This window comes from Salinibacterium sp. SWN248, assembly GCF_015864575.1.
Taxonomy (GTDB): Bacteria; Actinomycetota; Actinomycetes; order Actinomycetales; family Microbacteriaceae; genus Rhodoglobus.
Map to the genome: position 1 here is coordinate 1,933,035 of NZ_JADYWW010000001.1, position 55,507 is coordinate 1,988,541.

Consider the following 55,507-nt stretch of genomic DNA (forward strand, 5'->3'; position numbering starts at 1 on the left):
TCGCCGTAGAGCTCGCCCCGAGTTGCCTCGTCAGAGACGCGGGTAGCGTCAAGAACGAGATCGGATACCGTCTGGTTCTGGTAGTCGTCCGCAAGGTGCGGAATCATGATGATGTCGAAGAAGGAGTGGGGGTCCGCTCCAACGTTGAACACATTCCAGGTGGCGTCATAGCCGCGGCTCACGTAAGCGTCGAGCCAGACCGAAATCTCTGTGATGTTGACGTTCAAGGTCACACCGATTTCAGCCAAGGATGCCTGCCAGACGCGGGCGAGCTGTTCAGCCTCCGGGAAGCCGGAAGGAACTTCGAGCGAGAACTCGAGGTCAGACTCGCCAGCAGCAGCGAGCATTGTCGCAGCCTTGTCGAGGTCGTACTCGTAGCCATCCTGCTCGGAGTAGGCCCAGCTGCTCTCAGGCAACGGGCTCCAGCTGCTCGAGCCGCCGCCACCGTAGGCGATTTCCCGAATGGAGTCCTTGTCGAGGGCGTGTGCCAGAGCCTGGCGCACCATCGGGTCAGCAAGCTTTCCCGATGAGTTGAACTCGATCAGCGAGAGGCTGTTCGATGCCACCGGCTCGACGAGGGCGGCCCGGTCGGCGTCGAGCTGCGACACCGTTGCGGCAGATGCGCTGGCAAGAATGTCAACGCTTCCGCTGTAGAGGTTGTTAAGCGCGACCTGCTGGTCGGTGATGGGCTGCAGTCGAAGAGTTTCCGTCGGCGACACATCGCCGAAGTAGTCATCGAAGCTGGTCAGCACGATCTCAGTGTTTGCCGTCCAGCTCTCGAACTCGTACGGGCCTGAGCCCACCGGGTCAGAAGTGGCGGTTTCGAAGCTCGAGGGAGCCACGATGGCGATCGATGCGAGCCCTGCGAGGAACGTAGCATCCGGGTTGTTGAGGGTGATGACGACCGTTGAGTCATCGGTTGCCTCATACGATGCGACGTCAGCAAGACGGCCCGACCAGATGGAGTCTTCCGCTGTGCCGGCGCGTTCCATCGATGCGATAACGGCGGCAGCGTCAACTGAGGTTCCGTCGTGGAATACGGCATCCGGCGCTAGGCTGAACGTGAACACCGTTGCGTCTTCGTTTACCTCGTACGTCGCGAGGTCGGGCTGAAGCTTCAGCTCGGCGTCGTAGTCGACGAGAGACGAGAACACGAGCTCACGAATCGCAAATTCGAAGATGATGAGCTGATTGGTGTGAGGATCGAAGTTGTCAATGTCGCCCGCCAGAGCTACGACTACCTCATCCTTGATTGCTGCTGGGTCGTCGTTATTCGATGACTCAGCAGCGCATCCTGTAAGCACGAGCGAACTTACTGCGGCAAGGCCGATCAACGACCGACGCCATGGTGACTTGTTACTCATTGCGCTACCTTTCTGTTACTTCTCTTGGTTGGTGCAGGGGTGTTACTAGTGACCCGCGGGCTGGTTAGTGCCTACCGACGGGATTCCAGATGTCGACCACTTCGTTGCCGTCGACCACGTGTACGCGACTGAACATGTTCACTACGCCACACGCATGATTAGGGATGATTCGAACTCGGCTTTCGAAGCCGAGTTCGTCGATGCCGGCTCCGTTGAGGATGCCGTGCTCTTCGTACGCACGCTCGAAAACGATGTTGTCGGCGAGAGCTCCTTCGGGAGCCGTCACGAGCCCCAGGGTGTCGCCGCGGTTAGAGCGGTCGGAGCTCATCGCCTTGATGCCCGCATCAATAACGCGACGATCGGCAGCGGGAACGCTCACCACGGTGCTGAGCACGGTAAGGGCACACTGTGCGCTCAATGCCGATCCGAGTCGGAATTGGTTGGCATCGAAGAAGACGTAGGTTCCGGCGCGGGCTTCGGTGACACCAGATACGCGCGGTGCAGATTCCCAGCCGGGCGTCGAGCCGACTGAGACCACCGAGATGGTGTGACCGGATGCTCGCAGCTGTTCGGCTACGGCGACCAACGACGAGGCGGCGCCCGTTCCAGCCGCGACGATCTCATCGCGAGAGCCCTTGAGGCTCGCAAGCTGACCTTCGTGCATATAGACGCCATCGAGCAGGATGCCCGGCAAGGCGGCGATTTCAGCCGCGACGTCGTCCGCTACGGCAGCCAGCACTCCCGTACGAGCGAGGCCAGTGTCGATCTCCAGAATGACCGGGATCGTAGAGTCGGCCGCCACGGCAGCCTGAGACAACACTGCAGCGAGTTCGACCGAGTCGATTCCGACCGCTAGGCGTGCGGTGTGGTTTGCCTCGGCGGCAAAGCGAGCCTTCTGAGCAGAAGCCGGAGCGTTCGCCCAGAAGACGTCGTCAATTCCCGCATCGAGCAAGGCTTCGGCCTCCGCCATCGTTGCGCAGGTGAATCCAACAGCGCCGGCCTGCAACTGCAGCCGAGCGACTTCAATCATTTTCGAGGTCTTGAAGTGGGGACGAAGAGCAACCTCCGCCTTCACCGCGAACTCCGCCATCATGCTGATATTGCGCATCATCTGCGCGCGATCGATCAGCAAGGCCGGGGTTTCCACAGATTCGAACAGGGTGGGGCTGAAGGTCATGATCCGCTCCTCATCATGTCGGCGGCATCCCGAATCCACGAGAGTGTCGGTGCAGTTGCCGTGCCGTAGTTGTAGAGGGCGAGCTTGCTCACACCCGAACCGCGGATGGCATCTACCTTCGACAGAAAACTGTCTTTCGTCGGGTGGAAGCTGGGCCAGAGAGTGATCGCGGAGGCCAGGGACTCTGCTCCACGATCGGAGAGCGCGGCAGCGGCGAGAGTGTGGTCGAGTTCGCGAGCCACCTCGCCAGCGGTCGGATAGTAGCTTTCGAGAACGAAAGAGTCGGCGACAGCAACACTCGCTGCGACATCCACGCCCTCCATCCAGTTGCTGAAGGCGGGGCGACCCCAGACTGCGGCACTGAGATCGAGCACTGCGCCCTTGGCGCGGATCTCGCGGGCAACGCGGCCAGCGAGCTCGGTGACCACGTCGTTACGCATGCGGGTGTAGGCCGCGAGATCGGGCCACATCATGTGGAGCGACGCGATTTCGGCGCCATCATCGGCGTCGCGACCGGCGGGTGCTTCGGCGTTCCAGGTGCGGTGAAGTTCGTTCGAGACCCGAAGACGCAGGGCTCCGACGTCGATTCCGCGGGCTGTTCCCTGTTCTCGGCAGTGGCTGCAGAAGCACAGTGAGAGAAGGTAGCGCGTGGTCGGGTCGAGGCGGGCGCCCCACAGTTCGTGAGGATGACCGTGGTTGTAGAGCAGGTACGAGAGGCTCTCTACCAACACACGATCGAACAGCCCCGAGCCGGCGATCTCCGCCACAAGCTCAACCGCGTACTGCTGAGCAGCAGGGTTTGCTGGGCACAGTCCGTGGGTGAACGCGTCGCCGAAACAATTCTTGATTGCTGCTTCGGGATGCTCGGTTGCCATCGTGGTGTTGTGGAATGCGATTCCCCAGCCACTGAGCGAAACGCCCGCGGCATCCGCAGCACGCTTGAGCGAGGGATAGAGATCCGGATGCTCGGTCGCGATGGAGGAGGGCGGAACGGCCAAGCCGCTGAAGTTGTTGAAGCCGAGGGGCAAGTGACTCGTGTTTGCTTCCGCCACCGTCGAGACACGGTCGAGTCGGCGAGGAGAGATGACCTCGGCCGAGTGATAAGCAGTGGCGATGACGAGGCGGTCGACACCGAGTTCGGCTACCGTCTCGACAACGCGTTCTGCGCCGTCGGCGATGACGTCCCAGGGGTAGATGAGCAGCGATACTTCAGACAACGGGAACCTCCTGATAAATCTGTTCGATCAAAGCGAGAGTGGGTTCGAGATCGTCGAGCCCGAAGCCCGATTCCTCGTCACGAAAACTTGTCCACTGGCTGATGAACGGTGCCCGATCGATGTTGATCGACGGGCCGCTGCGCTCAATCCCTATTCCAGAGATAGACCATGAGCCGTCCATGTAGATACGAGCAGAGCCGCGGGTTCCCATCACGATGAGTCCCGTGCCGATCGGTTCGAACGGCATCCACGACATGTCAATGGATGCAATGGTCGATTCCCCGGCGCGAGCGATCACGCTGGCGTGGTCTTCGGTCTCGTGGCTGGGGTTCACACGCTTGAGCGTTGCGGTCTGAAACTGCAGCTCGGAGCCGATAATTGCGCGCGCACGGTCGAAGGCATGCACGCCATTGGTGACGAGCACTCCCCCGCCGCTGACAGCGGAGTTGAAATACCACCCGGGCAGGCTGTCCTCTTCGAGGTGAAACTGCATCCGGTCGTTGTACGTCAGAATCTCGCCGAGTTCTCCGTCGGTGACGGCACGGACCACGGCCTGAACGCCGGCCCAGTGGCGAGTGGACATTCCGACGAAGAGTCGACCACCTGTGCTGAGAGCGTCACGCAGCGGTGCAGGATCTTGCCCAGGAACACGATGGGGTTTTTCCACGAGAACGTCGAGTCCCGCCGCTACCAACTCTGTCGATTGCACAAGGTGCCCGGCAGAGGGAGTGGCGATGATCGCGCTATCGAGGTCGCGCTCCTGGGCAAGCGCCTCCTGCACGGAGGTATAGGTACTAGCGCCAGAATCAACGGCGCTAGCTCGCGCCAGATCCGTGTCGACGACAGCAGCAATCTGGTCACCAACATCACGAACTGCAACGGCGTGACGGTGACCCATCACCCCCGCTCCGACGACAAGAACCCGGCGCGCACTCATGCGAAAATTCCTTCGCTCTTCATTTCCTGCAGTACGTCGCGAGCGGCCTCAAGCGTGAGGTCGATGTCTGCTTCGGTGTGCGCAAGCGAAATGTGGTTGCGCTTGAGCGTCATGGGATACATCACAAAGCCGCGGTCAGTCATCCGACGGTGGAACGTAGCGTAAGCAACGTCGTTGTTCTCCAGAAGGTCGTTGTAGCTCTTGGGCTCGCGATCCATGAAGTAGCAGATGAAGACGCTGCCGAGGCCAGTCACATGGGCTGCAATGCCGAGCTCGGTGGTGATGTCGCGAAGCCCGTCCCGCATCCGAGCGCCGAGGCGGCCGGTGTACTCGTGCATTCCCACTTCGGGATCGCTGACGACCGTCATGGTGGCGATTGCTGCGGCCATCGAGACGGGGCCACCGTTGAAGGTACCGGCGAGCATGACGCCACCGCCGGCTGACGAGAAGTTGTCCATGAGATCAGCACGGCCACCGAGCCCGGCTACGGCGAAACCGTTGCCCATCGACTTGCCGTAGCTGGTGAGGTCTGGGGTGATCCCGCAGAGCTCTTGGTAGCCACCTGGAGCGTGACGGAAGCCAGTGATCACCTCGTCAAAGATCAGGATGCTTCCCTCGGCCTTGGTGATCTCTCGCAGGCCTTCCAAGAAGGACTGGTCGGGAAGCAGCGCGCCAACGTTGTGCGGCACGGGTTCGAGGATGATCGCTGCGATCTGATCTGGGTAGCGCTCGTAGAGGGCACGAACCGAGTCGAGGTCGTTGAAGTCAGCGACAAGGGTGGATCCCAGCGCGTCGTCGAGGATTCCGGTGGAGAGCGGGTCGACGGTTCCGATGCGGTCGGCCGGCGACGCGACGTTGCGAGCAACGGCATCTCCCCAACCGTGAAAGCAGCCCTGGAACTTGAGGAGGTACTTGCGGCCGGTGACGCCGCGAGCGAGTCGAACGGCCTGCATTGTGGCTTCGGTGCCACTCATTGTCGTGACGGACTTTTCAACCGAAGGGATGAGTTTCGCGACCATGCGAGCAACCTCGACTTCGAGTTCGCTCACGCCCAAACCTACGAGGTCGAGGCCGTTCAAGCTCTGCGTAACTGCGGCCGTGACGCGCTCGTCGGAATGCCCCAGCAGAATGGCACCGAACGCTGCGTGGTAGTCCACATAGCGGCGACCGTCATAGTCCGTCAGGTAAGCGCCCTGAGATTCGCGGAAGGCATACGGCGCACCAAAGTTCCGAGTTGCCGAATTCACTCCTCCGGGAATAAATTCTTTGGCTTCGCTGATCAGCGCAGCGGCTGTCCTAGGCACGGTATCTTGCTCCTTTTTCATCGATTGGGTAGTCATCGCGGCGCGCTATCTGGCGAGCCGTGGGTCAGGGATCTCGAGAAGTGAAAGAGCATCCTGGTGAAGGATCGACTCAACGGTTTCTTCGAGAACGTGGGGCAGGTTGCCCGCACGGAAGTCGGCAAGAGAACGGAAGCGCGTGATGGCGTCGGCCGGCTCCCATAGCGGGTAGTCGCTGCCGAAGAACAACTTGTTGACGACGCCCCACTCTTGAGCCATGACAAGAGCCATGAAGCCGTCCATGGGGCGGTGCCAGCTAGCGGATACATCGGCGTAAACGTTGGCATGCTTGCGCAAAACGACAACGGCGTCGCGCTGCCACGGGTGACCCATGTGCGCCATAATCTGCTTGAGATCCGGATGCCGACGAGCAACTTCTTCGACAACGAGCGGCTGGCTGAGCGAGAGTCGGCCCTGTGCACTCGGCGTCGCGCCCATGTGCCAGAGGATGGTCATCCGGCGTTCGGAACAGAGTCGGTAGAACTCATCGAATGCAGGGTCGAGCGGATCGAAGAGCGACAGAACCGGATAGAGCTTGACGCCCTTGAAGCCGAGCTCATAAGCCTCGTCAAGCTGGTCACGCCAGTCGGTGTCGAGCGGGTCGAGCGCGGTGAAGGCAACCGTCGGCGTTGACAGCTGGGCGCAGTAGTCCGCGACGAAGCGGTTTGGAGTGTGCACGCCAGCACGAGTGGCGGCAAGGCCGAAGACGATGGCGACATCGACGCCGGCCTTCGACATCGCAGCGTCATACATTGCGGGCGAAATACGCGGGTACGGCTCACCGTACGCGGGCTCCCAGTTCTTCTTGTGCTCGTCGCCCCAGTGTTCGGGCTGGTGGTTGTGAGTGTGGACATCAACGATCATGGTTTTCTCCTTTTCGCTGGCCGCCGCGCTCGGCACGGAAGGCGGCAACAAATCGTGGGTCGGCGGCAAGCTCGGCTGCTACGTCGTGAACGCGCTGGGACAGTGATTCGCGCAGCTCGGGGGCGAGCTCTCCTGCGGGGCCCGAGACGCTGATGGCGACTGGAACGTCCAGCCCCAGCGGGATGGGAACAGCTAGGCAAATGACGCCGAGGTCGCGTTCCTGGTCATCGAGGCTGTAGCCACGTTCGCGAATGGTGTCGAGGTTCGCATCCATCTGCTCACGATTCACGATCGTGTACTCGGTGAAGCGGGCATACGGCTCTTCAGGCAGGTGCTGGCTGATCTGGTCGACCGGGATCTCTGAGAGCAACATCTTTCCGATGCCCGTGCAGTAGGTGTAGTCGAGCGAGCCATCACGAGACCGGAAGCGCAACGGACGGTCTGGTTCTTGCACACATAGGTGTAGTGCCCAACGCCCTTCAAGTACGCCGAGGTTGGCGGTGAGGCCCGTCGCATGAGCGAGAGTTTTCAAATACGGTGCGGCGACGTCAGCGGTGTTGGCGACTCGACGGTACGACTCGGAGATATCGAGCACCGCGTGCCCCAGTGCGTACACCGGTGGGTCACCCTCGCGGTAGACAAAAGCCTCTTGCTCGAGAACCGAAAGCAACCGGATGAGGGTCGACTTGGGGAGTTCGAGCTCGACTGACAATTCGGCGAGGCTAAGCGCTTTCTCTTGCGCGCCGAGCACCTTGAGCACTTTGAGGGCTTTGACTAGCCCCTGTGAATGATACGACGTGGCACTGCGTTCCATGTGAGGGACTCTATCCACCGGGAAGTCAAAAGTGAAGCACATGGAATGTTAATTCCATGTTGCGCGATGTGGAACTCAGCGGGCTTCGCGGAGTCGAGAAAATGTCGCCAGGGTCGCTCCCCAGTGATTGCCCCGAATGCGGGGATTGTCTTGAGAGAGCCTCACCAGAAGACTGAGAAGAACTTTTTTCCCGAGGAGACCAATTGGCTATGCCCAGCGACGGCCGTGTTGCCGTGTACATCGATTTCGACAACATCGTTATCTCTCGATACAACCAAATACATGGCAACGGGCAGTTCTCCAAGGACAAAGCTCGAACTCATAACTCGGCTCGCACCACGACGAGTGCTGTCGGCGTCAGACTGCTCGAGGCCGAAGTGGATGTCGAGGCGATCCTCGACTACGCCTCCTCCTTCGGAACAGTTGCCTTCAGCCGCGCCTATGCCGACTGGTCTGTGCCGGTGAATGCCAGCTACCATAAGCAACTTGTCAATCGTGCCGTGGTGCTGGTTCAGCTCTTCCCCCTCACTGCCCTAATGAAAAATGGCGCTGACATCCGACTCGCCGTGGATGCCATGGAAGACATGTTTAGGCTCCCTGACATCACACACGTCGTGATTGTGGCTGGTGACTCTGACTATGTGGCACTGGCCCAACGCGCGAAAACGCTCGGGCGCTTTGTCGTCGGAGTGGGAGTTGCAGGAGGAACAAGTGACGCTCTCACCTCATCGTGCGACAAGTTCGCAGACTACGACTCGCTGCCAGGCGTGCAGTACAAGACGCCGTCCGCGCAGCCACACCCCGCTGTGAGCGCCCAAGCGACCCCGTCAGCCCGGGCATCACAAGCGTTGACGCCCGCCGCGCCCTCCGTGAAGAAAGTCGTCAACGTCGCAAAGAAAGCCGCAATTACGAAAGTCGTCAAGACCGCCCCCGCGCAAAAGAGCGCCTCAAGCACCAATAAACCTGCGACAAAAGCCTCCCTGCCTAAGGCAGCGCCGACAAAGCAGGCGGCTACCGTCTCTCAGTCAACGAATCCTTCAACCGCCGACACTCCAGCCATCGGGATGCGGCCCTTCAAAATGCTCGTGCGGGCCATGCGACTTGTTCAGCAAAAGGAGGACTCCGAGTGGCTCAACAGCTCGGCGGTTAAAAACCAAATGCTGAGAATCGACCCATCTTTCAACGAGGCCGCATTGAATTTCAAAACTTTCCGAAAATTTGTGGACTCACACAGCTCGAACGTCGAGGTGCGAGACCGAGAAGGATCGCAAGAGCTGCGACTGCGTGCGAACGCGACTCAACCCAAGTAGCACTCGGAGGCAAACCCACTGCAGGATGCGACGCACGGTCGCGAAAAGCGAGCCATCAGCTTAGCCAGTGCGATCACGAGCACGCACACTGAGAGCACGATGGTGACCAGACCACGACTTTGCGTACAGCGCCACCGTCGGCTCCGCAAGCGGGTGCTGCAGTCGACACTGCTCCCCCACCGGAGTGGCGTTCAGCGGGCACGTCCACCCGCAGGACTCAGTTAAGCAGCTGCTCCGCAAGCAGTTCGAGAGCGCGCACGCGCACAGGCGAGGTGTTCGCCGCGTCCGCATTGTGAGCCGACAACCCAGGCACGACCATTACTTCGTCTACACCGAAGCGGGTCGCGAGCGAGCGAATGCGTTGCGCTGCAGCCACGGGTTCGTCGATGACCCACCGTTCGGCCATGTCATCCACCATCTGTTGCTGCGGCGCAGCGAGCTCTGTCGCGGCAGCTTCTTCGATGGTCGAGAGCGGGCCGAGCGGCATGCCGCTGAGCAGGCGCGCCATTTGCTGAAGTTGGGGCAGGGCTGCGGCACGCGCATCCGCCGTCGTTTCGGCGACAGCCACGTTTAAGGTGAGGAACGTCTTGGGGGCCTTCAGCAGGTCTGACGGCACAAAGTTGTCGCGGTAGAGGCCAAGAATGCGCGCGGTTCCTTCGCCCGAGAAGTGGTGGGCAAAAACGTACGGCATGCCTTGAGCTGCGGCCAGACGGGCCGAGTAGTCGCTGGAGCCGAGCAACCAAAGATCAGCAACGGATGCCGCGTTCGGCGTTGCCGTGAGTTCGTAGCTGCGTCCTTGCTGCAGTTGCAACGTGGCGCCCTCGGGATTCATGAGGCTGCGGATGTCGGCCACGTTGCGCGGGAACGCGTCGACGTCGCTAGTGGTGCCGGTCATCCGCAAATACGAAGTGATCACAGGGTCGCTGCCGGGAGCGCGGCCGATGCCGAGGTCGATGCGGCCCGGGAATGCTGCTTCGAGGATTGCAAACTGTTCCGCAACAACGAGAGGCGCATGGTTGGGAAGCATCACTCCCCCAGAACCGACGCGAATTCGCTTCGTCTGGGCGGCAAGAATACCGATCAGCACCGCGGGGTTCGTGGATGCCACGGCCTTCATATTGTGATGCTCGGCGACCCAGTACCGCGAGAAACCAAGATCATCGGCGCGTTGCGCAAGCGCGGTTGTCGCCGCCAGGGCGTCGGCCGAAGTCTGGTTGCTGCGAACAGGAATGAGATCAAGAACAGAAAGGTGAAGTGGTGTAGTCATCACTAGTATTCAACTCCTTACCAGCGTGGATATTCCTGAATGAGAGAGTTAGCGGGCCCGCGGCGCGAAGCGACCACGATTCTCAGGTCGCCCTTCAGTGCGCGCGCGACCTGGCACTCCCTAGACTGGGGCGATGCACGCTGCTGATTCCTCTCCCGCCGATCCGACCGAGTCGATTGCGCCAGCGCAGCCAACATCACAGAACTCAACTCCAGGTCCTCGGCGAACTCGACGCGTCGCGCGCACGATTTTCATCGCACTGGCCGCAATCGTTGTTCTACTCGTGGCCGGAATGCTCGTGTGGGCGAATGTGGGAGTGATGCAGGCAGAACCCGACGCGCTGGAGAGCGTGCAAACAAACCCGGCCGTGCACATCACCGAAAATCAAAACTCCTTCGTTCTCACCCCCACCGGCGACGCTTCAGGCGAAGGCTTTGTGTTCATCCCGGGAGCAAAGGTCAGCGCGGATGCCTACCTCTATAAGCTCTCCGGAGCGGTGGCCGAATCGGGGCTCACGGTTGTCGTGACGAAGCCCATCCTGAATCTGGCATTTTTCGACCAACGATCGCTTGATACCTTCACGGATGCGGCGCCCGACGTTGATGACTGGATTGTCGGCGGACATTCCCTGGGTGGCGTGCGCGCGTGCCAATACGCCGAGCAGCCCGACGTCAGCGGCCTCGTGCTTTTCGGCAGCTACTGCGCCAACGATCTTTCCGAAGTCGACATTCGCGTCTTGAGCCTCAGCGGAAGCAATGATCTCTTGAGCACACCCGAGAAGATCATGAATGCGGCCCACCTGTTGCCGACATCCACCACCTTCTTTCCCATCGATGGCGCCAATCACGCCAGCTTTGGAGACTACGGAGTGCAGGCCGGAGACGGTATCGCGACCCTCGACACCTCAGTGGTGCGAGACGTGATCGCCGCCGAAGTGAACAGTTTTGTGAACAATGGATAGCACCGAAGAAGCTATGGAAGCTGCCAACTGGGGTATCGTGCTCATCCCAATTTTGGCTGTCATGGCGCCGTTGCTGGCACGCGCACTCTCTCCCCTGGTCCGCATCTCGATCGTCGTTTTCGAGCTGCTTCTCGGCATCCTGATTGGGCCAAGTGTTCTTGGCTGGGTTGGCGAATCCGAGTTCGTCGAGCAGCTCTCCGACTTCGGCTTGGCAATGCTGTTCTTTATGGCCGGAAACGAAATCCGACTGAGCGCTATTCGCGGCCGGAATGGTCGACGCGCATCACTCGGGTGGCTCGTTGGGCTAGTCGCAGGAGTGGCGATCGGTTATCTCATCGAGCCAGGATTTGGCGCCGTCGTTATCGGGATCGCGCTTTGTTCGACGGCACTCGGAGTAATCATGCCCCTCCTGCGTGACGCCGGGGAACTGCCCACCCGCTTTGGCAATTCCGCAGTCGCACTCGGTGCCGTCGGCGAATTTGGGCCGCTTATTGCCATCTCCATTTTTCTCGGAGCCAGCTCACTCGGAGTCTCCACGATCGTGTTGGGTATATTCATCCTGATTGCGATGACGCTGCTGTTCCTCGCGGCCCGCATCGAACACAACTCGCTCCACCGCCTCGTGACAGCAACCCTGCACACCTCAGGCCAGTTCGCGATCCGACTGGTTATTTTCATTGTTGCCGCACTGGTCGTGCTGAGCATCGTTCTCGACCTAGATATGCTCCTGGGTGCATTTGTCGCCGGTTTGCTCTGGCAGGTCATGATGCGCCAGGCGCCCGAACGCGACCGCGCGATGGTCGACTCCAAGTTGGATGCGATCGCCTTCGGATTCCTTGTTCCGATCTTTTACATCAACACGGGAGTGTCGTTCGAACTCGGCGCCCTCACTTCCGACTTGAGCGTGGCGGCTCTCGTGCCCGTGTTCCTCGTGCTTCTGCTCGTCGTACGCGGCGTACCCTCGATGTTCGCCGCACGGAAAGGCGCGAGCACCCGCGAACGCGCCGCGCTCGGCCTTCTCGGCGCCACAGGATTGCCCATCATCGTCGCCGTCACCGCAATTGGCGTCGATAGCGAATATATCGACTCAGGTATCGCCGCCGCTCTCGTCGGAGCCGGTTTGCTATCCGTGCTGATCTTCCCGGTCATCGCAATGGCGTTGCGCGGAGACGCTGCCCAGTTGCACGCCAGCGGCACGGGAGATGAGGCCCCAAACCTTCCCGGCGAACCACACATCACCGAAGAGGCCTAAGCGTCGCGACGACCGACTCGCTGAAGCCGTCGCGACGTCACCAACGCTCTAGGCGAGCACCACCCCGCTAAGCGAGAATCGGGATCGTGCCTGTCGCCGTGTAACCCGCAGAGTGTGGCAATGGCTCGCCCAGAACATCCGATGTGTCGTGCGCGACAACGGCCGCTTCGACGGGAGGCTCGGCGTGGGAGTGAATGATCGGAATGGACTCGGTGAGAGCCACTAAGCCGTCGCTGATACTGACGAGCGGATCGGCATCCGTGCTCGAGAAAATCGGGAATGAACGCCCCTCATCGGGCAAGCGGCGACCGCGGCGAATGACCACGATCGTGGCGGCGGCAAGCGGGATCGCGACAGCGCTGGGAGCGGCAACCCAGAACGACGAACTCATCAGACCGTAAGCGCCCCAGACGGTGTAGCCAAAGACCAACAGCCACTGCGTGGTCTCCGAAATACCGGCAAGACGCACCGCGTCGTTGCGGCTCTGCCACGTGATGCGTGCCTGAGGAACCCACATGAGGAACGAGAAAACGGTGCCCGCGAATCCGAGTGCGTTAATAGCGATTTCGGTGATGTTCATACCGGTTGATCTGATCTTTCTGACGGCCTAGGGAAGAACTCCCGAAGGGGCACGATTGCCGGGCATCAACGCGATGTCACGCTCATTCTAAGCACAAATTATGTCGTGCACCAGCACCCCAAATGCGGCACTTTTTCGCTACTCGCCAGCGTTACAGAATTGCGGTGGACACGAGGGCCACCGCTCCCTTTGCTCGTCAGGAAGCGTTCCACTTCCAATCAGCCACTTCGGGCATGTCTTCGCCGTGTTCGCGCGTATATTGCTGCGCGTGCAGACGGGTGTCGTGCATCTCTTGCCAGAACGCAGCATGCCTCGAGGTGAGGCCCGGCACGCGCTCGAGCACGTCAATCACCAAGTGATAGCGGTCGAGGTCGTTGAGCATCACCATGTCGAACGGTGTCGTCGTCGTACCCTCGTCTTTGTACCCGCGCACATGCAGATTGGCGTGCCCGGCTCGCTTATACGTGAGGCGATGGATCAGCCACGGATAACCGTGGTGCGCAAAGATCACGGGCTTGTCTGTTGTGAAGATCGCGTCGTATTCGGCGTCGCTGAGACCATGCGGATGCTCCGACTCGCTGTGCAGGCGCATCAAGTCGATGACGTTGACGACGCGCACTCGCAGCTCAGGGATCCGCTCGCGCAAGATTTGCGCGGCCGCCAACGTTTCTAGGGTCGGGACGTCGCCGGCGCAGGCGAGTACGACATCCGGTTCTTCACCAACAACTTCGGTGCCTGCCCAGTCGAACAGGCCGATGCCGCGCGTGCAGTGCTCGATGGCAGCCGGCATATCGAGCCAGTTGTTTTCGGGATGTTTGCCCGCGATGACGACATTGATTTTGTCGACGGAACGAAGGCAGTGGTCGTAGGTGGCGATGAGGGTGTTGGCATCACACGGCAGATAGGCGCGCACCACATCGGGCTTTTTGTTCATGACCAGGTCAAGGAAGCCGGGGTCTTGATGCGAGGCACCGTTGTGATCTTGACGCCACACGTGCGAGCTCAGCAGATAATTGAGCGACGACACTGGTCGACGCCACGGAATCGCGTTCGCGCCCTCAAGCCATTTGGCGTGCTGGTTGAACATCGAATCGACGATATGAATGAACGCCTCGTACGAATTGAACATGCCGTGGCGGCCAGTGAGGAGGTATCCCTCGAGCCAGCCCTGACACTGATGTTCGCTGAGCATCTCCATAACGCGCCCCGCGCGAGCAAGATGATTGTCGGCATCGATGGGCAGGAACTCGGCATCCCACTGTTTGTCGGTCACGTCGAAGACCGCGCTCAGTCGATTGGATGCCGTGACGTCGGCCCCAAAGATGCGGAAATTGTCGGGGTTGTCGCGCACCACATCGCGCAGCCACTCCCCCAGCGCGCCCGTTGCCGAGCTCGTCGTTTCACCAGGGTTTGGCACGTCGACGGCATAGTCCCGAAAGTCGGGCAGCCGCAACGGTGCTCGCAGCAGTCCGCCATTGGTCACCGGGTTGGCACTCATACGGCGATCGCCAGTCGGCGCGAGCGCGGTGGTTAGCGCGCGCGGTGCGCCGCTCTCGTCGAAGAGTTCCTCAGGACGATACGACTCCATCCATTCCTGAAGCTGCAGGAGATGTTCCTCGGTATCGCGCACACTCGCGAGCGGCACCTGATGGGAACGCCAGTTGTTTTCGACAGGATGTCCGTCGACCACTTGTGGGCCCGTCCAGCCCTTGGGCGTGCGCAGAATGAGCATCGGCCAGGCCGGGCGCCCCTCGAGCGTTCCTGCTGCGGCATCCGCTTTGATCCGAGCGATGTGATCGACGATGTCATCGAGAGTCGCTGCCATGCGTTCGTGCACGGCGCGAGGGTCCTCGTCGTCAAACCCGCCCGAGACAACGTAGGGCGTATGCCCGTAGCCACGCATCAGGTCGCACAGTTCATCTTCAGGGATGCGGGCCAGCACAGTGGGGTTCGCGATCTTGTAACCGTTGAGGTGCAAGATCGGCAGCACGACACCATCACGTTCGGGGTCGATGAACTTGTTCGAGTGCCAGCTCGTCGCGAGCGGCCCGGTTTCGGCCTCGCCATCGCCGACAACTGCCGCGACAAGAAGATTCGGGTTATCGAAGGCTGCGCCGTAGGCGTGCGACAGGGCATAGCCCAGCTCGCCACCCTCGTGGATGGAGCCGGGAGTTTCGGGAGCCGCGTGGCTCGGAATGCCACCCGGGAACGAAAACTGTCTGAACAGCTTGCGGATGCCATCCGCGCTCTTATCAATATCGCCGTACGTTTCGCTGTAGGTGCCGTCGAGGTACGCACTCGCGACAACAGCGGGGCCGCCGTGTCCGGGGCCAGCAACAAAGATCGTGTCGGTGTCGCGTTCCTGAATAATGCGGTTCAGGTGAGCCCACACAAAGTTCAGGCCGGGCGTTGTGCCCCAGTGACCGAGGAGTCGGGGCTTAGTGTGCTCGCGGCGGAGGGGTTCACGCAACAGAGGGTTGTCGAGCAGATAGATCTGGCCGACCGCAAGATAGTTCGCTGCTCGCCACCACGCGTCCAGTTGGTCGAGAGTGTGGGGCTGCACTTCGGCGGCACGAGGGCCACACCACGGCTGACGGGCGACGGGTTCTTGAACAGGCACGAGATTCTCTCTTTTCTTCACGATGATGTGGTTGAGGTCATCCGTTCGATCGCTACTCAACTCTCGTTGAGGGCGCACCGCCAGTGTAGGAGCAGACCTCAGCTCTGTGGGCCGAATTCAGCGAGTCTGAGGGTACGCCGATACCGCGCACAGCGGCTCAGGCAGTTACCCTCAATACATGAGTTCCCGAAGCGCACGACAGCAGGGTGCGCTGGCGTCATGGAACGACGAACGTGGCTTCGGTTTTATTTCCGTTGACGGCCCGAGCAGCGCCAACGGCGCGGGCAGCACTGGTAGCGGCAACCGCACCGGCGAAAGCGTCTTTGCCCACATCTCTGCCTTCCCACGCCGCGACGCCCGCCCGGCGCCCGGCGAACGGGTCAGCTTCACAGTCGAAACCACGAACGACGGCAAGACTCGAGCGCGCAACATCCGCTACCTCTCCGCTTCAGGCCGCCCCATCCGCGCCCGCAAGAGCCGCCCGGGAACAATGAGTTACGTCGTATTGGCCACCTTCGCGATCGCGATCAGCATCGTCACCGCAATCGGTGCACTCCCGTGGCTCTTCGCAGCGCTTTACCTCGTGATGAGCGTCATCACTTATGCCTCCTACGCCACCGACAAAAAGGCGGCCCAAACTAGGCAATGGCGGGTCACAGAAAGCGCTCTGCTCGGGCTCGGACTCTTCGGCGGCTGGCCCGGAGCCATCGTTGCCCAACAGCGTCTTCGCCACAAAACTCAGAAGCCAATGTTCCGCCAAGCCTTCTGGGGCACCGTGGTTCTCAACATCCTGGTATTTGCGATCCTGACAACCGCATTGCGCGAACCTGTTATCGAACTCTTTCGCTTGATCGTGACCGCAACCGCGCCCTAGCGACCAGCCGTTAGGCCAGCGAGAGAAAGAGTTTCTCGATCTCTTCTGATTGAGGCGAGCCTTCGGCATCCGGATTGATGAGGCACTCCTTCATCGCTTCGGAAATCACGAGGAACCCTGCCCGGTCGAGAGCTTTTGAGACTGCAGCCAGCTGGTGCACGACGTCGCGGCATCCGGCTCCCGTCTCGACCGTGGCGATCAGTGCGCCCAGTTGTCCCTGAGCGCGACGCAAGCGATTCGCAATTTTCTTCTGCGCGTCAGGATCGGCTACCGACACTGATTCGGATGTGGAGGAATCCATAGTTGTCTCGCTTCTCTCGTGTGAGTTGACAGTTTCGATACCCCGTGGGGTATAGTCTGAGCATACCCCCTAGGGTATTGCAACGGATAGCCAATCAACGGAAGCAGAGTTATGTGCAGAGCAGTCACGTGTCGCGTATGCGACAAAACAACGTGGGCCGGATGCGGAGACCACATCCAGTCCATCAAGCGCAGCGTGCCAGCATCCAACTGGTGCAACGGCAAGCACTCTCAGTCGGAGATTGACGCCGCAAAGTCCACTCAGGGCGGCTTCTTTGCCCGCCTTTTCGGTCGTTAGGAAATCACATGTGCGCACAAGTTACTTGCCAGAACTGCAGTAAACCCACTTGGGCTGGCTGCGGAGAACACATCGAGGATGCCCTCGCCAACGTTGCCGAAAGCGATCGTTGCCACTGCTAACACGCAGACACCGTTAACGACCCACCGTCGCTAACGCCATCCCTCCCCCGGACATAGCGAACACTCACTGGAGTAAACATGCTTCTCGAACGCATCTATGACACCGACCTCGCTCAGGCTAGCTACTTCATCGGTTGCCAAGCCAAGGGCGAAGCGATCGTTGTTGACCCCCGCCGCGACCTCGATGTTTATCTTGAGATTGCCGCCAAGAATGGGATGACCATCACGGCCGTCACCGAAACTCACATTCACGCTGACTACCTTTCCGGCACTCGCGAGCTCGCCGCTCGCACCGGTGCGGAGATTCTGGTGTCTGACGAAGGTGGCCCCGACTGGACCTACGGAAGCGCCTTCGACGGTGCTGTGCGCATGAAAGACGGCCACATCATTATCCTCGGCAACATCACGCTGAAGGCTGTTCACACTCCCGGGCACACGCCTGAACACCTTTCTTTCTTGGTCACCGATGGTGCGCAAGCGGACGCTCCCGGTTTCATGCTGAGCGGAGACTTCGTCTTCGTGGGCGACCTCGGCCGCCCCGATCTCCTTGATGAAGCCGCTGGCGGCATCGACACTCGCTTCGGCGGAGCGAAGGACATCTTCGCTAGCCTGCGCGACCGCTTCCTCACTCTCCCCGACTATGTGCAGGTTTTGCCTGCCCACGGTGCCGGTAGCGCTTGCGGCAAAGCTCTCGGTGCAATTCCGACAACCACTGTCGGTTACGAGCGCGCGTTCGCGTGGTGGAGCCACTACGTCGAGAACAACGACGAGCAAGGCTTCATCGACGAGCTGCTCAACGGTCAACCGGATGCTCACGCCTACTTTGGGCGCATGAAAGTGCAGAACCGTCAGGGCCCGAATGTCATGGGCACCGTTAGCCCGCTGCGCGAATACACGACCGAGGAAGTCGCGACCGCGCTCGATGCCGACAGCGCCATTCTCATCGACACCCGTCACAACAGCGAAGTTCACCGTGGCACTGTGCCGCGATCCCTCAACGTTCCGGGCCCCGAGAAGGCCGCAAGCTACGGCGCCTGGGTGTACAACCCCGACACGGAGACGCGGCCCGTCATCCTGCTTGCCGACGACCTTGAACACGCGCAAGAGTTGCGCGATCACCTCGTGCGCGTGGGCATCGACACCGTGTCAGGCTTCGTGACGACACTCGATGGGCTCACCCTCGTGGTGCCCGAGCTCGTCGACCCCGCCACCCTCAATGACGTTGATCGTGTGCTTCTCCTCGACGTTCGCAACAAAACCGAGTTCGCCGAGGGACACATCCCCGGAGCAGAACAACTGAGCGGCGGCCGCGTCATGTGGTCGCTCGACCAGCTCCCCCATGAGGGAACCATCGTGACCTATTGCCAAAGCGGAGTGCGCAATAGCGTGGCCGCGAGTGCCCTGCGCCGCGCGGGCTACCACGTTGCCGAACTCGATGGCTCGTACCTTGGTTGGCTGGCAACTGCCAGCGCAGTACCCGCGGTGTAACGCGCCCTCATGGAGCCGAATCTGATCATCGCGCTGGCCCTCGCCGTGCTCGTGGGAGTTTCTCTCGGGATGCTCGGCGGGGGCGGCTCGATCCTCACCGTGCCGATCCTCACCTACGTTGCCGGCTTTGAGCCGCAGCAGGCGATTTCGGCTTCGCTATTTATCGTGGGCGTCACGAGCGCCGTCAGCGTTTTTCATCATGCTCGAGCAGGGCGCGTTCGCTGGCGTACCGGATTGATTTTCGGCGTCGCTGGAATGGCAGGCGCTTTTGCCGGAGGCATCGTCGGCGGCTATATCCCTGGCACAGTCCTGATGGTGCTCTTCGCCGCCATGATGGTCGCCACCGCGACGGCCATGATCCGCGGGCGAAAGAAGGTACCGGCAGGATCAATTCACGAGCCCACACAGCTCCCGGTCATCCGCATTATTCGAGACGGCTTCTTTGTCGGCATCGCCGCCGGGCTCGTGGGTGCTGGGGGCGGATTCCTCATCGTGCCCGCGCTCACTCTTCTCGGCGGGCTTCCGGTGGCGGTCGCCGTGGGCACCTCGCTACTGATTATTGCGATGCAGTCGTCGGCAGGGCTTGTCGCCCACCTCTTTACCGTTGACCTTCCGTGGCCAACCATCTTCGCGTTCACCGCGATCGCCGTTGCGGGCTCGTTTGTGGGTGCCGCTCTCGCGGGGCGCATTCCCGAAACCGCTCTGCGCAAGGGATTCGGAATCTTCGTTCTCGCGATCGGAGCCTTCGTGCTCGTGCAAGAAATCCCGCAATTTATTTCGCTTGTGACAGGAGCGTGACCGGTGTCGACTACAACGCCAACTAAAGCTCCCACCGTGGGCTCCCTCGTCGAGGGCTACAGCATCCCTGTCGTGAACGAGCGCGCAGTTCGCGTCGCTGCGAGCATCCTCTTTCTTGGCGGTGCCGTCTCGATCGGCTTCGCGTTTGTCGAGCATTCTGCGGTGCCGCTTCGCCCCTTCGGCGTGTTCTTCATGATGGATATGCTCCTGCGCGTCACGGTGGGTGATCGCTGGTCACCCACGCTCGCGCTTGGTCGCTTCATCGTTCGCTCGCACGAACCGAACTGGGTTGGCGCCCCTCAAAAAGAGTTCGCTTGGTGGCTCGGCTATGGTCTTGCGCTGATCTCCTGCGCCGGCATGGGGGTGCTTGGCGCTCCGCTAGAAGCGACCCTCGCACTCTGCAGCCTGTGCCTCACCATGCTGTTCCTCGAAGCCGCTTTCGGCATCTGCATTGGTTGCTCACTTCAACGCCTGCTTTCGAAAACTCCACCCCAATACTGCCCAGGCGACACGTGCCGGGTTTCCGAATAACCACTCGTTCCACAAGGAGAAATAATGTTCCGTCCCCTCGCCGCTCTCGCCGGTTCCCTCGTCGTGCTGGCTTCCATCGCTGGATGCTCAGCCGCAGGCGATTCCGTCGAACTCAGTGCTGACACCATACTCATCGACGTTCGAACCCCGGCCGAATATGCGGCAGGGCATCTTGAGGGCGCTAACCTCCTCGACCTCAACGGAGGCGAATTTGCTGCAGCACTTCCCACTCTCGACCCCGAGGCTGAGTACGCCGTCTATTGCAAGTCAGGCAACCGTTCCGGTCAGGCCGTCGCGCTGATGGAAGACGCGGGCTTTGAGAACGTTATTGATCTTGGCTCCATCGGTGAAGCAGAAGCATCCACCCAGATCGCAGTTGTGCAGTAACTCAACTCCATCCGTTCGTGGCCGCACATTCAAGCAATCTATGGATGCTGCGGCTCCGAACCACTGCGGTGAACAGAACGCCCGCTTCCAGTACGCACTTCAGCGCCGACAACCGGTTTGACCGCGCCACCGCGGGGTTTTCCCGCGTCGTGGTGCCCGCCGCTCTAGGCGACGTTGTTGTGCACGTGGATCCGAATGCTGCTGCGCGCTCAGATACCGCCACTGTGCTTCTCCACGGTGCCGCAGGTTCGTGGACCACATGGTTGCCCCTCATCCGCGCCGCTCACAGCGCGCAGGAACCATTGCAGAATGTGGTTGCGATCGATCTTCCCGGCTGGGGTGAGAGCGGAAGTGTCCGCCCTGGCACCTCGGTCGAAGACATGGTGGATGCAGTGGCCCACGTCACGAGAACCCTTGGCTTTGCGAGGTGGAACGTCTTCGGTCACTCTCTGGGAGGGCACCTCGCGCTCACGCTGGCGGCTCGGTATCCGGAGCGCACGTTGAGCGTGACGGCCATCTCGGTGACCGGACCTAGCGCGCTGGCGGTCCTGCGGCATCCGATTCGGCGGTTCACCGTTCTGCCGCTGTTGGCAGGGATGTTCGGTGCCATGCGGTTACTTTCCGCACTCGGTCCTGCCGGACGAGTGGTCGTGCATGCGTTGCACCGCATGAGACTCCTCGCACCGCTCAGCGCTCCCCTTTTTGAGAACCGACGTGAGCTCGACAGTTCAGTATTCGATTCACTCGCCGCCGAAATCCGTCCGCGCTCGTTCGTTCAGGGTGCTGAGGCAGCGGCTCGTTACGACGAGCGAGAGTGGTCGAACATTGAGTGCCGAGTCACGCTGGTTCGTGGCGAACGAGACGCCTTTGTGAGCGCCACTGACGATGCCTGGTTTGCGAAAGCTCTCCCTCATGCCACCCAGCAGGTGCTGGCGAATGTCGGCCACTTTGCGCACATAGAAACTGTTGGAGTGCGAACGTCAACTCCTCGGTCACGACAACTGGCTGCTTAGCGCAGGCTTGCAGCACTGCGGCAGTCTGCAAGAGAGGATCACGCGCGGTGTCGCTGAGATCAAGCAACTCGGTGCGATGAAGCACCGCGAGGGAGCACCTCTCAGCCCTGCGAGTGGCTAGCGTTGTCGGTAGATAGTTTTTCTGTGGATGAAGGCGGTACTGGTGCTCCAACTCGACAACATCACCAAGAGCTTCGGGGTGCGCCCTGCACTCGACGGGGTGACCTTTGCTGTGCGCGACGGGCGCATGACGGGTTTCGTTGGTGGCAACGGCGCGGGCAAAACGACGACCATGCGCATCCTGTTGGGCGTTCTCAATGCGGATGCCGGTGAGATTCACCTCGACGGCAAACCTCTGGGCGCAGAACAACGGCGTCGCTTCGGCTACATGCCCGAAGAACGTGGGCTGTACCCGAAGATGAAGGTGCGGGAGCAGCTCGTCTACCTCGCTCGGCTCCACGGCTTCACGCAGGCCGCGGCTGGCCGCAACGCTGACAGCCTGCTTGAGGAACTCGGCCTCGGTGAGCGTCGCGATTCCACCCTCGAGAGCCTCTCGCTCGGAAATCAGCAGCGCGCGCAAATCGCAGCATCTCTCGTGCATGAGCCTGAAGTACTCGTGCTCGATGAGCCGTTCTCGGGGTTGGATCCCCTCGCCGTCGACACCGTTGTTGAGGCGCTCAAGCAGCGGGCGGCATCCGGCGCATCGGTGTTGTTCTCCTCGCACCAACTCGAAATCGTCGAGCGGCTCTGCGACGACCTAGTCATCATTGCGGATGGCAGCATCCGGGCATCCGGAGAACGCGAAGCGTTGCGCACCCAACACTCGGCACCGCGCTACGCCATCGCGTGCAGTAGCGACCTCGGCTGGCTTCGCGGCGAACCCGACATCACTGTGGTCGAGCTCGATGGCGGCCGCGCCACTTTCGACGCTGCCGAGCCCGCCGCGGCGCAGCGCGTCTTACGACGGGCACTCGCCGACGGCGACGTCACCTCTTTTTCACCTCAGCGCGCATCCCTCGCCCAAATCTTCCGAGAGGTCATCTAATGAACGCCACTACTGCTGACCGCCGCTCCCCGCGCTTTGCGCACTCGGTTGCGCTTGTGGCCGAACGAGAAATCACCACACGACTGCGCTCCAAAAGTTTTCTCATCACCACCGGCATCCTGCTCCTTCTCGTTCTTGGCGGAGTGATTGCCGGCGGAATCATGTCGAAGAGCGTCTCAACCACACCGGTGGCCGTCGTCAGTTCGGTGTCGTCCGAACTCTCGAACATCCCCGGACTCGAGATTACGGTCGTGGACAACCGCACTGAAGCCGAAGCCCTTGTCACCGAGGGAACCGTGGATGCCGCGGTCGTGCCGTCGGAGGAAGGGTCCACGATTCCCGTTACCGTCATCGCCGCAAGCGATGCGCCGTCGTCGCTCATGCAGGGGCTCGGCGTGAGCCCGGAGCTGATCCTCCTCGATCCGAGCGACACGAGCTACCTTCTGAGCTATCTCGCTGCGTTCGGCTTCGGCATCATCTTCTTCGCTTCGGGCATGACGTTTGGCCCGATGATCGCCCAGAGCGTTGTGGAAGAAAAGCAGACACGCATCGTGGAGATTCTGATGTCGGCAGTGCCCGTTTCGGCGCTCATGGCCGGAAAGGTCATTGGCAACTCGCTACTGGCCTTCGCTCAAATCATCGCGATTGCGGTGCTGGCGATCGTCGGCCTTTCGGTCACCGGCCAGGCTGAGCTGCTGGCACTTTTGGGCGCACCGCTGCTGTGGTTCGTCGGATTCTTTATCATCGGTTTCATCCTGCTTGCAGCGCTCTTTGCCGCTGTCGGTGCGATGGTGTCTCGTCAAGAAGACCTCGGAACAACGATGACGCCCGTGACGATGCTCATCATGTTGCCGTACTTCGCAATCATCTTCCTGCACGACAACCCCGTCGCTCTGACGATCATGTCGTACGTGCCGTTCTCTGCACCGGTGGGGATGCCGATGCGCCTCTTCCTCGGAACCGCCGAATGGTGGGAGCCACTAATTTCCCTCGCGATACTCGTCATCACGGCCGGGCTCGCCATTCTTCTGGGCTCGCGCATCTACAACAACTCACTGCTGAAGGTGGGAAGCCGGGTGAGCTGGGCTCAGGCCATCAAGGGCTAACGAACGGTGATGTGCTCGTTGTCTGCCGGCATCGCGTCGCGCTCTTCTGATTCCTCGTCAACTGACACGGAACCGAAAACCATCGGTATTCCGTGCGCGGTCCAGACAGAGGCGCGATCCATCAACTGAGCGTGCACGTGGGGCTCGCTGGAGTTGCCTGAATTTCCGCAGGCGCCGATGGGCTGACCAGCTGTGACCCTGTCGCCAACACCTACGATCGCTGATCGCTGCTTCAGGTGGGCAACGAGGGCGAACACCCCGTCATCACCACGAATGGTGATGGTGTTTCCCACGATGAAACGCGGGCCGCCTAGTTCTCTGAGCGTGCCTTCGACCATCATGTAGCCGAAACCAAGCAGTGATGCACGGGCTCGGTGGTCTCGCTGCGAGTCGGCAACACGCACCACGACCCCGTCGATCATCGCTCGTACCGGCTCGCCAAACGCGGGATATTCGGTGGGGTATCGCAACACGATCCCGGTGCCAAATTCGGGCCTCACCCGATCTGCGGGGTCGCAGACGAGGTCAACAGCGTGCGTCTGGCCGTAAGCGCGAACCCCGTGGCTTGGCACGCGCGTTGCGGGACTGTTCAATGCCATCCACCGGCCGGTCACCGGCGACGTCACTGTCCGTGGCTCCCACGTGGGCAGGAGTTTCACCCCGGGAATGACTACGGCGAGAACGAGCAGCATCCCCAGAATCCCCACCAAGGGCAGCACCGATGCCACCGTTTTTACCGGGACAAACGGAATAACCTGGGCGCCAATTGTGCCCACAAAGATCGCAATAACCGACACGAAGAGCAGCACGCCCCGCGCCCGGTAAATCGCACTGATCAGCCCATTCATAGCGTTGCTTTCTTTGCCGTGGATGCGCTCGTGCGCGCCTCTGAATCGTCGGCGGTTAGCTGGCGAACCACTCTGAATCTCTCCAGCACCACGATGGTGTCATCGTTAACTGTGAACGCTGGGTCGCCGAGGTACGCACGCATGTCGTCGCCGTGCCAATAGCGTTCGTGACCAGCGCGCCACTGCGCAACCGAGGAATAGCCTTCGCCTTCGTCACGAGCGTGCTCCCACCCCACGTCGGCAAGCCGCCTCTGCTCGACAGCCATAATTTCGATCACGGCAACGGGGTCGTCTTGCGAATCCACCACAGCGCAGCGCTCACCTGCCGCAGGCAGAGGGTCGTTTTCTATGCCGTATTCCACCAGAGTCGACGTCGTCGACGTTTTCTCTCCGGCCAGAATGGCCGCCACCAATGTGTCGCGCATCGGCCCGGGAAAACCGAATTCTGAGCGCGGCAAATCGCTCTCGTTGCTCGCCACTTCTAGTCTTCGGTAACAGGCTGCGGCGGAAGCTTGCGCACCTTCGCGCGGCGGCGGCGGCGTGCCGGGATCATTGCGCGCATCTCTTCGAGCTTGCCAAAGCAGAGCAGGCGGTCGTTCGCTTCGAGCACAGTGCTGCGCCGGGGGTTCGGCACAACGTTGGAGCCGCGGTGCAGGGTGAGCACGGTGATGTCTTTCTCGCCGAGACCCGATTCGCCCAGCTGCTTGCCCACAAAATCCGCGTCGCTTCCGACAACGATTTCGGCAACGCCATAGCCGGTTGACACGCTGAGACGCTGGCGAACATCGATCTCGGGGAATGCCACCTGGTTGGCGATGTAGTCAATGATCGCGCCCGCGACATCCAACCCGGTTGCACGCTCAATGCCCTCAAGCCCGGGCGAGGAGTTGACCTCCATCACGAGCGGGCCATCTTTGCCCTCCAGCATGTCGACACCGGCAACCCGCAAGCCCATGATTTGGGCGGCCTTTACTGCGGCGCGGTGGTACTCCGGCGTGAGTTCAACAGCTTCGACATTGCCGCCGCGGTGCACGTTCGACCGGAACTCATCGCCAACCGCAACGCGACGCATCGCCGCAACAACGCGGTCACCGACAACGAGGGCGCGGATGTCGCGGCCCTTGCTCTCAGAGATAAAGCTCTGAATAAGCACGTTCTGTTTCGTCGAATGCAGGGTCTCGATGATCGCCTTGGCGACCTGAGTGTCCGGAGCGAGAATCACGCCGATGCCCTGCGTGCCTTCGAGCAGCTTGATGACGACGGGCGCACCGCCGACGCGCTCGATGGCCATCTCGACATCCGCCCGGTTGTGCACAAAGGTGGTCGCCGGCATGGCGATGTCGTGGCGAGAAAGAATCTGGGTGGCACGAAGCTTGTCGCGCGAGTTCGTAATTCCGCTCGAGGTGTTCGGCGTGTAGACATCCATTTGCTCGAACTGGCGAACAACAGCCGTGCCGAAGTAGGTGATGGAGTTGCCAATGCGGGGCAGGATGGCGTCGTAGTCCGAGAGCAACTTGCCGCGGTATTGCAGGTCGGGCTCCTCACCCGTGAGGTCGATTGCGAAGCGCAAAGTGTTGAGAACCTTCACCGTATGCCCACGCTGCTCAGCGGCCGCCCGAAGTCGCACAGTGGAATACGCCTGCGGCGCACGGGAGAGGATAGCGAGTTTCATCGAATGACCTGCCAAGATAAGGGGGTGATAGAGCCCACCCATTCAAACACGATCGCAGGCTGGCGTGAGTGGGTTTCCTTACCCGATCTCGGCGTGCCGTGGATTAAAGCCAAACTCGATACTGGGGCGCAGAGTTCTGCCCTCCATGCCGACGATATCGAAGAATTTGTGCGCGCCGATGGCAGCGAATGGGTGCGTTTTCGCGTCCGTCCGTGGCAGAGGTCCGACAAGGATGACGCTGTCGTCGAATGCGCTATCCACGATCGCCGCACCGTGCGAAGCTCCTCGGGGCACCGTGAGGATCGCATCGTCGTGTTGATCGATGTGGTGCTGTGCGGCCACACCGTCACGGCAGAAACAACGCTCACGAATCGCGATGAAATGGGCTTCCGGATGCTCGTGGGCCGCGAAGCGCTCAGCCAAGAGTTTCTGGTCGACTCAGGCAAATCATTTCTCGGCGGTCGCCCGCCCCGTGTCACGCGACGTCGCAACCAGGGTCAGGGCTAGTCGGGCTGCTGGCTCGTCATCATCGTGCTGATCATTAGCCGCAGCCAAGGGCAGCCCGAAGGCGCAGCGGCATGAGAAAGTTGTGGCCCCAGCGGCCGCTCACGCGAGTCATCGCCGCCGTTGTTGCGACCGCGCTGCTGGCTGCCGCGACCTTCGGCATCATCGCGGCCGTACAGTCCGCGGCGTTTGCGGCTACCTTCGTCCGCGCCCACGGCACCGACCTCGTGCTTCACGGCGAGACCTTCGAGTTCGCCGGTGCCAACAATTACTATCTCGGGCACAAGCCCGAGAGCACGGTGGTCGCGCTGCTTGACGACGCTGAAGCGGCAGGGCTCAGCGTCATCCGAACCTGGGGGTTTCAGGACTACGGAGACACCGACGGTTCGGGAGTTGCACCGCACGACTTCGAGGGTGTGTGGTACCAGGTGTGGGATGAGGCTGCCGGCGCCCCGGTTGTGAACACGGGAGCGACCGGACTCGAGCACCTTGACATCGTGGTCGCCGAGGCAGAAGCACGCGGCATCAAGCTCGTCATCCCCTTCACGAACAACTGGAATGCTTACGGCGGCATTGACCAGTACGTTCAGTGGGCTGGCCTCGACGAGCACGCCGATTTCTACACCGACGAACGTATTCGCGGCTGGTACAAAGACTGGGTATCGACGGTGCTGAATCGCACCAACACGATCACGGGCGTGCAGTACAAAAACGATCCGACGATCCTTGCCTGGGAACTCGCGAATGAGCCCAGCTGTGCAAGTTCAGGCGTCTTCGCCGACGGGGAATGCGACACTTCAACCATCACCGAGTGGGCGGATGAGATGAGCACCTACGTGAAGTCAATCGACCGCAATCACCTGCTCAGTGTGGGCGACGAGGGATTCTTCTGCGGTGACGAAGACTCCTGGACGCTGAATCAACAATTTGGGGCATCTGGTTACGGCGCCGGCTTTGGCGAAAACTGTTCCAACGGCGTCGACACCGTTGCCCTCGCAGCTCTGCGCCACATCGACATCATGTCGGTGCATCTCTACCCCGACACCTGGCAGGTCTCTACAGAATGGGGCACTGGCTGGATCGAGAAGCACGCCGAGGCCGCAGCAGAACTTGGCAAGCCCGTGTATCTGGGCGAGTTCGGGGTGAAGGATGGGTCAACCCGGGCTGACACCTACGCGACGTGGTTAGCAACAGTGCGCGACGGCGGCGTGGATGGTGCCCTCTTCTGGATGCTGGCATCCGACCAAGAAGACGGAAGCCCGTACCCGGACTACGACGGCTTCACCGTGTACTGCCCGAGCGATGCGTGCTCGGTTGCCGGAGATCACGCGGCGGTGATTCAGGGCGAGAACTAGCCGTTTCTCACACGCACTCACCTAGTCGACCATAGTGACCTGATTGCGCTCCCAGTCGTTCTGAGTATCGTGACCCCATGAGCATCGACATCCCCTCTCATGAAGACCTAGTAGCACTTTCGCAGCAGCGCAACGAGGCAAGCGTTTCGCTGTATGTCTCGCCAGGATCGACCGATGGCGGGCCACCGATCGGTCGCGACACTGAGGCGGCGCGACTCGCGCTCCGCTCGGCAGCCACGGAAGCGATGGCAGAGCTCGGCGTGCTTGGCGTAGAAAAAGCTGAGTTAGACGCGATCGGCCAGTCGCTAGGAGCCTTGGATCACGACACCGGTTTTTGGGCTTCTTCTGCGCGTTCAGTCGCTGTCTTTGTCTCGCCAGAGATCACCCAGTCGTTCCGCCTGCGCAATGAACTTCCCACCCTCGTTGCCGTTGGTGATCGATTCGATCTTGGCCCGCTGCTGCGTGCAACCACGTTCGGTCACTCCGGCTATGTGCTGGCCGTAACACTGGGCAGTGTGCGACTTCTCTCGCTCAACGCCGATGATTCGAGCGACGAGATCGCGTTGCCCGAACTCCCCGAGGATCTCGGCAGAACGCTTGAAACCGCCGACAATCACGGCAAGGCAGACACTCCTCGAGCGGATGGCGCCTTGGGGTCGAAGGTGGAACTTCGTCGCTACTGCTCGCTGATTCAGGAGGCGGTGCTCTCCGTCATGGGCAACTCGGGGTTGCCTTTGGTACTTGCCGCATCCTCCGACCTGAAGCCCGCCTATCGTGAAATCTCTACCTATCGCGGACTGCTCTCATCAGCCATTGACGCGAATCCCAGTTCGCTCTCGATCGACGATCTTGAGGATCGCGGCCGTGCCATTCTTGCCGAACACCACACCGACGAGCTCGCGTCGTGGCGCACGAAGTTCGGCAACAAACAGAGCAATGGACTCGCTAGTTCGCAGTTGAGCGATGTTTCCCACGCCGCCACCGCCGGACTCGTTGACACGCTTCTGTTCGATCTGGCTTCGACCGACGAGGGCAGTATCGACGAGTACGGCCAAATTGTGTTCGCCAGCGAGCCCGGCCCGAGCACGTACGGTCTCGTTGACGAGCTCGCCGCGCGCGTCTTGAGAACCGGTGGCACCGTCAAGGCTGTTCGACGCGATGACCTTCCCGACGACTCGCCCGTCGCCGCAACATTCCGCGGACCGCTCTAGGTCTCGAATGCTGAAGGGCGCTGCAGCGGAGGTTTACCCTCGGCTGCAGCGCCCTTCGGCGTGTTTGGCGCGCAATGCACTCAGTGGGCGCCGTGCGCCCACCGGTCCACCGCAACGGATGCGCCGGTGCACGCTCCTTCGAGAGTTACTGGTGGGCGCCGCCGTCGATACGAATCTCGGTGCCGGTCACAAATGCGCCATCTTCACTAGCGAGCATGGCGACGACTCCGGCAACTGCTTCGGGCCCCGCGTACCCTTCCTTGATCGCTGGGCTCATCTTCATGAACAGCGAGTAATCGGCGTCTTCAGGAATACCAGGCCCCATGCTCTGCTTGCTCTCGCCGACGCCTTCGGTCATTCCTGAAGAGATCGATCCGGGCTGAACGGCGGTAAACCGGATTCCCTGCTTCGCGTACTCAGCGGCAAGCGCGTGCGTCATCGACTGAACTCCGCCCTTGCTCGCGGCGTACGCGGACATGTAGGGGTGACCAAAAGCCGCCGAGGTCGAGCTGAAATTTACGACCGCGGATCCGTTGCCCTCGAGCAGCGCGGGAATGGTCTCCCGAATCATGAGGAAGGTACCGACCAAGTTGACGTTGAGTACCTGCTGAAAGAGTTCAAGGGACGTCGAGTGGGTGTGCGACGAGCGCAGGATGCCAGCAGCGTTGACGAGAACATCGAGTCCACCCAGCGTTCCTAGAGCAGTTGCGACAGCGGATTTCACCGACTCCTCGTCGGCAATGTTCACTACGACGGTGGAAAGGCGCGCTCCAGCTTCGCCCGCTTTGCTGACCGTGTCGGCCAATCCTGCTTCGCTCACGTCGGCGGCAACGACGTCGCCGCCCTCGGCGAGGAGTCGAAGCACGGTGGCTTGGCCGATGCCTGAGCCTGCGCCGGTGACAATGGCGCGACGTCCGGAGAACCTGTTCATTGGGTGCCTTTCTAGGTGGGTGTTGGCCCCACGGTACGGCAAAGTGGCACAATGTGCCATAGTGACAGTTGATGCAGTTCACCATTCAGCGCGTACGCTCCTCTATATGAATGCAGAACCTCTCAGCCTTACGGAGCGTCGCAAGCGCGACACTCAGCTTGAGATAGCTCGCACAGCCGCGCGACTCTTCTCCGACCGCGGCGCAGCCGCAGTGACCGCCGAAGAGATCGCCCAGCAGTCCGGTGTTGCCGTACGCACCTTTTACCGGTATTTCAGCAGCAAGGAAGATGCCGTAGCTCCTCTTTTGACGATCGGCGCGGACCAATGGCACGCGCTCGTCGCCGCAGCCGACCCTGACGAAAATGTGCTCGCCGCCCTCGAACACACGATCTCCGCCGTACTTACCCCTCGCAATGCCGAGGAAATCGAGGGGCTGCGCTGGACACTTGGTCTGCTTCACGCCGCCACCAGCGACGCCGCTCTGCAACACGTGTGGCACCGCGTGAACTCCGACTCAGAGGTGCAACTCAGGTTGGTCCTTGCCCCCGTAATGCCGGCGGATACAACCCCGTTGACTCTGCGCTTGCTCGCCGCAGCGGCCACGAGCGCTCTGCGCATCGCCCTCGAAGCCAGCGCTGAAGCCGATCGCACCATGAAGGATCCCAGCGTGCTCGCCTCGCACGCGTTGGACGCGTTCAGGCAGCTGACCAGCGGGCTAGATTTCGCACCGACCCCGAGAGCTAGTTAGCCACGCCACTCTCGCCCCAGCAGCAGATTCTGCTGCTACCAACCCATCGTGCCCGGCGCGCCCTTGAACGGCCCGACGAGGTTCTTGGTGATCCACCCGCCGTAGAAATCTCCCTCTTGGGAGGTCACTAGCTCGCCGTCGATCTCGCACGAGTCCATCTGGCCCGGGTAGAGCGCAACTCGGGGCCCCAAGGCATCGAATCCTCGAGCAGGGTCGGGGTAAGTCCACCCCGCACGTTCGGCCACGACTCCCCCGGCGACCACGTCAAAGTAGTGCGCTTCACCCTTGAACTCACAGAAGCTTGTGCCCGCCACCGGCCGGAGCGCTCCGTCTACGAAAGACTCGATGGGCAAGTAGTAGACGGGCGGATGACTCGTCTCCAGCACGCGAACAGTACCGGTGGTATCCGCAATCACTTCCCCGCCCAGTCGCACCACAACCCGCTGCGACATGTGCTCCACGCGTGGAGGACGCGGGTAGTCCCACACCGACTCTTGCCCCGCTTTCGGCGTGATGGGCTTGGGACGGGGAAGGCGGCGAGGTGCGGGTGCGGGCGTCATATACCCATCCTGCCGTTGGCTGCTGGGATGCTCCTGCACGAGTTTGTGCTGCTAGCGCGACGCCGTTTCGAGGGCGCCCGGAACGCGAGCCGTGCGATGAGTATCGACGGCAATCACAGTGCCCACGATCACGAGAGACAACGCCATCGAGGCAAGCACATCACTCGTCCAGTGGTAGCCGAGATAGAGGCGACTGGCCGCTGTTCCGATGACAAAGATAACGGCCGTAACGTATGAAAGAGCGGCGATCCGCGGTGCATGGCGGCGCGAGAACACAAGAAACGTGAGGATCAGAAAGAAGTCTGCAACGCCCAAAACATGCCCCGAGGGAAACGAGAAAGTCATGTCGTGGCCGTAGAGCATGAGGTCAAGTGGCGGGCGGTCGCGCTGCACCACGCGAGTGATGATCTGCACAATGATGACGCCGGTAAGCGTGCCGGCAGCGAGCAAGAATGGTCGCCAGGAATGCTCAGCGCGGATGCCCCACGTGAGCGTCACCGCCAGCACGATAATCGGCAGCGCGATTGGCCCAAATATCTCGGTGAAGATGATCATCAGGAGAGTCAGGCTCTCTGATTGGTTCGACGCGAGCCATGTCTGGATCGCGGTATCCATGGGCTCAAGCACGGTGGGCTGCAACACCGCCCACCAGAGAAAGCCGAGGGCTGCAGCCCCTGTTGTCACCAAAATGCCGGCGACGACATACAGTCGCTTCTTCGTCGAAGTGGTCACGAGTCGCTCTTCGCTAAAGAGTCTGGAATGCAGTCGTGCTCGACGGGAATTGTTCATAGATGATGCGGGATCGTTCATGCTCCGGCTTCCGAGTGTGTCGTGGGGATAGGAGATAGTAACCCGAGAGGTGCTTCGCATACACTGTCCGTCATGAATGATGTTTCAGCGACTGGCGCAGCCCGCAGCGCACACAACAGCACGGCTCTTCGTGTTCTTGCACGACTTGGTTTTGCCGTCAATGGTCTTGTTCATATCTTGATCGGCGCTCTGGCCATTGGCATCGCGACGGGTGGCGGGAGCACGGATGCGGATCAGTCGGGCGCATTCCGCCAGCTGGCATCCAGTCCGGGCGGTGTCTTTCTCCTGTGGTCCGTTGTGATTGGCATGTTTGCGCTCGGCCTCTGGCTGCTCATTTCGGCCTTCTTGATGAAGGGAGGCGATTCCAAACGCCAGTGGGCACGACGCGGTGCGGAAGCCGCTAAGGGGCTCACCTACTTCGCTCTGGGTTCAACGGCGATTCCTTTTGCACTGGGCGGCTCTAGCGATTCCTCCAGCAGCACGAGCAGTCTCAGCGCTGATCTGATGGCCAACCCCGTTGGCCTCGTTGTGCTTATGGTGGCGGGAGTGGCCGTCGTGGGTGTCGGAGCGTATTTCGTCTACAAGGGCGCAACAAAGAAGTTCACCGAAGACATCTCGCTTCCTCGTGAGCCTCTCCGAAAAGCCATCCTGGGGCTCGGCGTCTCTGGGTATGTAGCCAAGGGCATCGCTATCGGCATCGCGGGAGTGCTTGTGGTGGTCGCGGCTATTACGCACGACCCCAGCAAGTCCTCGGGCTTGGATGGCGCACTGACGAGTCTCACTGAGTTGCCGTTCGGCGTGGTGTTGTTGATCGTCATCGCGATCGGACTCATCGCTTACGGACTCTATTGCTTCGTTCGCGCTCGGTTCGCTCGCTTATAGATCGCGCTCGCCTCGCGAGCATTGAGCGTGCACGATGTTCGCGTATTTACGCCCCGGTACCAACACCAGCGCTGGTGCCAGCGGCATTATTTTCTGGCCCGCCCCGCTTCCCTTTGTGGATGCGGCGCTCACCATCGATCTTTGCCGCGAGCGGTGCGGCCACCACGATAGCGATCCCCACCCCGAGCAGAAGGGCACCGACCGTATCGGTGAGCCAGTGGGCTCCCAGGTAGGTACGACTCAACATCATGAGCACCGTGTAGATCGTTCCCGCGATCCACACCCATACCCGTGGGAAAAGGATCGCCAGCACGAGTGCCATCACGGCGGCATTACCGACGTGCCCAGAGGGGAACGAACCAAAGTCCACCGTCACGAGGATGGTGTCGGGGCGGGTTCGTGCGAAAAGATGCTTGAGCAGCTGAACTGAACCGCCCGTGAGCAGCGTCGCGATGGTGAAATACAGGGCAGCCCACGGGCGTTTGATGAGCAGCAGAGCAATGATGATCACGCCGGGAACGATGAAACTCGCAACGATCCCCGCGCCGAGAAAGTTCATCATGAGCGATAGCGACTGCCAGACCGGGTTTCGACAATCGGCAAGCACGGCCATCCACCGCTCGTCGATGCCGAGGGGCATCCCCTTGTCTCGCAGGACGATAAGTGCTCCCAGGGCGATTACGAGCCCGAGGGAGGCGAGACCACTGATGAGCGGCCACAGACGACGGACGCGATGGGCGCGTTCGTCCGCTTCAACTTCGGGATGCGTGTTCACCATGACGCAATGCTAAAACTTTGTTCGGCGGGTTGCCTACCTTCGCAGAACTCCCTCGCCCGCAAGCGACTAGAGTCATCTCACTGTCGACTCCGGCCGGCACACAACGGCGGCAGCCACACTGTCCGACGACCACCTAGCCACACCTGCGCCCCGCGGTGCAGCCCGACACGATAGAGGGAAACCGATGACCGCGAAGTCCACCAGAGGTGCATCGTCGCCGCACTCCGCCGCCGTGGTCTACAACCCCATCAAGGTTGATCTGGATGCCATTAAGGCAGCGGTCGCAACTCTCGAAAGCGAGACGGGCTGGGCGCCGAGCACGTTCCACGCCACCAGCAAAGAAGATCCTGGTGTCGGTGCAACGAAAGAGGCTCTGGATGCTGGCGCCGACGTCGTGATCGTTGCGGGCGGCGATGGCACTGTGCGTGCTGTCGCGGAAGCCATTCACGACAGTGACGCTGCTCTGGCCCTCATGCCCTCGGGTACCGGTAATCTCTTTGCGCGCAACCTGGGCCTCCCCCTCGACGATATTGAGGGCGCGGTTCGAACCGCCTTCACCGGGGTCGATCGAGGAGTCGACATCGGGCTCATTGACATCCGCGATGAGAACGAGAAGGTTTCGAAGCACGCGTTTGTCGTCATGGCCGGCCTGGGGCTTGACGCCAAGATGTTGGCCAACACCGACGATGATCTCAAGAAAAGAATCGGCTGGCTGGCCTATGTGAGTGCGATCGCGAAAGCCCTCACCGACAGCAGCGAACTGCGCTTGAACTATCGTCTCGACTCTCGGCGTTCACGGTCTGCACGCGCCCACACCGTCATCGTGGGAAATTGCGGTTCACTGACGGCTAACGTTCTGTTGCTTCCGGATGCTGCCCCCGACAACGGATTCTTTGACGTCGCGGTGATGCGCCCTCAGGGCATCATCGGGTGGGTTCAAATTCTGGTGAAAGTGCTGTGGGAGAACGGAGTGCTTCGCCGCATCAGGGGTGGGAATCGCCTCACCACCAGGGACGTGCGAGCGCTGAGCTATGTGAAGGCGAAGCAATTGACGGTTCGCCTGAGTACAGCGGAAGAGATCGAGCTCGACGGCGATGGCTTCGGCAGGGCTATCGCTTTCAAGACGCGCATCAAAGCGGGCGGATTGCGGATTCGGATGCCGCAGGTCGAATCGGAGTAGCCAGACGCAGGGACAGGGCCGAGTGCTGAGTTAGCTCGGCTCGCCCGGCTCCACCACCTCTGCCGCCGTCTCAGACTCAGCTTGCTCGGCTTGCTGTTTTTGCTGTTCGTGCTCGGCGTGTTCCAGCCGCGCGTTCAGAGCCGCGAGGATGCGGGCAAGGTCCATGGAGATCGCCGCGGAGGCGCCCATTGTCGTCGCGTTTGCGTCGGCTTTGCGGGCATCCAGTTCAGCGGTCAAGGCGGCAAGAGCATCGGCGGCGAGAGCGTGTGCCTCTTCCCGTTCTTCCACCGAATCCCAGTCGCGTAGTGCTGTTGCGAGAGCAGCCAGCGATGCGCTCAACGCTGGTCGCAATTCGGGCCGCAGCTGCACCTTGATTGGCGTGCCCCAGACAGCACCGGTGAGCACATCTGTGATGTCGCGCACATGGAAGGTCACGTTTTCTAGCGCCGCGAGATCTTCATAATCCGCTTTCACGTCGCGGCGATAGCGGCGGGCGCGCGGGTTTGCTTTGCGACTTTCGTCGGCGAGCAGTACTGCTTCGCGGACCTCGCCAGATACGGCGAGAAGGGAATCTTTGCCGGACGCCCAGCCGTCGCGTTCCGGCGGCCAGCTCTCGGCGAGGGCCTCAGCGATCTCGGAGAGATGGTCAGAGAGCACCGCGCGAAAGTTCGAGAGCTGCTGATCGACCGCGTTGTGGGTGAGCGCGGGAAAGATCAAGAGGTTGACGAGCAGCCCAACGACGATACCGAGAGTCGCCTGCTCGAGGTAGCCGAGCGAGTAGTCGTCGGCATCCGGCCCGCCAATGATGAGCACGAAAAGTACTGTGACGGGGATGTATTCGCGATTAGCGCCGAACCAGCCCGTGGCCGCGACGAGCGCCCCGGCACCGACGGCGAGGGACATCGTGAGCACGCTCGGCGAGCTGAAAATAATCACGGCTCCCGCAAGTACGATCGCGACGGCAAGGCTTCCCAGAGTTTGAGCCGCATTCCTCATCGACCCCATGAGCGTGGGATACATCGCAACGATCGCGCCAAGAGGGGCGTAGTAGGGGTAGTTGTCGGCCACGCCCGGCAGGTAGGGCGCGATCGTCCACGCGATTGCGACGGCAAGGCCGGTTTTCGCGGCCTGCAGCATGCGGGTTCGGGTGATGTCTGACCGCATCCGTCCCGCCGTTTTCTTGACGGGCTGCAGTTTATTCTTCACCGGCTGCAGCCTGATGTCGTCGAGTCGAAGGCGTTTCACGCGTTCACCGTGATCTCGGCGGTGCCAGGAGACGGTTCCGGATGCTCGATTCTGACGCGATCGGGCCGGAAGCCGTGCTCGATCCCCCACAGCACCGCAGTGGTGCGGCTCGTCACGCTGATGGCGCGGTAGCAGCTGCGAATGTAGGTCTTGATCGAGTTGATCGAAAGGTGGGTGCGCTCTGCGATCTCCAAATTCGAGAGACCTTGGGTGATGAGGGCAAGCACTTCTGCTTCACGCTCGGTGAGGCCCTCCTCACGGCCGGGCCAGTCTCCCGCTTGGACAGTGGGAATGTTGGGGCCGCCAAGATGCACGCGTTCAGTGCCCACGTGGATAGCTTCAAGAGCCGCCACAAGTTTGGATGCGGGCAAGCCCTTCGACACGTAGCCGTCGGCACCATTGCGCAGCACCGCCGCGATGTGTGCTGGATCCAAGTTCCACGAATACACAACGACCGCGCCGATCGAAGAATTCGCGGCAAGCTGATGCACTACGGCTCGGTCACCTTGAGTGCCCGCAAAGGTGTCGTACAGGGCGATGTCAACGCGCTCATCCACCTGTTTATTGAGGTCGAGCTCTACGACACGGATGCGGTTGGTATACGACCGCAGCATCCCGACGACACCACGGGCCACCACCTCGTAATCGTTGACGAGGGCAACATGCAGAGCATTCATATGTCAACGATAAGTGTCGCTGCCTGACCGTGGGGAAACTTCACCCCTAAGGGTGAAGTCATGCAGGTACCGCCCAGAATATTCTCAGCCTGTGGCGTGCCTGCCGCTCTACGCCAGCGCTGGCAGGCACGCCACGCCAACCCCAACTCCCCCACACGAATAGGAACTCTCATGAGCGCATCAGACAAGGTCGAGAACGCCGCCGAGGACTTCACCGGCAAGGCAAAAGAGGCGGCCGGCAAGGTCACCGATAACGAAAAGCTCGAAGCCGAAGGCCGTGCTGACCAAGCGAAAGCCGACCTGAAGAAGGCCGGCGAAAACGTGAAAGACGCGGTTTCGGAATAGCCGTTACCGCTCCCTGCAGTCTCCCCCACTAGTTCTTCCCGAAAGGCACATCATGAACACCCTTCTCATCATCGTCGCAATTATCGCCGTTGCACTGCTCCTCACCGGCGGACTCGTGCAGTCGCTCAACTTCCTCCTTTGGGTCGGAATTGTGCTGGCTGTCATCGCCGTCATCGTCTTCCTCGCTCGCAAGCTCACCGGTGGTCGGGTCTAACACCAATAGTTTGCAGAGCTAGCTGAAGCAGTTCATCAGCCCTCCCCCCAGAGAACGATGAACTGAACGAGGTGCGCGCAACCCCCTGGTTGTGCGCACCTCTCTCTTAACCACGCACGACCCGAGGATCACGAATGTGTAAAAAAGCTAACGCTCGCTCTACGAACACCCCGCAACTTCCCGCTGTGGCGGCTGAACCCCCGTGTGAAGGGGATTCGGATGTGATCGCGCCGCCGTTCCCGCCGCTCTCAGCGAGCGAGCACGCAGCACTCCACGCGAACGACGACCCGATCGCCGAGTGGATAGAAGAACTCGCTCCTACGACCGGGCCTTAACTAGGCGCGTTTCGTCGCGACGTACACGGTGTTGGATGAGACCCCACCGGTGAGAGCATTGTCAAAGTCGACCGCATGCGCGATCGGGTTCTCGAACACCTGGCCGAGGCGCTCCATGAATTCATCGTCACTCGGGTCATCCGACCACAGAGCAAAGACTCCGCCGTCAGTGAGATGAGCGCGCACGCGACGAAGACCAGCAACGGTATAGAGGTCGGCGTGGCTGGGGTCGAGCTGGTGCCGGGGTGAGTGGTCGACATCCAGAAGGATCACGTCGTAGGGCTCGGTCGGCTCGGCGCGCATCACGGCGAAGAAATCGGCGTGGGTGAGAGTGGTGCGGCTGTCGCCGGTAAGTTCTGCGGATACCGGGAGCAGGCCACGATTGTGCCAATCGATCACGGCCGGCAGCGCATCGATCACTTCGAGCGACGCCACTCGCGAGTCGGCCAGAGCCGCGACGGCCGTGTAGCCGAGACCGAGTCCTCCATTGACGACGCGCAATGCGTCTCCGTTAGCCGCCGCAAGCCCAAGATCGGAAAGCGCGATTTCGGCCACAGTGAAGAGGCTCGACATGAGGTATTCCTCACCGAGCTTGACCTCATACACGTCAACATCGAGCGTTGGCTCACGTCGGCGTCGCAGGTTGAGTTCCCCCATCGGGGTCTCTTGAAAGTCGAGCTCTTCGAAGCGGGAGATAGCCATGGGTTGAGCCTACGTGTCGACGACCGTCGCCGACACCGCGCGGGTCTGGGCAGCTCTAGGCTGCAGCACCAGCAGCTGTTGCCTCCGGCACTTCGACGAGCTGTCCCGTGGAGACATCGTAAATGTAGCCATAGACCGGAATGCCGCTCGGCACCAGAGGGTGAGCTTTGATTCGGGTGACGTCTTCGAGAACGCTCTCGGCCTGGTCCGCGATGGTGAGCCAGTCAATATATTTGGCTTCGGCCGAGCCGGGACCGGTGCCCACGTCTTCGAATCCGGCATCGCCCAAAGCAGCGGTCTCAAGGCTGTTGGCCAGAAGCCCCCGCATTACGTCATCGGTGAAGAACTGCATCCCGCAGTTGGTGTGGTGAATCACGAACCACTCCTTCGTGCCGAGGAGTTTGTACGAAATCACGAGTGACCGGATGGCGTCGTCGGATGCGCGTCCTCCCGCATTGCGGATGACGTGTGCGTCGCCCTCACTCAAGCCGGCGTATTGCGCAGGGTCGAGGCGCGCATCCATGCAGGTGAGGATCGCGAAGCCACGAGCGGGCGGCAAAGCGAGTTCGGATTTGTCGCCAAAGTTTTCGGCATAGGCGGCGTTGGCGGAGAGAACTTCGTCGAGCACTGACATGGTGCGCTCCTTCGTGGGTTCGGGGTTAGTGACGGATGTCGTTGACACGTCGCGAGCATAATCACCGATCCCGGGTAACGGCCGATTGTTTCGCTACGCTGCAGAGCTGCGCCTCACCGTCAGCTTTCTGTGGAGGCGCGCGAATATCCGAATTCGCCGTGATCCGTGGCTCCACTCTGGCCGACACCGCGACTGCTCCCTATGCTGAGGAAATGACAACACTTGCGTGGGATGGCTATATCAATGCCCGAGATTTGGGCGGCTTTCCCACGGCGTTATCACGCAGCGGCGTGACAGCAGCGGGTCGAATCGCCCGCGGACCGCGCCGAGAGCGGTTGACCGCGGCCGGATGGGATGATGCGCGGGCCTGGGGTTTGGCATCCGTTATTGACCTCCGCTGCGAGCACGAGGTTGGCCCGGGTGAGGGCGATCACGTGATTTCAGACGCGGCACTCGATGGCGTCACGATCGTCAACGCCCCCACTGAAGATCAGAACGATCCTGAGTTCTGGGAGACCTGCGCCCCCATTCTCGACTCCCCCGAATACTGGGCCCACAATTGGCGACTGCAACCCCACCTGGTGCTTAGCGCTCTCGAAGCAATTGCCGGTTCGACACCGGGCACTCTTGTGCATTGCAGCGCAGGGCGGGATCGCACCGGGATGATCAGCGCGCTCCTTCTGGGCAACGCGGGGGTTGATCCCGCCGCCGTCGCCGCCGACTATGCAACCTCCGTGCACGCAATGGCCGCCGTTGAGCAGCTTGTTCCCGGCGCCGAGCCAGAAGAGATCCGCTCACCCGCTGAGGTGGACGAATGGATGCGCGACAAACTCCCCATTGTTCACGACACTGCCACGCGAACCCACGAGGTCTTCGACCTGCTCGGTGTCTCGATTGCGACGCGTTCGGCATTGCGCAGGCTGCTGATCGCCGAGCAGCCCACGCAATAGTCCAACGGTCGGGGTTTAGGGCGTCTCCGGAACTTCCGGCCCTTCCGGCGGTGCGGCCGGTGCCGCTGCATTTCGGTGCCGCTCGGGCTGCGGTTTCTGATGACCCATTTCTCCTCCGATGCGACCGCCGAACGGCCGACCGTGGTCGGCGTATTCTTCGCGGAAGAACCCGAGGCGCCACTCGCCCATTTCCATCCGCGCGCCCGTTCTGAGCGTGCGCGCGCCGGGATCCTGACCCGTAAGCGGGCGCGATCCGCCACCCACGGCACCGATGGCGTGAAGCACGTACTCGTCATCGTCATCGTGCCGGATTTCGGCGTGGAACGGCTCGAGGCCGGGAAGCTGCAGGTCTGCGGCAGAAGACGATCCAATAGTGGTGACTTCTGATCGCAACTCGAACTCCCGCGGCACTTGGCCGTTCCAGTTTTCGGAGCCGACGACAAAGAACAGTCGAGGTCGCCCCGCACCAGCCGTGTAGTGCGTCGTGGTGATCTGTTTGCGAACAAACCGATCGAACGTCGGCACCAGCGGCAGCAGCGTGCTTGGCGGAAACTGCATTTCGGATGCTGGAGACGCAGTCGAATCGCGCCGCCGCAGTAGCGGTGCAATCGCAGCGCGACTCCCCAGCGCGATATGAGGAGAGCCGGTGAGTACTCGCTGAGTAACGGAGGGCTTGATAGCACCGACGCGAGCGATGAGCCCGAGCGGTCCCGAGAGCGCGACAGTCAGCCCGCGGTCGGCGAGAGCTTTGGCCGCGATACGCACGTCCTTGAGCTTGACTGTTCGCGCCTGCAGGAACAGCTCTGGCTTGCTCGAGAATACGTCGATTTCCATGCCGTTGGCGTTGATCGTGCCCGTCATTTTTTCTGTCTCGAGCGGTGGTGCTGCTGACTCCCCGCTGCCCGGTGACGCGGCATCCGCATCGTCAAGTATTGGTTCGATGAGCGAGAACGCCAGATCGATGTCGAACCTCGTTGAGGTGCTCATCGTTACGGGGCGGTCGGTTCGGAGCCGGATCCCTCGCTGGTGGTCACCCGCAGGGTGCCGTTGAGTTTCCAGGTCGCGCGGGGCGCATCCTGGCCAACATCGCGGGGAACTTCGACGGTCATGTCGATGAAGTTGTAGTCGATGACAGCACTGCGACCGGTGAGATACGACCACATCTCTTTGCCAAGATCTGTCCAGTCTTGGATGTTGTGGGCGTCGGGGCCTGAACCGGTTTCGGCGGCTGCTGGGCTGTTGAGATCAGACATGGTTTCGTCCTTTTCACTCGCGTTGAGGAATCGGGCAACCATCGTGATCGGTAGCCGCCCACTGTAATGCCACGATAATCGCGTGCCTCAGACGGCGGAAGAGTTGCGGCCCAGGTCACGGCATTCTCACTGGGAAGGATGGCGTGCCGAGCGGATGCTCGCGCTCCGCTTATTACGCTGCGAGTTAGGCGAGTTGCTGCGACGGGATCGCCGGAATCAGGCGCCGGGCAGTCACGACAACAAAGATGATCAGCAACACAAAAATGGCGCCGTCGGCCGCGATGTAGAAGTAATGCCAGAGTGAGCCCCCGGTGTCTACGCCGGCAACCACGGCATCCGTTCGGGCATTAAGTGGTGGGCGAATGACGAGGATCTGAGTGAGCAGCACTACCCAGAGCCCCACGAGTAGACCCCATTGCACGCGCGTCGCGCGCGGACGGATCATGGCGAGCGTGAGCAGCGCACCCAGCACCAGCGCGGTGGTGTTCATCGCGAAGAAGACTAGGCGTCCGATGCCGAGCCCTAGCTCCAGAGTGATCCCCGGTGCTTGAAACTTCAGCGGAGTTTCAAGGAACGAGATACCGATGATCAGACCCAACCAGATTGCGGGAATGACCAACCGAAGGGTGAGACTCGTGCGTTGCATGCTCCCAACGTATCGGAGAATCGCAAGCCGCCTCCGGCCACTCGGAACGGCTCAGGTTGGTGCGCCGTTAAGCGGCGGAGCGAGCGCGACCAACCAGCCCGGCACGCACGAGCAGCACATAGAGCTGGCATCCGAGGCAGTAGTCGAAGACTGAGTTGAGGAACGCGGCGATGAACGCCATGCCCGCGAAGATGACTAGAGCGTAGGGCACAGCCGCGAGGTGCAGCACGATGCCGAGAACCGTGATGACGAAGCCGACGCCCTGCGAGAACGTGGGTGGTCGCGGGTCTTCGAGGTGGCTGGGCGCGCTGAGGCGCGGACGGATCGCGGCCTTGAAGAAGACTCCATACGGGTGACGCTGGATGCCAGCGAAAGCGCCCCACGCGAACAGAGCCGTGATGAGGCTCAGGAGAATGAAGGCCGGCTGGCTAGCGCGCTCGGCGAGTGTGGCCGGGAGCGCTGCTGCGGCATCCAATCCGAGGCCGATCACGGTCAGCAGCAACACGGCGGTGATGCCGGCGCCGAAGCGGGGACCGCGCGGGTCGATTCCGGCCTGGCCCGGCTTGGCTGCAAGAGCTGTTTTGGAGTCGGAGAGTTGCGTCGTTCCGGCGGCGCGGGTGTCATTCGAAGTCATGGGAGTCGCTATCTGTGGTGCTCCGTGTGGGAGCGCTGTCTCGGGGTGGACGGGTGCGGAAACTGTTTGTTAGACCAGCGCGGGGCTGAGCATCCGGTCCAGTTCGGCACGGACGTCGTTGATCTTGGGAGCTCCGCCGATGCGGGCCTGCAGCACACCGTTGCCATCAAGGATGAACGTGGTCGGAGACTGCAACAGGTTGAACTGGTTGGCGATCTCGGGACGCGAGGTGACATCCACATTGACGTGAACAACGACGCCGGTTCCGTCATCGAACTCGCTGGCAAGGGCGCTCAGCTGAGTGTGGACAGTAGGGCAAATCGCGCAGGCTGCGGTGGAGAACTGGACCAGCGTGACGCGACTGCCGAACGGGGCGGCACCGGGAATCGAAATGCGATTCTCTTCGGATGCGGCGGTCGAGGCGTCGGTTCGAGTGTGCTTAATGCGGCCGGTACGGGCACGCCAAACTAGGCCAAGCACAGTGGCGAGAGCCACGAGGCTAAGAAGCACAGTCAGGGTTTCCACAGCGTTCACCTTTCGAGGTTATTGCGAGTTCAGGGCCGTCGCCGTTGTGTGACGCGAAGTTACTGACGCGACGTCGTACGGGGACGGTTGGTTACCAAGAGAACAAGCCGAATAGGGCTCCGGATATTCCACAGGCCGCCAGAAATCTGGCGGCCTGTGGAACGAGCTGTGCTGATCGGGCGCGTCTTGCGGGCTCTGGGAGTCTTGCGAGCCTGATCAGTCGAGCAGCATTAGATGCTGTTGTGGTCCTTCACGGAGGCTTCGAGCTCGGTAAGACCGGGAGCCAGCGCTGCGTCGACAGCGAGCGGGTCAACGAGGTTGAGGTCCTGCATTCCGCGCGCACGCTCATGGGTGGCGTTGATCTCATGTTCGTCGGCCGCCAAACCTGCCATTACGCGCTCGACAACGCCAGAGACAGGCCCGCGCTTCCAGTCAGCGTTCTGGCTGCTCATCATCTCGGTGTCGGTGGCACCGGGGTAAACCGTGGCCACGTGCACGCCCGTGCCGTGCAGTTCGCGACGCATCGCTTCACCGAACGCGGCCAGACCTGACTTGGTGGCGGCGTAGACGGCGTAGAACGGCATCGCGACAAGGGCGATCTCGCTCGAGATGTTCAGGATGAGGCTCCCGTTGGCTGCACCGCTGGTGCGCAACTGAGGCAACAGTGCCTGCGTAAGCAGCACCGGTGCGGTGAGGTTGAGGTCGATCATCGCGGTGGCTTCTGCGGCGGTGGACTCTTCGAGTCGTCCAGCACGCACGTTGCCGGCGTTGTTCACGAGAAGGTCAATGGTGTCCCACGACTTCACGGCGTCAGCGACGTTCTGCGCGCCATCCGCCTGACCGAGGTCCTGAACCAGAATTTCGGATGTTCCACCGGCGTTCTTTACGAGGTCGGCAGTCTCCTGCAGGGTGGCTTCCTTGCGGCCAACGAGCAGCAGGTGTGCACCCTTGGCAGCGAATTCGAGGGCGATAGCCTGACCAATTCCTTGGCCAGCTCCGGTGATGATTCCGCGACGGTTGTTGAGATCCATTGTGGGGATCCTTCCTAATCTGGGGACGGGCCACGAGAGCGACCCGGAGAAAAACTCTCGTGCTGCTCGGGACGCTAGCACGGCATTCTGGGATTTACTACCGTACGGTTCTATATCCCAGCGCACTCAGAATGCCAAGTCGCGCCAGAGCTCCCCAGCTCGAATCCTCGCCCGCTCGTCGTTGCGCGCAGAAGAGAGCTCGCTCCATTTCCTATTTCCTATAGTATCTTTGAATGCGCGGTTGCGTAGAACTGCAGCTCAACGATGAGGAGCGAGAACAATGACCCGTTTGTGGAACGAACCAGCGGACTTTGCCAACGAGATGGTCGACGGATTCGTGCGGGCCAACACCAAGTGGGTCCGCAAAACTTCAGGCGGTGTGGCTCGCTCCACCCGCTCTGAAAACCCCGAAGTAGCCGTCGTCATCGGCGGTGGCTCCGGCCACTACCCCGCCTTCGCCGGACTCGTTGGACCAGGACTCGCGCATGGAGCAGCAATGGGTAACCTCTTTGCCTCACCCTCTGCCCGCCAAGTTGAAGCCGTCATCCAAGCAACCCAGCAGGGCCGAGGCGTACTCCTCAGCTACGGAAACTACGCCGGCGACGTTATGCACTTCTCCACTGCCCAAGCCGCTGCGCGTGCAGCAGGCATCGAGTGCCGCTCAGTCGTCGTCACCGATGACATTTTCAGCGCACCGCCCACGGAGAAAGCAAAGCGCCGAGGAATCGCCGGCGACCTCACCGTCTTCAAAATCGCCGGCGCTGCAGCCGCAGCCGGACACGACCTTGACCATGTTGAGCGCGTCGCCCTTCTCGCCAACGAACGCACTCGCACCATGGGCGTTGCATTCTCCGGATGCACGCTCCCTGGCGCGTCGGAGCCGCTGTTTTCGGTGCCGGAAGGCCGCATGGCAATTGGCCTCGGCATCCATGGTGAACCAGGCCTCGAAGAGACCGACATCCCCACAGCGAACCAGCTCTCTGAACTGTTCGTGGAACGACTTCTCGCCGAGGCCGAAATTCCCGACGGCGTCGCTCCGCAGGGCGCTCGTGTGGTTCCAGTGCTCAACGGTTTGGGGTCAGTAAAGAACGAAGAGCTCTTCGTCTTGTTCTCGCGCATCGCCGAGTTGCTCGAGGCCGCCGGCATCACCATCGTTGACCCGCAGGTTGGCGAATTCTGCACGAGCTTCGACATGGCCGGAGTCTCGCTCACGCTGTTCTGGCTCGATGACGAACTTGAAGAACTCTGGAACGCGCCAGCAAGCGCACCCGCTTTCCGCACCGGCTCCGCACAATCGGGCAACGTTGTTGCGGTCGAAGGCGACAACTCGGTGGTGGCTGACGACGCTATTGCTGTGTCGACCGCAGAGTCACAAGCCGCAGCAGCCACGATCGCCACCATGCTCTCCGCCATGAGCACCCTGATCGACGAGAACGCCGACGAACTCGGACGCTTGGATGCCGTAGCCGGCGACGGCGATCACGGTATCGGCATGCAGCGTGGCGTGAACGCTGCCGCAGCCGCCGCAGCACAGGCTGCAGAGCGTGGGGCTGGTGCACAATCCCTTCTCAACCGTGCGGCCGATGAATGGTCTGACCGCGCCGGTGGAACCTCGGGGGCTCTGTGGGGCGTAATCCTCAAGAGCGTAGGGGAATACCTCGGCGATACCGCCGAGATCACGGCTGACTCCGTCAGCGCAGGGGTAAGCGCTGCGAGCGATGCTGTGATGGCATACGGCGGAGCATCCGTGGGTGACAAGACTCTCGTCGATGCGCTGGTTCCTTTTGCGACCTCGCTCCGCGAGCGTGTAGCGGCCGGCGATCTTCTCGCTGCCGCTTGGGCTGAGGCTGCGCGGCAAGCGACTCTCGCTACCGAACGCACTAGCGGCATGATGCCGGGGCTCGGACGCGCTCGCTCCCACGGTGAGAAGTCTCTCGGCACCCCTGACCCCGGAGCAGTGTCACTGTCGCTCATCGTGACGATGCTCGGTACGCAGCTCGCTGATGCCTAACTCCCACCACCTTTTTACCACCCATCGCAGAGAAAGTAGAAACACTATGTCCACACCATGGCGCGTTGTTATCGGCTCAGACGAGGCCGGATTCGACTACAAAGAGATCATCAAGCACGATCTGGAGAACAACCCGTTGATCAGTTCAGTGGTTGACGTTGGAGTATCAGCGGACGCGTCAAAGAACTACCCTGGCGTCGCCATCTCTGCCGCCGAAATCGTGGCTGCTGGTGAGGCTGACCGCGCCATCCTGATCTGTGGCACCGGTCTGGGTGTCGCGATCGCCGCCAACAAGGTTGCGGGCATCCGTGCGGTCACCGCGCACGATTCATTCTCGGTGGAGCGAAGCATTCTCTCTAATGATGCGCAGATCTTGTGCATGGGCCAGCGCGTTGTCGGCATCGAGCTTGCGCGCCGCAATGTTCGCGAGTGGCTCACCTACGAGTTCGACGCGACGAGTGCGTCGAATGACAAGGTGCAAGAGATCTCTGACTACGAGAACGCTTAGTCATGTCTAGTCTCGGGAGCGTCAGGCCAGTGCAGGTTGGCGTCAGCTTGAAAATGTACTTCAGCCATGACCGCACCGTTGCGTGGTGCACCGCCGTGGCGGAAATCGCCCGCACTCACGACGCCGTGCTGTCGGGCGCTGCCGAGCTATTCGTTATTCCCACGTTCCCGTCAATTCCCGCCGCGCATCAGATACTCAATGGCGTTGCCCGAGTTGGTGCTCAAAACCTGAGCACGGAGGATGCTGGCGCCCTCACCGGCGAGGTGAGCGGCAGCGTTCTTGCCGAGGTCGGTTGCACGGTGGTCGAGGTGGGCCACGCGGAACGGCGACGTCTTTTTGGCGAAACCGATCCAATCGTCCGCGCCAAGACTGCGGCAGCTCTGCGCAATAATCTGCGGCCCGTGCTCTGCGTCGGAGAGGCCCACCAGTCGACCGCCGCCGAGGCTGCAGCTGAGTGCATCCGCCAGCTTGATGATGCACTGATGGATGCTGACGCCGACGGCCATCGGGGCGCCATCACCGTCGCCTATGAACCCCACTGGGCTATTGGCGCGCCCGAGCCGGCTTCAGCCCGCCACATTCAGGATGTCTGTACTCTTCTTCGCGAATATGCCGCCCGTTTGGAGCTCCACTCAGGCTCCGCAGTGATCTATGGGGGAAGCGCCGGCCCGGGATTGCTCACCGAACTTGCCGGCACCGTGGATGGCCTATTCCTGGGGAGATTTGCACACGATCCGGCCGCCATCCGATCGATCCTCGATGAAATAGGTAGAATCGCTTCCGATCGCACATCCGACCGTCCCGCCGTGGCCGGTCACTAGGGAAGGCTCCAATGACGACAGATTCGCTGTTCACATCGAACTCGTCGCCCTCCATCGAGCGCCGTGGATTGCGTGACCACGTGTATGACCGCGTGCTCGACGTGCTCCTAGGGCCCGGAGTTGAACCGGGCTCGCGCCTCTCTATTGACACCATTGCTCGAGACCTTGGCGTCTCCCCCACTCCCGTTCGAGAAGCCCTCGTACAACTCGAACGCACCGGCCTCGTCACCCGAGTAGCCAATAAGGGCTATACCGTTGCTGAACCATTGGCCGCCGACCAACTCGAAGCACTCTTCGATGCTCGGCTCGTCTTGGAATCGGGGTCTGCCGCAATTGCTGCGCGCAATCCCGAGAAGCTGCTCCCCGTTCTTGAGAAGGCCCTCACCCAACACCTCAAGCTCACCGCTGCAGTTCACGAGGCCTCTCTCGTTGGCGAGATCCCGTTAGAACTATTGCGCGACTACTTCGCCGCCGACTGGAACTTTCACCACCTCATTTTTGAGCACACCCACAACCCATTCTTGATCGACATGTCCGAAGCGATTTCCACGCGAGTGCACCGGATGCGTCAAACCGTTGCCACGGGTGTGAGCGACGCCGAAGAAGCCACAGCAGAACACCGCGCCATCCTCGATGCCTTCCCCCACGGCCCCGAGGCTGTCGAAGCCGCCATGCGCAGTCACATCCTCAAAGTGCGTGATCGCGCCCGCGACGACTCTGTCCGCTAACTAGCTCCGATTCGAACGTCGGCAGACTCCGCCCGCGCTGTTTGACGCGCACTCGCTCCGAACGCCGCTCTGCGCGCTCGGCGCCGACTCCTGCACGTTCTCGGCGCCCACCCCGGTGCCTTGGGGCCTTCAGCTGGGCACTCTTTCTGGCGCGCCCGCCCGCTGTTTCCTCGGCCGCACCTTGTCACCTTGCGTGCAATTCGAAAAATGCTATATGATCTACGATTAGATGCATCGGGTGAATAAGCCCGAGAATCAACAAAGGAGTTGGCAATATGGATTTCCCCACCGAACGCACCGTGATCGTTACCGGAGCAGTGTCCCCCCGTGGAATTGGCCGCTACACCGCGTCCTACCTCGCAGAGCGTGGCTGGAACATCGGAATCATCGATGTGGATCACGACAGCTCGGTCGCAGTAGCCGAAGAAATCGCATCCGCCTACGGCGTCAAGGCCCTCGGCTATGGCGCAAACGTGACAGACCCTGAGTCTGTGGACGCCGCCATTACCTCCTTCGAAGCCGGCCTCCCTCAGATCGTGGCCCTGGCCAACATCGCGGGCGTCAGCTCCCCCGTTCCTTACCTTGAGGTCACCCCTTCGGAGTGGTCGCGAGTGATGTCCATCAACCTCGACGGCGTGCACCACGTGTCGCAGCGTGTGGCTCGCATTCTGGTTGCCAACCGCATCGGCCGCATCGTCAACATTTCGTCGGTCTCCGCTCAACGCGGTGGCGGCACGTTCAGCAAGACCCCGTACTCGGCGTCGAAGGCTGGCGTTATTGGTCTCACTCGCTCGGTTGCTCGCGAACTCGGCGGGTTCAACATCACCGTCAACGCGATCTCGCCTGGCCCGATCGACACCGACATCATGGGCGGCACGCTTTCGGATGCTCGCAAAGACGAGCTCACTCAAGATCTGCTCACGAGCCGCATCGGTACGCCGCGCGATATCGCAGCAGCCATCCACTTCCTCATTGGCGAAGAGACTGGCTACATCACCGGCCAGACGCTCAACGTCGACGGCGGGCTTTACCTTCACTAACGATCGGCCTCACTTCAGCAGACGCTGAGGTCTCCGTTCCCTTTTCCCTTCTGCACTTTTGCCCGACTACGGTCGCGCCACAAACGTTAGGACAATGACGTGTCCGCATATACCGCTGATACTTGGCCCATCACCAGCTGCATGCTGGGGTTGGATACCACCACACGCGATGGAACACCGGCTCAGACTGCTGGCCCAGAGTTTTGGAGGAAGCAGCTCTCCAAGATTGCGAACCAGGGTTTCACCAATGTGGAGCTGTCGGATGCGTGGCTGAAGCCGGCTTTGTTGAGCAGCAGCGAGCGTTCCGAGCTGGTCTCAATCGCGGCTGAACTGGGAATGAATATCCCGTCAGTTCACATTCAGCGTGTCAGCGTGATTGAGCCGGGCAAGGAAGCCGAAAACTTGGCTTACCAGCACGCATCGATTGAGGCTGCGGCCGAGATGGGTATCAGCGTCTATTCAACGGGGCTGCACCAGCCGTTCAATCAGGCTCAGCGTGAAGCACTCTGGTTTTGGAATGGTCAGGGGCCGATTGACCCGGTCGGCGATACCGAGGTGTGGAACACTGCGGTCACTCGCATCCGAGAGCTCGCACGTCACGCTCAAGACCTCGGCATGATCACTTCGCTCGAGATGTATGAAGACACCTACATTGGCTCTTCAGACAGCGCTGTGCGTTTCGTTGAGGATGTCGGAACCGACCTCGTCGGCATCAACCCCGATGTCGGCAACCTGGTTCGCCTCCACCGCGAAGTTGAGGACTGGCGCGAGACATACGCCAAGACACTCCCCTACGCCAACTACTGGCACCTCAAGAACTACACCCGCGACGAGGCAGCCGACCACTCGTATTACGCAACCGCCCCGAGCACGCTGCGTGACGGCGTTATCAACTACCGCGAGGTAGTCGAACTCGCTGTTTCGCTGGGATACAGCGGAATTCTTACATGTGAGCACTATGGTGGCGATTCGATCAGCGTGTGCGGTGAAAACCAACGCCACTTGCGCGGCCTCCTCGCCGAAACCTTGGCGGGCTAAGCCACTGGTTTAGTCAGCCGCCACCGATCGACCCCTCGACTGTAGAGAAACCGCGAATCCCGAAAAGATTCTCGCCACAACCCTGGAGACAATGATGACTCTCAACATCAACCCAACCGCTGGACTGTCAGCGTGACCGCGACCGTAGCCGAGCAGCGAACGTCGCGCTCGGGGTGGAGCAAGTTTGTGGCCACGTATCGTATTGAGGCAGCAATGTTGGGCGCACTTGTCCTGCTCGCTGTTGTCTTGACGATCATTGAGCCGCGCTTCTTGTCGTCGTCGAATATGCAGAACATCCTGTCGCAGGTGATGGTGCTCGGCATTATCGCGATCGGTCAAACGTTGGTGGTTCTCACCGGCGGCATTGACTTGTCGGTCGGCGGCATCGCCGCAGTTTCTATCGTGGTGGGCGGCTTGGTTATGCCGAGTGCTGGCGTTCTCGTTGGCGTGAGCGTGATGTTGCTCGTCGGCCTCTTAGCGGGGCTGGTCAACGGCATCCTCGTCGCCTATGTCAAGCTCGCCCCGTTCATCGTGACGCTCGGGATGATGTCGATCACGGCGTCACTGGCGTACGTGCTTTCTGATGGCCGCTCCATCTTCAACCTGCCGGATGCCTTCGCATTTTTCGGCAAGGGAAACATCGCCGGCATCAAGTTTTATGTCATCGTCTTCGTCGTCCTTTATGTTGCGGCTCACTTCTTCTTGACGCGCAGCAAGCCGGGTCGTTTCATCTATGCAATCGGCTCCAACCCTGAGGCGGCTCGCCTGTCGGGTATTCGGGTTTCCTTTTATCAGGTGATCCCCTACGCCGTCACTGGCCTGCTCTGCGCTTTGGCCATGACGATCGAGTCGTCGAGGCTCGGCACCATCGACCCCAACACCGGTAGCGGTTTCGAGTTGACCACGATCGCGGCGGTCGTTATCGGCGGCGCTTCGCTCATGGGAGGCAAGGGCAGCGTGCTCGGAACCCTGATCGGAATCTTCTTGATCGGCGTTCTTCAGAACGGCCTCAACATCATCGGCGTCAATGCGTTCTGGCAGGGCACGGCGTTGGGAACCGTCATTATCCTCGCCGTCGTTCTCGACCGAGTAGTTCGCGTTCGCAAACGCTAATTTTTCACCCGCACAAACACAGCAACACACACATATCAAAGGAGAATCATGCGTGTAACTAAACCCTTCATCGCCGCAGCGGCAATGGCAGCGTCAGCACTGGTGCTGTCCGGCTGTTCCATCGATGGAGCTGACTCAAGCAGTGCTAGTCCCGAGCTCACGGTTGCGGGGTGTGAGGCCTCGAGCGTCGCCTACATCACCTCCGCCACGAGCGTCGCATTCTGGCGTTCGCTTTCGGTCGGCATCCAGGATGCAGCTGCAGAAGCTAGCGCTGAGGTCACGGTCTATGACTCAGACAACAGCCAAAGCAAGCAGCTTCAGAATGCTCAGGATGCCATCACTGCTGGCGTTGACGCCATCATCTTGTCGCCCACCGACACAGCCTCGGCTCCGGCAGTGCTGGAGGCAGCAACTGCCGCCGGCGTTCCGGTGATCATCGCTGATATCGGCACTGACAGTGGCGAGTACGTGTCGCTGATCAAGACGGACAACGTTGCTGCAGCTGAGGGCGCTGGCGAAGAACTCGTCGCAGCCCTCCAGGCCGCGGGGTTCGACGAGGGTGAAGTAGGCATCATCGGAATCTCGCAAACTCGCCAAAACGGCAAGGACCGGACTGAGGGATTCACCGGGCCTGTCGAAGCAGCTGGTTACACGATCGTTCCTCTCCTCGAGTCGGCTGACTACACCCGTTCTGAAAGCCTTGGCTTCACTCAGGACCTGTTGGCCGGTCACCCCGACCTTCTGGGTATCTTCACTGAGCACGACGAAGCCACCCAGGGCGCACTGACGGCTATCGATGGAGCAGACGTCCCCATCGTTGTCGGCTTCGACGGCAGCCCTGACACTCTGGCATCCATCAAAGCTGGCGACGTAGCCGCTGCAGCAATGCAGCAGCCGGTACTGATGGGCCAAGAAGCATTCACCGCCGCGTGCAGCTTCTTGGATGGCGAAAGCGTTGATGCAGAAATCAGCGTAGAAACGATCTTGGTCACGACCGAGAACGTGCTCGCCATCGAAGACCAGGTACAAGACACCGTCTTCAAAGAATAGACATCGAGAACTGGCATGACTGTTAACATTCCGCTCCTCGAAGCTTCGGGGATTCAGAAGAGCTACGGTGCCACGCGCGCTCTGGCCGGTGTCAACTTTGACATCGGCCGGGGCGAGGTCGTCGCACTGGTCGGAGAGAATGGCGCCGGCAAGTCAACGCTCGGCAAGATTCTTGCTGGCGCGACTGAGATGGATGAGGGCACGGTTTCCGTGAACGGCAAGCCAGTCTCGTTCCGCTCAACTAAGGACGCTCTCGACCATGGTGTTGCGATCGTTCTTCAAGAGTTCAATCTCATTCCTGAGATGACTGTGGCAGAGAACTTGTTTCTCACCCGCCCCTCCGGCTACCGCTGGGGTTGGTGGAAGAGCCGCAAGTCGCAGGTTGACCAGGCGTCGCACGCTATTGCTGACGCCTACATGGATTTCGGTATTGATCCCGAAGCGTTGGTGTCTGAGCTGAGTGTGGCCCAGCAGCAGATCGTCGAGATCATCCGTTCACTTTCGGTGGATGCTCAACTCTTCATTCTGGATGAGCCTTCCGCCGCTCTTGGCCGCCGCGAGACAGATTCGCTGCTTCAGCTCATTCGTCGTCTTCGCGAAGATGGCCGTTCGGTCATTATCGTCACGCACCGTCTTGATGAGGTTTATGCGGTTGCTGACCGTATTTTCGTTCTTCGCGATGGCGTAGCGCGCGGAGAGTTTGATCCTGCCACTACCAGCACCGACGATCTCATTGCGGCAATGGTGGGTCGCGCACTCGATAAGGAGATGCACGAGGCACGCACCATCCAGGTTCCCGGTGAAGCTGTGCTCACGGTCGACAAACTTGTCGTTCAGGGCACGTCATCCGAGTGCTCATTTCAGGTTCGCCGCGGCGAAATTGTGGGTGTCGCTGGGCTCGTGGGTTCCGGCCGCACCGAGCTGATTCGCGCTATTTTCGGGGCAGACCCGGCCATAAGCGGAACGGTTACTTTGGGCGGCACGTCGGGTGTCATCCGCTCGCCGCTCGCCGCCGTGCGCGCCGGTGCTGCCATGGTTTCTGAAGACCGCAAGACTCTTGGTCTCCACACCGCGCTCACCATTCACGACAATGTGGTGCTCTCCTATTTGGCGAAGCACGGCAAGTTTTGGCTCAACCGCAAGAAACTTGATGCGGATGTCGCCCGGCAGGTCGATGATCTGCGCATCAAGATCGGCGGAAGCTGGCTAGAAGCCGGTGTGCTCAGTGGCGGCAACCAGCAGAAAGTTGTGTTGGCGAAGTGGCTGCTCTCGAAGCCAGATCTGCTGATTCTGGATGAACCGACGCGAGGAATCGACGTGGGTGCTCGGGCCGAGTTCTACCGTGTGGTTGACGATCTTGTCGCTCAGGGCATGGCGGTGCTGATGGTATCGTCCGAGATGCCTGAAGTGCTGGCACTCTCTGACCGCGTGCTTGTGATGAGCAAGGGCGCGATTGTCACGGAGCTCACCAGAGAAGAAGCGACCGAGGAACGAATTCTGTCCTTCACCGAGGTAATGGCCACCGCTTAATAGCTGGCCCGAAGAGAACGGATGCCCCATGGCTCTCCCCACCGGCACGATTGTTGATCTCACCCTTCTTCTGGCAGAGGAACTCCCCTGCACATGGCCGGGCCACATGCCCTACCAACAGAAGACGTTCAACTTCTTTGAAGACGGCGGAACCACCGAGGCGCACCTACAATCTCATTGCGGCAGCTACCAAACGCGGTGGCTCCTCATTGACGAGCACACGGGAACCCATATGGATGCGCCTGCGCACTTCCTGCCGGGTTCCCACACCGGCATCGACGGAGCATCCGAGGTCGGCGACATCACGGCAGAACATGTTCCCCTGGAGCAGTTGATGGGCCCCGCCGTCGTAATCGACGTCGAGTTCTTGGTGGATGCTGAGATGGCGCCCGGCGTCAGCCCGGCGATCACAGCAGACCACATCCGGGATTTCGAGCGGGAGCACGGCGAGATCGCTGCTGGCGACATCGTGCTGTTCCGCGCCCGCTGGGACGAAAAGCATTATCGCGCTGGCCTCGACGGACGCGCGTACGCGCACAACGGCGTCATTCTCAAAACAGGTCCAGCCTGGCCCGCGCCGATCGCAGAAACACTCGACTACCTTATCTCCAAGGGTGTGCGCTGTGTCGGCACCGACGGCCCCAGCATGGGATCTGCGCACGACGGCAGCGGCGTGCACCTCGCCGGTCTCGGCAACGGCGCCGTGTTTATCGAAGCGCTCGGCCACCTCGGCGCACTTCCTACCCGTGGCGCAGACTTCGTGTTCGCACCGCTTAAGGTTGCGCGCGGCACCGGCGCTCCGGGGCGCGCGTTCGCGTTCGTTTAGACCAGCAGTCTGCTAGAGCCGACAGAGTTTCGAGGGGCACCAAAATGCGGCACCCCTCGAAATGGTTCTGGCTAGATGCTTCTGACTAGATGCTGTTGTGATCCTTTACAGCAGCTTCCATGTCGGCAAGCCCAGGTGCCATGGCGGCGTCAACGGCGAGCGGGTCAGAAGCGTTGAGCTCCTGCATTCCACGGCCGTCGGGTGCCGATGCGTTGATCTCGTGCTCGTCTGAGGCAAGTCCGGTCATGACCTGAGCGACGACGTCAGAAACGGGGCGGCGCTCCCAATCAGCGTTCTGGCTGCTCATCATCTCGGTGTCGGTGGCACCGGGGTAAACCGTGGCCACGTGCACGCCCGTGCCGTGCAGTTCGCGACGCATCGCTTCACCGAACGCGGCCAGACCTGACTTGGTGGCGGCGTAGACGGCGTAGAACGGCATCGCGACAAGGGCGATTTCGCTCGAGATGTTCAGGATGAGGCTTCCGTTGGCTGCACCGCTGGTGCGAA

61 protein-coding genes (2 of these 61 only partly in view) are annotated in these 55,507 nt (G+C 61.1%); 32 read left to right on the forward strand and 29 right to left on the reverse strand.

Annotation, left to right across the window (positions count from 1 at the left end; all coding sequences use genetic code 11):
- The 7 genes from I6E73_RS09270 to I6E73_RS09300 all read right to left on the reverse strand — a co-directional run.
- A protein-coding gene (locus tag I6E73_RS09270) for an ABC transporter substrate-binding protein (protein ID WP_197124752.1) crosses the window boundary here: on the reverse strand, window positions 1–1,364 show its 5' portion. It extends 145 nt beyond the left edge of the window; only the first 1,364 of its 1,509 coding nucleotides appear in the window; its start codon is at window positions 1,362–1,364; its stop codon lies off the left edge, out of view.
- A 64-nt stretch (window positions 1,365–1,428) separates the two neighbouring features.
- Window positions 1,429–2,541, reverse strand: a complete 1,113-nt coding sequence (locus tag I6E73_RS09275) for an alanine racemase (protein WP_197124754.1) — start codon at window positions 2,539–2,541, stop codon at window positions 1,429–1,431.
- A complete protein-coding gene (locus tag I6E73_RS09280) occupies window positions 2,538–3,758 on the reverse strand; it encodes a hypothetical protein (protein WP_197124756.1) in 1,221 nt (406 codons plus the stop codon). Before I6E73_RS09280 ends, I6E73_RS09275 begins: the two co-directional genes overlap by 4 nt.
- A complete protein-coding gene (locus tag I6E73_RS09285) occupies window positions 3,751–4,695 on the reverse strand; it encodes a Gfo/Idh/MocA family protein (protein ID WP_197124758.1) in 945 nt (314 codons plus the stop codon). Before I6E73_RS09285 ends, I6E73_RS09280 begins: the two co-directional genes overlap by 8 nt.
- Entirely contained in the window at window positions 4,692–5,999 is a 1,308-nt protein-coding gene (locus I6E73_RS09290; RefSeq protein WP_197124760.1) for an aspartate aminotransferase family protein, read from the reverse strand. The genes I6E73_RS09285 and I6E73_RS09290 overlap by 4 nt, the downstream gene beginning before the upstream one ends.
- A gap of 45 nt (window positions 6,000–6,044) precedes the next feature.
- Window positions 6,045–6,899 (reverse strand): amidohydrolase family protein, encoded by an 855-nt coding sequence (locus I6E73_RS09295; protein WP_197124762.1) that lies wholly within the window; start codon window positions 6,897–6,899, stop codon window positions 6,045–6,047.
- Window positions 6,889–7,713 (reverse strand): IclR family transcriptional regulator, encoded by an 825-nt coding sequence (locus I6E73_RS09300; protein WP_197124764.1) that lies wholly within the window; start codon window positions 7,711–7,713, stop codon window positions 6,889–6,891. Before I6E73_RS09300 ends, I6E73_RS09295 begins: the two co-directional genes overlap by 11 nt.
- 209 nt (window positions 7,714–7,922) lie before the next feature.
- Between I6E73_RS09300 and I6E73_RS09305 the strand changes: the two genes are divergently transcribed.
- A complete protein-coding gene (locus tag I6E73_RS09305; RefSeq protein WP_231600885.1) occupies window positions 7,923–9,023 on the forward strand; it encodes an NYN domain-containing protein in 1,101 nt (366 codons plus the stop codon).
- Window positions 9,024–9,240: 217 nt separating this feature from the next.
- Here the strand turns inward: I6E73_RS09305 and I6E73_RS09310 are convergent, their stop codons facing one another.
- On the reverse strand, window positions 9,241–10,290 hold the full coding sequence (locus I6E73_RS09310) for an LLM class flavin-dependent oxidoreductase (protein ID WP_197124768.1): 1,050 nt from the start codon (window positions 10,288–10,290) through the stop codon (window positions 9,241–9,243).
- 133 nt (window positions 10,291–10,423) lie between these two features.
- Here I6E73_RS09310 and I6E73_RS09315 point away from each other — a divergent pair, with 133 nt between their 5' ends.
- Both I6E73_RS09315 and I6E73_RS09320 read left to right on the forward strand, forming a co-directional pair.
- Complete coding sequence (locus tag I6E73_RS09315) at window positions 10,424–11,251, forward strand: alpha/beta hydrolase (protein ID WP_197124770.1); 828 nt, start codon at window positions 10,424–10,426, stop codon at window positions 11,249–11,251.
- Window positions 11,244–12,503 (forward strand): cation:proton antiporter, encoded by a 1,260-nt coding sequence (locus I6E73_RS09320; RefSeq protein WP_231600614.1) that lies wholly within the window; start codon window positions 11,244–11,246, stop codon window positions 12,501–12,503. Before I6E73_RS09315 ends, I6E73_RS09320 begins: the two co-directional genes overlap by 8 nt.
- A gap of 67 nt (window positions 12,504–12,570) precedes the next feature.
- On the opposite strand, the gene I6E73_RS09325 is transcribed toward I6E73_RS09320, so the two are convergent.
- Together I6E73_RS09325 and I6E73_RS09330 are read right to left on the reverse strand one after the other, a co-directional pair.
- Complete coding sequence (locus I6E73_RS09325) at window positions 12,571–13,083, reverse strand: hypothetical protein (protein WP_197124772.1); 513 nt, start codon at window positions 13,081–13,083, stop codon at window positions 12,571–12,573.
- A 196-nt stretch (window positions 13,084–13,279) separates the two neighbouring features.
- A complete protein-coding gene (locus I6E73_RS09330) occupies window positions 13,280–15,646 on the reverse strand; it encodes a phosphoketolase (RefSeq protein ID WP_197125254.1) in 2,367 nt (788 codons plus the stop codon).
- A 235-nt stretch (window positions 15,647–15,881) separates the two neighbouring features.
- Here I6E73_RS09330 and I6E73_RS09335 point away from each other — a divergent pair, with 235 nt between their 5' ends.
- Window positions 15,882–16,577 carry a DUF1294 domain-containing protein gene (locus I6E73_RS09335; protein ID WP_197124774.1) on the forward strand — a complete coding sequence of 232 codons (696 nt, stop codon included), beginning with the start codon at window positions 15,882–15,884 and terminating at the stop codon, window positions 16,575–16,577.
- A gap of 10 nt (window positions 16,578–16,587) precedes the next feature.
- Here I6E73_RS09335 and I6E73_RS09340 read toward each other — a convergent pair whose 3' ends face one another.
- The gene (locus tag I6E73_RS09340; RefSeq protein ID WP_197124776.1) at window positions 16,588–16,878 is read right to left on the reverse strand and encodes a metal-sensitive transcriptional regulator; all 291 of its coding nucleotides are present in this window, start codon (window positions 16,876–16,878) and stop codon (window positions 16,588–16,590) included.
- A gap of 111 nt (window positions 16,879–16,989) precedes the next feature.
- On the opposite strand from I6E73_RS09340, the gene I6E73_RS09345 reads away from it, so the two are divergent.
- The 8 genes from I6E73_RS09345 to I6E73_RS09380 all read left to right on the forward strand — a co-directional run bounded on the left by I6E73_RS09345 (window position 16,990) and on the right by I6E73_RS09380 (window position 23,665).
- Window positions 16,990–17,175 carry a hypothetical protein gene (locus tag I6E73_RS09345; RefSeq protein WP_197110027.1) on the forward strand — a complete coding sequence of 62 codons (186 nt, stop codon included), beginning with the start codon at window positions 16,990–16,992 and terminating at the stop codon, window positions 17,173–17,175.
- Between the two features lie 200 nt (window positions 17,176–17,375).
- Window positions 17,376–18,785 (forward strand): rhodanese-like domain-containing protein, encoded by a 1,410-nt coding sequence (locus I6E73_RS09350; protein ID WP_197124778.1) that lies wholly within the window; start codon window positions 17,376–17,378, stop codon window positions 18,783–18,785.
- A gap of 9 nt (window positions 18,786–18,794) precedes the next feature.
- Window positions 18,795–19,583, forward strand: coding sequence for a sulfite exporter TauE/SafE family protein (locus I6E73_RS09355; protein WP_197124780.1), 789 nt, complete (start codon window positions 18,795–18,797; stop codon window positions 19,581–19,583).
- A gap of 3 nt (window positions 19,584–19,586) precedes the next feature.
- Window positions 19,587–20,114, forward strand: a complete 528-nt coding sequence (locus I6E73_RS09360; RefSeq protein ID WP_197124783.1) for a DUF4395 domain-containing protein — start codon at window positions 19,587–19,589, stop codon at window positions 20,112–20,114.
- A gap of 24 nt (window positions 20,115–20,138) precedes the next feature.
- A complete protein-coding gene (locus I6E73_RS09365; protein ID WP_197124785.1) occupies window positions 20,139–20,501 on the forward strand; it encodes a rhodanese-like domain-containing protein in 363 nt (120 codons plus the stop codon).
- A 68-nt stretch (window positions 20,502–20,569) separates the two neighbouring features.
- Entirely contained in the window at window positions 20,570–21,514 is a 945-nt protein-coding gene (locus I6E73_RS09370) for an alpha/beta fold hydrolase (protein ID WP_197124787.1), read from the forward strand.
- A 163-nt stretch (window positions 21,515–21,677) separates the two neighbouring features.
- Window positions 21,678–22,559, forward strand: coding sequence for an ABC transporter ATP-binding protein (locus I6E73_RS09375; RefSeq protein ID WP_197105463.1), 882 nt, complete (start codon window positions 21,678–21,680; stop codon window positions 22,557–22,559).
- Window positions 22,559–23,665, forward strand: a complete 1,107-nt coding sequence (locus tag I6E73_RS09380) for an ABC transporter permease (RefSeq protein ID WP_197124789.1) — start codon at window positions 22,559–22,561, stop codon at window positions 23,663–23,665. Before I6E73_RS09375 ends, I6E73_RS09380 begins: the two co-directional genes overlap by 1 nt.
- Here I6E73_RS09380 and I6E73_RS09385 read toward each other — a convergent pair.
- The 3 genes from I6E73_RS09385 to rimK are packed head-to-tail and all read right to left on the reverse strand — an operon-like array spanning window position 23,662 to window position 26,185.
- Window positions 23,662–24,513, reverse strand: a complete 852-nt coding sequence (locus I6E73_RS09385) for a M23 family metallopeptidase (protein WP_197124791.1) — start codon at window positions 24,511–24,513, stop codon at window positions 23,662–23,664. The genes I6E73_RS09380 and I6E73_RS09385 overlap by 4 nt on opposite strands.
- Window positions 24,510–24,992 carry an ASCH domain-containing protein gene (locus tag I6E73_RS09390; RefSeq protein WP_307784271.1) on the reverse strand — a complete coding sequence of 161 codons (483 nt, stop codon included), beginning with the start codon at window positions 24,990–24,992 and terminating at the stop codon, window positions 24,510–24,512. The genes I6E73_RS09385 and I6E73_RS09390 overlap by 4 nt, the downstream gene beginning before the upstream one ends.
- Before the next feature lie 2 nt (window positions 24,993–24,994).
- Window positions 24,995–26,185: a 30S ribosomal protein S6--L-glutamate ligase gene (gene rimK / locus I6E73_RS09395; protein ID WP_197124792.1), complete on the reverse strand. Its 1,191-nt coding sequence runs from the start codon at window positions 26,183–26,185 to the stop codon at window positions 24,995–24,997.
- Window positions 26,186–26,188: 3 nt separating this feature from the next.
- On the opposite strand from rimK, the gene I6E73_RS09400 reads away from it, so the two are divergent.
- From I6E73_RS09400 to I6E73_RS09410, 3 genes are all read left to right on the forward strand, one after another.
- Window positions 26,189–26,692, forward strand: a complete 504-nt coding sequence (locus I6E73_RS09400; RefSeq protein WP_197124794.1) for a RimK/LysX family protein — start codon at window positions 26,189–26,191, stop codon at window positions 26,690–26,692.
- 71 nt (window positions 26,693–26,763) lie between these two features.
- A complete protein-coding gene (locus I6E73_RS09405) occupies window positions 26,764–28,044 on the forward strand; it encodes a cellulase family glycosylhydrolase (RefSeq protein ID WP_197124796.1) in 1,281 nt (426 codons plus the stop codon).
- A 77-nt stretch (window positions 28,045–28,121) separates the two neighbouring features.
- Complete coding sequence (locus tag I6E73_RS09410) at window positions 28,122–29,255, forward strand: hypothetical protein (protein ID WP_197124798.1); 1,134 nt, start codon at window positions 28,122–28,124, stop codon at window positions 29,253–29,255.
- A gap of 145 nt (window positions 29,256–29,400) precedes the next feature.
- Here I6E73_RS09410 and I6E73_RS09415 read toward each other — a convergent pair whose 3' ends face one another.
- Window positions 29,401–30,186, reverse strand: a complete 786-nt coding sequence (locus I6E73_RS09415; protein WP_197124800.1) for an SDR family NAD(P)-dependent oxidoreductase — start codon at window positions 30,184–30,186, stop codon at window positions 29,401–29,403.
- Window positions 30,187–30,292: 106 nt separating this feature from the next.
- Between I6E73_RS09415 and I6E73_RS09420 the strand changes: the two genes are divergently transcribed.
- Complete coding sequence (locus I6E73_RS09420) at window positions 30,293–30,934, forward strand: TetR/AcrR family transcriptional regulator (protein ID WP_197124802.1); 642 nt, start codon at window positions 30,293–30,295, stop codon at window positions 30,932–30,934.
- 35 nt (window positions 30,935–30,969) lie between these two features.
- Here the strand turns inward: I6E73_RS09420 and I6E73_RS09425 are convergent, their stop codons facing one another.
- Window positions 30,970–31,494, reverse strand: coding sequence for a DUF427 domain-containing protein (locus I6E73_RS09425; protein ID WP_197110036.1), 525 nt, complete (start codon window positions 31,492–31,494; stop codon window positions 30,970–30,972).
- Between the two features lie 51 nt (window positions 31,495–31,545).
- The gene (locus tag I6E73_RS09430; RefSeq protein WP_307784274.1) at window positions 31,546–32,226 is read right to left on the reverse strand and encodes a phosphatase PAP2 family protein; all 681 of its coding nucleotides are present in this window, start codon (window positions 32,224–32,226) and stop codon (window positions 31,546–31,548) included.
- Window positions 32,227–32,376: 150 nt separating this feature from the next.
- Between I6E73_RS09430 and I6E73_RS09435 the strand changes: the two genes are divergently transcribed.
- Window positions 32,377–33,186: a DUF1206 domain-containing protein gene (locus I6E73_RS09435; protein ID WP_197124807.1), complete on the forward strand. Its 810-nt coding sequence runs from the start codon at window positions 32,377–32,379 to the stop codon at window positions 33,184–33,186.
- A 46-nt stretch (window positions 33,187–33,232) separates the two neighbouring features.
- On the opposite strand, the gene I6E73_RS09440 is transcribed toward I6E73_RS09435, so the two are convergent.
- The gene (locus tag I6E73_RS09440; RefSeq protein ID WP_197124809.1) at window positions 33,233–33,964 is read right to left on the reverse strand and encodes a phosphatase PAP2 family protein; all 732 of its coding nucleotides are present in this window, start codon (window positions 33,962–33,964) and stop codon (window positions 33,233–33,235) included.
- A 184-nt stretch (window positions 33,965–34,148) separates the two neighbouring features.
- Between I6E73_RS09440 and I6E73_RS09445 the strand changes: the two genes are divergently transcribed.
- Window positions 34,149–35,144, forward strand: coding sequence for a diacylglycerol kinase family protein (locus I6E73_RS09445; protein ID WP_197124811.1), 996 nt, complete (start codon window positions 34,149–34,151; stop codon window positions 35,142–35,144).
- A 30-nt stretch (window positions 35,145–35,174) separates the two neighbouring features.
- On the opposite strand, the gene I6E73_RS09450 is transcribed toward I6E73_RS09445, so the two are convergent.
- Both I6E73_RS09450 and I6E73_RS09455 read right to left on the reverse strand, forming a co-directional pair.
- Window positions 35,175–36,389 carry an aromatic acid exporter family protein gene (locus I6E73_RS09450; RefSeq protein WP_307784275.1) on the reverse strand — a complete coding sequence of 405 codons (1,215 nt, stop codon included), beginning with the start codon at window positions 36,387–36,389 and terminating at the stop codon, window positions 35,175–35,177.
- The gene (locus I6E73_RS09455; protein ID WP_197124813.1) at window positions 36,386–37,066 is read right to left on the reverse strand and encodes a response regulator transcription factor; all 681 of its coding nucleotides are present in this window, start codon (window positions 37,064–37,066) and stop codon (window positions 36,386–36,388) included. Before I6E73_RS09455 ends, I6E73_RS09450 begins: the two co-directional genes overlap by 4 nt.
- A 171-nt stretch (window positions 37,067–37,237) precedes the next feature.
- Here I6E73_RS09455 and I6E73_RS09460 point away from each other — a divergent pair, with 171 nt between their 5' ends.
- From I6E73_RS09460 to I6E73_RS09470, 3 genes are all read left to right on the forward strand, one after another.
- Window positions 37,238–37,411 (forward strand): CsbD family protein, encoded by a 174-nt coding sequence (locus tag I6E73_RS09460; protein ID WP_197105446.1) that lies wholly within the window; start codon window positions 37,238–37,240, stop codon window positions 37,409–37,411.
- 52 nt (window positions 37,412–37,463) lie between these two features.
- On the forward strand, window positions 37,464–37,625 hold the full coding sequence (locus I6E73_RS09465) for a hypothetical protein (protein ID WP_197105445.1): 162 nt from the start codon (window positions 37,464–37,466) through the stop codon (window positions 37,623–37,625).
- Between the two features lie 134 nt (window positions 37,626–37,759).
- Entirely contained in the window at window positions 37,760–37,960 is a 201-nt protein-coding gene (locus I6E73_RS09470) for a hypothetical protein (RefSeq protein ID WP_197124815.1), read from the forward strand.
- On the opposite strand, the gene I6E73_RS09475 is transcribed toward I6E73_RS09470, so the two are convergent.
- Both I6E73_RS09475 and I6E73_RS09480 read right to left on the reverse strand, forming a co-directional pair.
- Window positions 37,961–38,662 (reverse strand): spermidine synthase, encoded by a 702-nt coding sequence (locus I6E73_RS09475; RefSeq protein WP_197124817.1) that lies wholly within the window; start codon window positions 38,660–38,662, stop codon window positions 37,961–37,963.
- Between the two features lie 55 nt (window positions 38,663–38,717).
- On the reverse strand, window positions 38,718–39,344 hold the full coding sequence (locus tag I6E73_RS09480; protein ID WP_307784276.1) for a carbonic anhydrase: 627 nt from the start codon (window positions 39,342–39,344) through the stop codon (window positions 38,718–38,720).
- A 164-nt stretch (window positions 39,345–39,508) separates the two neighbouring features.
- Here I6E73_RS09480 and I6E73_RS09485 point away from each other — a divergent pair, with 164 nt between their 5' ends.
- Window positions 39,509–40,246, forward strand: coding sequence for a tyrosine-protein phosphatase (locus tag I6E73_RS09485; protein WP_197124819.1), 738 nt, complete (start codon window positions 39,509–39,511; stop codon window positions 40,244–40,246).
- A 15-nt stretch (window positions 40,247–40,261) separates the two neighbouring features.
- Here I6E73_RS09485 and I6E73_RS09490 read toward each other — a convergent pair whose 3' ends face one another.
- The 6 genes from I6E73_RS09490 to I6E73_RS09515 form a co-directional block, all read right to left on the reverse strand.
- Window positions 40,262–41,233, reverse strand: a complete 972-nt coding sequence (locus I6E73_RS09490) for an FHA domain-containing protein (RefSeq protein WP_197124821.1) — start codon at window positions 41,231–41,233, stop codon at window positions 40,262–40,264.
- Between the two features lie 2 nt (window positions 41,234–41,235).
- On the reverse strand, window positions 41,236–41,499 hold the full coding sequence (locus I6E73_RS09495; protein WP_197124823.1) for a hypothetical protein: 264 nt from the start codon (window positions 41,497–41,499) through the stop codon (window positions 41,236–41,238).
- 184 nt (window positions 41,500–41,683) lie between these two features.
- Window positions 41,684–42,145, reverse strand: coding sequence for a hypothetical protein (locus I6E73_RS09500; protein ID WP_197124825.1), 462 nt, complete (start codon window positions 42,143–42,145; stop codon window positions 41,684–41,686).
- A 67-nt stretch (window positions 42,146–42,212) separates the two neighbouring features.
- Complete coding sequence (locus I6E73_RS09505; protein WP_197124827.1) at window positions 42,213–42,779, reverse strand: DUF4395 domain-containing protein; 567 nt, start codon at window positions 42,777–42,779, stop codon at window positions 42,213–42,215.
- Window positions 42,780–42,848: 69 nt separating this feature from the next.
- Complete coding sequence (locus tag I6E73_RS09510; protein ID WP_197124829.1) at window positions 42,849–43,304, reverse strand: thioredoxin domain-containing protein; 456 nt, start codon at window positions 43,302–43,304, stop codon at window positions 42,849–42,851.
- Between the two features lie 230 nt (window positions 43,305–43,534).
- Window positions 43,535–44,335 (reverse strand): SDR family oxidoreductase, encoded by an 801-nt coding sequence (locus I6E73_RS09515; RefSeq protein WP_197124831.1) that lies wholly within the window; start codon window positions 44,333–44,335, stop codon window positions 43,535–43,537.
- 280 nt (window positions 44,336–44,615) lie between these two features.
- Here I6E73_RS09515 and I6E73_RS09520 point away from each other — a divergent pair, with 280 nt between their 5' ends.
- The 10 genes from I6E73_RS09520 to I6E73_RS09565 all read left to right on the forward strand — a co-directional run bounded on the left by I6E73_RS09520 (window position 44,616) and on the right by I6E73_RS09565 (window position 55,000).
- Window positions 44,616–46,346 carry a dihydroxyacetone kinase family protein gene (locus I6E73_RS09520; protein ID WP_197124833.1) on the forward strand — a complete coding sequence of 577 codons (1,731 nt, stop codon included), beginning with the start codon at window positions 44,616–44,618 and terminating at the stop codon, window positions 46,344–46,346.
- A gap of 46 nt (window positions 46,347–46,392) precedes the next feature.
- Window positions 46,393–46,854: a ribose-5-phosphate isomerase gene (locus I6E73_RS09525; RefSeq protein WP_197124835.1), complete on the forward strand. Its 462-nt coding sequence runs from the start codon at window positions 46,393–46,395 to the stop codon at window positions 46,852–46,854.
- A 2-nt stretch (window positions 46,855–46,856) separates the two neighbouring features.
- Window positions 46,857–47,675, forward strand: a complete 819-nt coding sequence (locus I6E73_RS09530; protein WP_197124837.1) for a triose-phosphate isomerase family protein — start codon at window positions 46,857–46,859, stop codon at window positions 47,673–47,675.
- An 11-nt stretch (window positions 47,676–47,686) separates the two neighbouring features.
- The gene (locus I6E73_RS09535) at window positions 47,687–48,403 is read left to right on the forward strand and encodes a GntR family transcriptional regulator (protein WP_197124839.1); all 717 of its coding nucleotides are present in this window, start codon (window positions 47,687–47,689) and stop codon (window positions 48,401–48,403) included.
- 275 nt (window positions 48,404–48,678) lie between these two features.
- A complete protein-coding gene (locus tag I6E73_RS09540; protein WP_197124842.1) occupies window positions 48,679–49,443 on the forward strand; it encodes an SDR family NAD(P)-dependent oxidoreductase in 765 nt (254 codons plus the stop codon).
- 99 nt (window positions 49,444–49,542) lie between these two features.
- The gene (locus I6E73_RS09545; protein ID WP_307784277.1) at window positions 49,543–50,481 is read left to right on the forward strand and encodes a sugar phosphate isomerase/epimerase family protein; all 939 of its coding nucleotides are present in this window, start codon (window positions 49,543–49,545) and stop codon (window positions 50,479–50,481) included.
- 132 nt (window positions 50,482–50,613) lie between these two features.
- Window positions 50,614–51,594, forward strand: coding sequence for an ABC transporter permease (locus I6E73_RS09550; protein WP_197124844.1), 981 nt, complete (start codon window positions 50,614–50,616; stop codon window positions 51,592–51,594).
- A 48-nt stretch (window positions 51,595–51,642) separates the two neighbouring features.
- On the forward strand, window positions 51,643–52,644 hold the full coding sequence (locus tag I6E73_RS09555; RefSeq protein WP_197124846.1) for a substrate-binding domain-containing protein: 1,002 nt from the start codon (window positions 51,643–51,645) through the stop codon (window positions 52,642–52,644).
- A gap of 15 nt (window positions 52,645–52,659) precedes the next feature.
- Window positions 52,660–54,174, forward strand: coding sequence for a sugar ABC transporter ATP-binding protein (locus tag I6E73_RS09560; protein ID WP_197124848.1), 1,515 nt, complete (start codon window positions 52,660–52,662; stop codon window positions 54,172–54,174).
- 28 nt (window positions 54,175–54,202) lie between these two features.
- Window positions 54,203–55,000 (forward strand): cyclase family protein, encoded by a 798-nt coding sequence (locus I6E73_RS09565; protein ID WP_197124850.1) that lies wholly within the window; start codon window positions 54,203–54,205, stop codon window positions 54,998–55,000.
- Between the two features lie 85 nt (window positions 55,001–55,085).
- Here I6E73_RS09565 and I6E73_RS09570 read toward each other — a convergent pair whose 3' ends face one another.
- Window positions 55,086–55,507 carry the 3' portion of an SDR family oxidoreductase gene (locus tag I6E73_RS09570; protein ID WP_197124852.1) on the reverse strand. 379 nt of this gene lie beyond the right edge of the window, so 422 of the gene's 801 nt are visible here — the last part of the coding sequence; the start codon falls outside the window, past its right edge — the gene reads right to left on this strand; it ends in the stop codon at window positions 55,086–55,088.

Coding starts and splice junctions, on each gene's coding strand:
- I6E73_RS09505 (WP_197124827.1), bottom strand. CDS start 42,779: ATGACTTCGAATGACACCCGCGCCGCCGGAACGACGCAACTCTCCGAC.
- I6E73_RS09295 (WP_197124762.1), bottom strand. CDS start 6,899: ATGATCGTTGATGTCCACACTCACAACCACCAGCCCGAACACTGGGGC.
- I6E73_RS09440 (WP_197124809.1), bottom strand. CDS start 33,964: ATGGTGAACACGCATCCCGAAGTTGAAGCGGACGAACGCGCCCATCGC.
- I6E73_RS09305 (WP_231600885.1), top strand. CDS start 7,923: ATGCCCAGCGACGGCCGTGTTGCCGTGTACATCGATTTCGACAACATC.
- I6E73_RS09525 (WP_197124835.1), top strand. CDS start 46,393: ATGTCCACACCATGGCGCGTTGTTATCGGCTCAGACGAGGCCGGATTC.
- I6E73_RS09275 (WP_197124754.1), bottom strand. CDS start 2,541: ATGACCTTCAGCCCCACCCTGTTCGAATCTGTGGAAACCCCGGCCTTG.
- I6E73_RS09380 (WP_197124789.1), top strand. CDS start 22,559: ATGAACGCCACTACTGCTGACCGCCGCTCCCCGCGCTTTGCGCACTCG.
- I6E73_RS09535 (WP_197124839.1), top strand. CDS start 47,687: ATGACGACAGATTCGCTGTTCACATCGAACTCGTCGCCCTCCATCGAG.
- I6E73_RS09335 (WP_197124774.1), top strand. CDS start 15,882: ATGAGTTCCCGAAGCGCACGACAGCAGGGTGCGCTGGCGTCATGGAAC.
- I6E73_RS09520 (WP_197124833.1), top strand. CDS start 44,616: ATGACCCGTTTGTGGAACGAACCAGCGGACTTTGCCAACGAGATGGTC.
- I6E73_RS09540 (WP_197124842.1), top strand. CDS start 48,679: ATGGATTTCCCCACCGAACGCACCGTGATCGTTACCGGAGCAGTGTCC.
- I6E73_RS09515 (WP_197124831.1), bottom strand. CDS start 44,335: ATGGATCTCAACAACCGTCGCGGAATCATCACCGGAGCTGGCCAAGGA.
- I6E73_RS09565 (WP_197124850.1), top strand. CDS start 54,203: ATGGCTCTCCCCACCGGCACGATTGTTGATCTCACCCTTCTTCTGGCA.
- I6E73_RS09495 (WP_197124823.1), bottom strand. CDS start 41,499: ATGTCTGATCTCAACAGCCCAGCAGCCGCCGAAACCGGTTCAGGCCCC.
- I6E73_RS09455 (WP_197124813.1), bottom strand. CDS start 37,066: ATGAATGCTCTGCATGTTGCCCTCGTCAACGATTACGAGGTGGTGGCC.
- I6E73_RS09410 (WP_197124798.1), top strand. CDS start 28,122: ATGAGCATCGACATCCCCTCTCATGAAGACCTAGTAGCACTTTCGCAG.
- I6E73_RS09485 (WP_197124819.1), top strand. CDS start 39,509: ATGACAACACTTGCGTGGGATGGCTATATCAATGCCCGAGATTTGGGC.
- I6E73_RS09310 (WP_197124768.1), bottom strand. CDS start 10,290: ATGACTACACCACTTCACCTTTCTGTTCTTGATCTCATTCCTGTTCGC.
- I6E73_RS09490 (WP_197124821.1), bottom strand. CDS start 41,233: ATGAGCACCTCAACGAGGTTCGACATCGATCTGGCGTTCTCGCTCATC.
- I6E73_RS09400 (WP_197124794.1), top strand. CDS start 26,189: ATGACCTGCCAAGATAAGGGGGTGATAGAGCCCACCCATTCAAACACG.
- I6E73_RS09365 (WP_197124785.1), top strand. CDS start 20,139: ATGTTCCGTCCCCTCGCCGCTCTCGCCGGTTCCCTCGTCGTGCTGGCT.
- I6E73_RS09385 (WP_197124791.1), bottom strand. CDS start 24,513: ATGAATGGGCTGATCAGTGCGATTTACCGGGCGCGGGGCGTGCTGCTC.
- I6E73_RS09460 (WP_197105446.1), top strand. CDS start 37,238: ATGAGCGCATCAGACAAGGTCGAGAACGCCGCCGAGGACTTCACCGGC.
- I6E73_RS09320 (WP_231600614.1), top strand. CDS start 11,244: ATGGATAGCACCGAAGAAGCTATGGAAGCTGCCAACTGGGGTATCGTG.
- I6E73_RS09300 (WP_197124764.1), bottom strand. CDS start 7,713: ATGGAACGCAGTGCCACGTCGTATCATTCACAGGGGCTAGTCAAAGCC.
- I6E73_RS09555 (WP_197124846.1), top strand. CDS start 51,643: ATGCGTGTAACTAAACCCTTCATCGCCGCAGCGGCAATGGCAGCGTCA.
- I6E73_RS09425 (WP_197110036.1), bottom strand. CDS start 31,494: ATGACGCCCGCACCCGCACCTCGCCGCCTTCCCCGTCCCAAGCCCATC.
- I6E73_RS09325 (WP_197124772.1), bottom strand. CDS start 13,083: ATGAACATCACCGAAATCGCTATTAACGCACTCGGATTCGCGGGCACC.
- I6E73_RS09345 (WP_197110027.1), top strand. CDS start 16,990: ATGTGCAGAGCAGTCACGTGTCGCGTATGCGACAAAACAACGTGGGCC.
- I6E73_RS09315 (WP_197124770.1), top strand. CDS start 10,424: ATGCACGCTGCTGATTCCTCTCCCGCCGATCCGACCGAGTCGATTGCG.
- I6E73_RS09415 (WP_197124800.1), bottom strand. CDS start 30,186: ATGAACAGGTTCTCCGGACGTCGCGCCATTGTCACCGGCGCAGGCTCA.
- I6E73_RS09465 (WP_197105445.1), top strand. CDS start 37,464: ATGAACACCCTTCTCATCATCGTCGCAATTATCGCCGTTGCACTGCTC.
- I6E73_RS09445 (WP_197124811.1), top strand. CDS start 34,149: ATGACCGCGAAGTCCACCAGAGGTGCATCGTCGCCGCACTCCGCCGCC.
- I6E73_RS09285 (WP_197124758.1), bottom strand. CDS start 4,695: ATGAGTGCGCGCCGGGTTCTTGTCGTCGGAGCGGGGGTGATGGGTCAC.
- I6E73_RS09420 (WP_197124802.1), top strand. CDS start 30,293: ATGAATGCAGAACCTCTCAGCCTTACGGAGCGTCGCAAGCGCGACACT.
- I6E73_RS09530 (WP_197124837.1), top strand. CDS start 46,857: ATGTCTAGTCTCGGGAGCGTCAGGCCAGTGCAGGTTGGCGTCAGCTTG.
- I6E73_RS09500 (WP_197124825.1), bottom strand. CDS start 42,145: ATGCAACGCACGAGTCTCACCCTTCGGTTGGTCATTCCCGCAATCTGG.
- rimK (WP_197124792.1), bottom strand. CDS start 26,185: ATGAAACTCGCTATCCTCTCCCGTGCGCCGCAGGCGTATTCCACTGTG.
- I6E73_RS09475 (WP_197124817.1), bottom strand. CDS start 38,662: ATGGCTATCTCCCGCTTCGAAGAGCTCGACTTTCAAGAGACCCCGATG.
- I6E73_RS09560 (WP_197124848.1), top strand. CDS start 52,660: ATGACTGTTAACATTCCGCTCCTCGAAGCTTCGGGGATTCAGAAGAGC.
- I6E73_RS09355 (WP_197124780.1), top strand. CDS start 18,795: ATGGAGCCGAATCTGATCATCGCGCTGGCCCTCGCCGTGCTCGTGGGA.
- I6E73_RS09435 (WP_197124807.1), top strand. CDS start 32,377: ATGAATGATGTTTCAGCGACTGGCGCAGCCCGCAGCGCACACAACAGC.
- I6E73_RS09470 (WP_197124815.1), top strand. CDS start 37,760: ATGTGTAAAAAAGCTAACGCTCGCTCTACGAACACCCCGCAACTTCCC.
- I6E73_RS09340 (WP_197124776.1), bottom strand. CDS start 16,878: ATGGATTCCTCCACATCCGAATCAGTGTCGGTAGCCGATCCTGACGCG.
- I6E73_RS09405 (WP_197124796.1), top strand. CDS start 26,764: ATGAGAAAGTTGTGGCCCCAGCGGCCGCTCACGCGAGTCATCGCCGCC.
- I6E73_RS09350 (WP_197124778.1), top strand. CDS start 17,376: ATGCTTCTCGAACGCATCTATGACACCGACCTCGCTCAGGCTAGCTAC.